Annotated in this window: 50 protein-coding genes and 3 pseudogenes; 20 read left to right on the forward strand and 33 right to left on the reverse strand. The window is 63.5% G+C overall.

Going from position 1 to position 56,698, the window contains the following annotated elements:
- The 4 genes from DH10_RS04730 to DH10_RS04745 form a co-directional block, all read left to right on the forward strand.
- Positions 1-1,060: hypothetical protein (locus DH10_RS04730; RefSeq protein ID WP_210327755.1), on the forward strand; the 1,060-nt coding region annotated here is incomplete at its 5' end.
- Positions 1,061-1,115: 55 nt separating this feature from the next.
- Complete coding sequence (locus tag DH10_RS04735; protein WP_192384310.1) at positions 1,116-1,499, forward strand: hypothetical protein; 384 nt, start codon at positions 1,116-1,118, stop codon at positions 1,497-1,499.
- A 142-nt stretch (positions 1,500-1,641) separates the two neighbouring features.
- Entirely contained in the window at positions 1,642-4,008 is a 2,367-nt protein-coding gene (locus DH10_RS04740) for a peptidase domain-containing ABC transporter (RefSeq protein WP_246811487.1), read from the forward strand.
- Positions 4,005-5,327 (forward strand): HlyD family type I secretion periplasmic adaptor subunit, encoded by a 1,323-nt coding sequence (locus tag DH10_RS04745; RefSeq protein WP_192384312.1) that lies wholly within the window; start codon positions 4,005-4,007, stop codon positions 5,325-5,327. Before DH10_RS04740 ends, DH10_RS04745 begins: the two co-directional genes overlap by 4 nt.
- Positions 5,328-5,857: 530 nt before the next feature.
- Here DH10_RS04745 and DH10_RS04750 read toward each other — a convergent pair.
- Positions 5,858-6,160: a DUF982 domain-containing protein gene (locus tag DH10_RS04750; RefSeq protein ID WP_192384314.1), complete on the reverse strand. Its 303-nt coding sequence runs from the start codon at positions 6,158-6,160 to the stop codon at positions 5,858-5,860.
- A gap of 308 nt (positions 6,161-6,468) precedes the next feature.
- On the opposite strand from DH10_RS04750, the gene DH10_RS04755 reads away from it, so the two are divergent.
- On the forward strand, positions 6,469-7,944 hold the full coding sequence (locus tag DH10_RS04755) for an NCS1 family nucleobase:cation symporter-1 (RefSeq protein WP_192384316.1): 1,476 nt from the start codon (positions 6,469-6,471) through the stop codon (positions 7,942-7,944).
- A 46-nt stretch (positions 7,945-7,990) separates the two neighbouring features.
- Here the strand turns inward: DH10_RS04755 and DH10_RS04760 are convergent, their stop codons facing one another.
- The 5 genes and pseudogenes from DH10_RS04760 to tpiA all read right to left on the reverse strand — a co-directional run bounded on the left by DH10_RS04760 (position 7,991) and on the right by tpiA (position 13,180).
- Positions 7,991-8,536: a DUF1697 domain-containing protein gene (locus tag DH10_RS04760; protein ID WP_192384318.1), complete on the reverse strand. Its 546-nt coding sequence runs from the start codon at positions 8,534-8,536 to the stop codon at positions 7,991-7,993.
- Between the two features lie 21 nt (positions 8,537-8,557).
- A pseudogene (pyrG, locus tag DH10_RS04765) lies at positions 8,558-10,191 on the reverse strand (CTP synthase).
- Between the two features lie 213 nt (positions 10,192-10,404).
- Positions 10,405-11,529 (reverse strand): L,D-transpeptidase, encoded by a 1,125-nt coding sequence (locus DH10_RS04770; protein WP_192384363.1) that lies wholly within the window; start codon positions 11,527-11,529, stop codon positions 10,405-10,407.
- A gap of 213 nt (positions 11,530-11,742) precedes the next feature.
- Positions 11,743-12,240, reverse strand: coding sequence for a preprotein translocase subunit SecG (gene secG, locus DH10_RS04775; RefSeq protein WP_192245175.1), 498 nt, complete (start codon positions 12,238-12,240; stop codon positions 11,743-11,745).
- A gap of 172 nt (positions 12,241-12,412) precedes the next feature.
- Entirely contained in the window at positions 12,413-13,180 is a 768-nt protein-coding gene (tpiA, locus tag DH10_RS04780) for a triose-phosphate isomerase (protein WP_192245176.1), read from the reverse strand.
- A 144-nt stretch (positions 13,181-13,324) separates the two neighbouring features.
- On the opposite strand from tpiA, the gene DH10_RS04785 reads away from it, so the two are divergent.
- From DH10_RS04785 to lexA, 6 genes are all read left to right on the forward strand, one after another.
- Positions 13,325-15,217, forward strand: coding sequence for a SurA N-terminal domain-containing protein (locus DH10_RS04785; RefSeq protein WP_192245177.1), 1,893 nt, complete (start codon positions 13,325-13,327; stop codon positions 15,215-15,217).
- The gene (gene trpD / locus DH10_RS04790) at positions 15,214-16,224 is read left to right on the forward strand and encodes an anthranilate phosphoribosyltransferase (protein WP_192384320.1); all 1,011 of its coding nucleotides are present in this window, start codon (positions 15,214-15,216) and stop codon (positions 16,222-16,224) included. Before DH10_RS04785 ends, trpD begins: the two co-directional genes overlap by 4 nt.
- A 4-nt stretch (positions 16,225-16,228) precedes the next feature.
- Positions 16,229-17,041 carry an indole-3-glycerol phosphate synthase TrpC gene (gene trpC, locus DH10_RS04795; RefSeq protein ID WP_192245179.1) on the forward strand — a complete coding sequence of 271 codons (813 nt, stop codon included), beginning with the start codon at positions 16,229-16,231 and terminating at the stop codon, positions 17,039-17,041.
- Positions 17,042-17,043: 2 nt separating this feature from the next.
- Positions 17,044-17,538 (forward strand): cyclic pyranopterin monophosphate synthase MoaC, encoded by a 495-nt coding sequence (moaC, locus tag DH10_RS04800; protein ID WP_192245181.1) that lies wholly within the window; start codon positions 17,044-17,046, stop codon positions 17,536-17,538.
- A 1-nt stretch (position 17,539) separates the two neighbouring features.
- The gene (locus DH10_RS04805; protein WP_192384364.1) at positions 17,540-18,745 is read left to right on the forward strand and encodes a molybdopterin molybdotransferase MoeA; all 1,206 of its coding nucleotides are present in this window, start codon (positions 17,540-17,542) and stop codon (positions 18,743-18,745) included.
- 114 nt (positions 18,746-18,859) lie between these two features.
- A complete protein-coding gene (gene lexA / locus DH10_RS04810) occupies positions 18,860-19,594 on the forward strand; it encodes a transcriptional repressor LexA (RefSeq protein ID WP_192245184.1) in 735 nt (244 codons plus the stop codon).
- Here the strand turns inward: lexA and DH10_RS04815 are convergent.
- A pseudogene (locus tag DH10_RS04815) lies at positions 19,588-22,032 on the reverse strand (ComEC/Rec2 family competence protein). The gene lexA and the pseudogene DH10_RS04815 overlap by 7 nt on opposite strands.
- Before the next feature lie 101 nt (positions 22,033-22,133).
- Between DH10_RS04815 and gltX the strand changes: the two are divergent.
- Together gltX and gltA are read left to right on the forward strand one after the other, a co-directional pair.
- Complete coding sequence (gene gltX, locus DH10_RS04820; protein WP_192245186.1) at positions 22,134-23,558, forward strand: glutamate--tRNA ligase; 1,425 nt, start codon at positions 22,134-22,136, stop codon at positions 23,556-23,558.
- 181 nt (positions 23,559-23,739) lie between these two features.
- Positions 23,740-25,068 carry a citrate synthase gene (gene gltA, locus DH10_RS04825; RefSeq protein ID WP_192384322.1) on the forward strand — a complete coding sequence of 443 codons (1,329 nt, stop codon included), beginning with the start codon at positions 23,740-23,742 and terminating at the stop codon, positions 25,066-25,068.
- A gap of 32 nt (positions 25,069-25,100) precedes the next feature.
- Here the strand turns inward: gltA and lpxB are convergent, their stop codons facing one another.
- From lpxB to DH10_RS04890, 13 genes and pseudogenes are all read right to left on the reverse strand, one after another.
- Complete coding sequence (gene lpxB / locus DH10_RS04830) at positions 25,101-26,288, reverse strand: lipid-A-disaccharide synthase (protein WP_192384324.1); 1,188 nt, start codon at positions 26,286-26,288, stop codon at positions 25,101-25,103.
- Positions 26,278-27,192: an LpxI family protein gene (locus DH10_RS04835; protein WP_192384326.1), complete on the reverse strand. Its 915-nt coding sequence runs from the start codon at positions 27,190-27,192 to the stop codon at positions 26,278-26,280. Before DH10_RS04835 ends, lpxB begins: the two co-directional genes overlap by 11 nt.
- A complete protein-coding gene (gene lpxA / locus DH10_RS04840) occupies positions 27,167-28,003 on the reverse strand; it encodes an acyl-ACP--UDP-N-acetylglucosamine O-acyltransferase (protein WP_192384328.1) in 837 nt (278 codons plus the stop codon). Before lpxA ends, DH10_RS04835 begins: the two co-directional genes overlap by 26 nt.
- Positions 28,004-28,018: 15 nt before the next feature.
- Positions 28,019-28,480 (reverse strand): 3-hydroxyacyl-ACP dehydratase FabZ, encoded by a 462-nt coding sequence (gene fabZ, locus DH10_RS04845; RefSeq protein ID WP_192245194.1) that lies wholly within the window; start codon positions 28,478-28,480, stop codon positions 28,019-28,021.
- Positions 28,473-29,528, reverse strand: coding sequence for a UDP-3-O-(3-hydroxymyristoyl)glucosamine N-acyltransferase (gene lpxD, locus DH10_RS04850; RefSeq protein ID WP_192384330.1), 1,056 nt, complete (start codon positions 29,526-29,528; stop codon positions 28,473-28,475). The genes fabZ and lpxD overlap by 8 nt, the downstream gene beginning before the upstream one ends.
- A gap of 78 nt (positions 29,529-29,606) precedes the next feature.
- Positions 29,607-31,979 (reverse strand): outer membrane protein assembly factor BamA, encoded by a 2,373-nt coding sequence (bamA, locus tag DH10_RS04855; RefSeq protein WP_192384332.1) that lies wholly within the window; start codon positions 31,977-31,979, stop codon positions 29,607-29,609.
- Positions 31,980-32,197: 218 nt separating this feature from the next.
- Positions 32,198-33,340 (reverse strand): RIP metalloprotease RseP, encoded by a 1,143-nt coding sequence (gene rseP / locus DH10_RS04860; RefSeq protein ID WP_192245201.1) that lies wholly within the window; start codon positions 33,338-33,340, stop codon positions 32,198-32,200.
- Between the two features lie 103 nt (positions 33,341-33,443).
- Positions 33,444-34,259: a phosphatidate cytidylyltransferase gene (locus DH10_RS04865; RefSeq protein WP_192245203.1), complete on the reverse strand. Its 816-nt coding sequence runs from the start codon at positions 34,257-34,259 to the stop codon at positions 33,444-33,446.
- Positions 34,260-34,270: 11 nt separating this feature from the next.
- A pseudogene (locus DH10_RS04870) lies at positions 34,271-35,002 on the reverse strand (isoprenyl transferase); the annotation flags it as partial.
- A gap of 20 nt (positions 35,003-35,022) precedes the next feature.
- Complete coding sequence (gene frr, locus DH10_RS04875; RefSeq protein ID WP_192245207.1) at positions 35,023-35,577, reverse strand: ribosome recycling factor; 555 nt, start codon at positions 35,575-35,577, stop codon at positions 35,023-35,025.
- Positions 35,578-35,667: 90 nt separating this feature from the next.
- A complete protein-coding gene (pyrH, locus tag DH10_RS04880; RefSeq protein WP_059188649.1) occupies positions 35,668-36,390 on the reverse strand; it encodes a UMP kinase in 723 nt (240 codons plus the stop codon).
- 150 nt (positions 36,391-36,540) lie between these two features.
- The gene (locus DH10_RS04885) at positions 36,541-37,650 is read right to left on the reverse strand and encodes an aldo/keto reductase (RefSeq protein WP_192245209.1); all 1,110 of its coding nucleotides are present in this window, start codon (positions 37,648-37,650) and stop codon (positions 36,541-36,543) included.
- A 29-nt stretch (positions 37,651-37,679) separates the two neighbouring features.
- Positions 37,680-38,207, reverse strand: coding sequence for a nuclear transport factor 2 family protein (locus tag DH10_RS04890; RefSeq protein WP_192245211.1), 528 nt, complete (start codon positions 38,205-38,207; stop codon positions 37,680-37,682).
- A gap of 108 nt (positions 38,208-38,315) precedes the next feature.
- Here DH10_RS04890 and DH10_RS04895 point away from each other — a divergent pair, with 108 nt between their 5' ends.
- On the forward strand, positions 38,316-39,242 hold the full coding sequence (locus DH10_RS04895) for a LysR family transcriptional regulator (RefSeq protein WP_192384335.1): 927 nt from the start codon (positions 38,316-38,318) through the stop codon (positions 39,240-39,242).
- 27 nt (positions 39,243-39,269) lie between these two features.
- On the opposite strand, the gene tsf is transcribed toward DH10_RS04895, so the two are convergent.
- From tsf to DH10_RS04925, 6 genes are all read right to left on the reverse strand, one after another.
- Positions 39,270-40,190 carry a translation elongation factor Ts gene (gene tsf / locus DH10_RS04900; RefSeq protein ID WP_192384337.1) on the reverse strand — a complete coding sequence of 307 codons (921 nt, stop codon included), beginning with the start codon at positions 40,188-40,190 and terminating at the stop codon, positions 39,270-39,272.
- A 119-nt stretch (positions 40,191-40,309) separates the two neighbouring features.
- The gene (rpsB, locus tag DH10_RS04905; RefSeq protein ID WP_192384339.1) at positions 40,310-41,089 is read right to left on the reverse strand and encodes a 30S ribosomal protein S2; all 780 of its coding nucleotides are present in this window, start codon (positions 41,087-41,089) and stop codon (positions 40,310-40,312) included.
- Positions 41,090-41,264: 175 nt separating this feature from the next.
- Positions 41,265-41,876 (reverse strand): LysE family translocator, encoded by a 612-nt coding sequence (locus DH10_RS04910; RefSeq protein WP_192384341.1) that lies wholly within the window; start codon positions 41,874-41,876, stop codon positions 41,265-41,267.
- Complete coding sequence (locus DH10_RS04915) at positions 41,873-42,151, reverse strand: DUF4031 domain-containing protein (protein WP_192384343.1); 279 nt, start codon at positions 42,149-42,151, stop codon at positions 41,873-41,875. The genes DH10_RS04910 and DH10_RS04915 overlap by 4 nt, the downstream gene beginning before the upstream one ends.
- Positions 42,152-42,208: 57 nt before the next feature.
- Positions 42,209-43,504: a hypothetical protein gene (locus DH10_RS04920; RefSeq protein ID WP_192384345.1), complete on the reverse strand. Its 1,296-nt coding sequence runs from the start codon at positions 43,502-43,504 to the stop codon at positions 42,209-42,211.
- Between the two features lie 96 nt (positions 43,505-43,600).
- The gene (locus DH10_RS04925; RefSeq protein ID WP_192384347.1) at positions 43,601-44,431 is read right to left on the reverse strand and encodes a cell envelope integrity EipB family protein; all 831 of its coding nucleotides are present in this window, start codon (positions 44,429-44,431) and stop codon (positions 43,601-43,603) included.
- A gap of 138 nt (positions 44,432-44,569) precedes the next feature.
- Between DH10_RS04925 and DH10_RS04930 the strand changes: the two genes are divergently transcribed.
- Genes DH10_RS04930 through DH10_RS04940 form a run of 3 tightly spaced genes read left to right on the forward strand, consistent with a single transcriptional unit; the run spans position 44,570 to position 47,044 of the window.
- Entirely contained in the window at positions 44,570-45,034 is a 465-nt protein-coding gene (locus tag DH10_RS04930) for a RidA family protein (protein ID WP_192384349.1), read from the forward strand.
- Positions 45,035-45,046: 12 nt separating this feature from the next.
- A complete protein-coding gene (locus DH10_RS04935; protein WP_192384351.1) occupies positions 45,047-45,775 on the forward strand; it encodes a glycerophosphodiester phosphodiesterase in 729 nt (242 codons plus the stop codon).
- A gap of 54 nt (positions 45,776-45,829) precedes the next feature.
- Positions 45,830-47,044, forward strand: a complete 1,215-nt coding sequence (locus DH10_RS04940; RefSeq protein ID WP_192384353.1) for a GNAT family N-acetyltransferase — start codon at positions 45,830-45,832, stop codon at positions 47,042-47,044.
- Positions 47,045-47,068: 24 nt separating this feature from the next.
- Here the strand turns inward: DH10_RS04940 and DH10_RS04945 are convergent, their stop codons facing one another.
- On the reverse strand, positions 47,069-47,233 hold the full coding sequence (locus DH10_RS04945; protein WP_192384355.1) for a cytochrome oxidase subunit III: 165 nt from the start codon (positions 47,231-47,233) through the stop codon (positions 47,069-47,071).
- A gap of 352 nt (positions 47,234-47,585) precedes the next feature.
- Between DH10_RS04945 and DH10_RS04950 the strand changes: the two genes are divergently transcribed.
- Positions 47,586-48,008 carry an HIT family protein gene (locus tag DH10_RS04950; protein ID WP_192245229.1) on the forward strand — a complete coding sequence of 141 codons (423 nt, stop codon included), beginning with the start codon at positions 47,586-47,588 and terminating at the stop codon, positions 48,006-48,008.
- Between the two features lie 208 nt (positions 48,009-48,216).
- A complete protein-coding gene (locus DH10_RS04955; RefSeq protein ID WP_246811488.1) occupies positions 48,217-49,311 on the forward strand; it encodes a phosphatase PAP2 family protein in 1,095 nt (364 codons plus the stop codon).
- A gap of 75 nt (positions 49,312-49,386) precedes the next feature.
- Here the strand turns inward: DH10_RS04955 and DH10_RS04960 are convergent, their stop codons facing one another.
- The 4 genes from DH10_RS04960 to DH10_RS04975 all read right to left on the reverse strand — a co-directional run bounded on the left by DH10_RS04960 (position 49,387) and on the right by DH10_RS04975 (position 53,633).
- Positions 49,387-50,061: a chloramphenicol phosphotransferase CPT family protein gene (locus DH10_RS04960; RefSeq protein WP_192384357.1), complete on the reverse strand. Its 675-nt coding sequence runs from the start codon at positions 50,059-50,061 to the stop codon at positions 49,387-49,389.
- Between the two features lie 166 nt (positions 50,062-50,227).
- On the reverse strand, positions 50,228-52,693 hold the full coding sequence (clpA, locus tag DH10_RS04965) for an ATP-dependent Clp protease ATP-binding subunit ClpA (protein ID WP_192245233.1): 2,466 nt from the start codon (positions 52,691-52,693) through the stop codon (positions 50,228-50,230).
- Between the two features lie 6 nt (positions 52,694-52,699).
- A complete protein-coding gene (gene clpS / locus DH10_RS04970) occupies positions 52,700-53,026 on the reverse strand; it encodes an ATP-dependent Clp protease adapter ClpS (protein WP_192245305.1) in 327 nt (108 codons plus the stop codon).
- A gap of 277 nt (positions 53,027-53,303) precedes the next feature.
- A complete protein-coding gene (locus DH10_RS04975; protein WP_059185707.1) occupies positions 53,304-53,633 on the reverse strand; it encodes a phasin family protein in 330 nt (109 codons plus the stop codon).
- A 287-nt stretch (positions 53,634-53,920) separates the two neighbouring features.
- Between DH10_RS04975 and DH10_RS04980 the strand changes: the two genes are divergently transcribed.
- On the forward strand, positions 53,921-55,339 hold the full coding sequence (locus DH10_RS04980) for a D-alanyl-D-alanine carboxypeptidase (RefSeq protein ID WP_192245235.1): 1,419 nt from the start codon (positions 53,921-53,923) through the stop codon (positions 55,337-55,339).
- A 41-nt stretch (positions 55,340-55,380) separates the two neighbouring features.
- On the opposite strand, the gene DH10_RS04985 is transcribed toward DH10_RS04980, so the two are convergent.
- Positions 55,381-56,079 carry a J domain-containing protein gene (locus DH10_RS04985; protein WP_192245236.1) on the reverse strand — a complete coding sequence of 233 codons (699 nt, stop codon included), beginning with the start codon at positions 56,077-56,079 and terminating at the stop codon, positions 55,381-55,383.
- 120 nt (positions 56,080-56,199) lie between these two features.
- Complete coding sequence (locus DH10_RS04990) at positions 56,200-56,637, reverse strand: DUF1489 family protein (protein WP_192245237.1); 438 nt, start codon at positions 56,635-56,637, stop codon at positions 56,200-56,202.
- Positions 56,638-56,698: the final 61 nt, after the last annotated feature.

Raw genomic sequence — 56,698 nt, forward strand, 5'->3', positions numbered from 1 at the left:
GTTCGACGATGACGGGCCGACAATCACGGTCGACGACATCTTGAACGGGACCTACGCCGCAGGCGGGAGCAGCACTTGGTCCGACGCTCCTGGCGCGGACGGGTTCAAGTCGCTGAACGTGACCTTCAACGACTACACAATCGACGCTAACTCCACTGTAACCGTCAATACCTCGCTCGGGACACTGACGACAACCAATGCGGACGGGAACTATGTCTTCAACGGGACGATCACCGACGACTTCACTAACGACGGCGTCGTCAACCCTCAGCCGGTGGCGTTCAAGCTGACGTTCGATGCGGTCGATCCGGGGTCCGGCACCTACAACATCCAGCTGACAACCCCGCCCGGGTCGATAACGACGATTTCGACCGCGAACGGAAGCCTCGGTGCGGGCGGACCGGATCCGGTGCAGACGCTGACGATCGGAAACCGGGCAATTGTGTTCTCGGCCGTCAAGGCCACTACGGCGACAGGCCCTATCGAAGCCAATCTCGACAAGACCGAAGCCCAAATTCAGACCAACCCCCTGCCGTCCTATATCGACCCGGCGGCGATGAATGTCAGCACCTCGGGCATCGGGGTGGCCAACAACAACTTCGAGGGTAACGCCCTTGGCGGCGTCGACGGCCAGACGACAAAGGGAGGTGCCTACGACGAAAGCTTCGTCGTTGACCCGACGGCTTTCCTGGTCAGCAGCATGAAGATCTTCATCGACAATTCGGTCGGCGGCTACGACCCCTCGACCGAGGGCCTCTTCTACAGGACCTACACCCGCAACCCCGACAACTCGATCACCGTGGGCGCGATTACCAAGGTGACGACTCTCACTTCAGAAGCCGGCGGGCAAGTGAGCTTCGTCATCCCCTCCATCGACCAAAAGAACGACTTGGACGCGGTCCAGCTCTTCATGGGTTCGGGCACCGTGAAGGTCCCGGTGATCGAGTTCAATATTTCCAACACGTTCAACCCGGAGCCGCTCAACATGAACTTCACGGCAACCATCGCCGATGGCGATAATGATACCAAGAGCGACCCGTTCTCGATCCAGGTCGCTTAACGCGCATGCGCAGCGGCCGGGCCGAAAGCCCGGCCGCCTTTTTTGGGGTAGGTAAATGGACGTAGTGCCCGAAACCTTTGTCGACGCGTTTGGCGAGATCTCGCTCAAGCACGGCATGATCCGCATCGAGCTGGTGTCGCTGTCGGGCTCCGAGCCGCGCGTTACGCAGCGGCTGATTACCAGCCTGCAGGCCTTCTCTCAAATGCTGCAGACGCAGAACGGCATGCGCGAACAGCTCGAGAAGGCGGGCGTGATGCGGTCGCAGGGAGCCGAGCCGGGCTCCCAGCCCACGTCTCCCCCGCCGGTCGGAGAGGAAACGGGAGAGGCTGGAGCGACGGTGGTGCGGCTGATGCCGCAGCCGGCATGGCCTGCTGCGGCAACGCCCGCGGCAACGGCGCTGCGGTTGCCGAAATCGCCAAATTTCAGCGACGAGCAATAGCCGAAATGCGTCAGTGCCTCATGCCGAACAGAGCCCCTCTCCGCTTGTCATGGCGCTGCGGAAGCGGGAGCACGCCGAGGCCCGTTAGCGTCACGGCGCCCGGCCACGCGCCGACCAGCCGGCACGCCGCGGAGCGAGAGCCATGAACGATCTCTACGGCGAACTGAATCGCTGGTTGTCCGATGCGCTCGCCACTCTCGACGCCGCCGGGCGCGGGCTGGTCGCCGAGTGGCTCCACAGGCCGAGCCCCCCGGGTCAGTTCCTGCTGTGTACGGTGTTCGTATGGCTCGTCCTGATCTGGATGACCCGAACGCGCTCCTCCACGCTCCGCGCCGTCAAGGGTGACACTGCGAGTTATCTGCGCGGCAACGTGGAAGGATCTCCGGTCGAAACAGCGCTGCAGTGCCTTGTCGCCATCGGGCGGCATTACGGCATCGATCTTTCCCCCGAGCGCATCAAGCACGACTTTGCGCTGAGGCCCGACGACGACATCACCCGGCTGCTGCCGAGGATCGCCCGCAGCAGCGGCATGCGCAGCCGCAAATTGAAGGTCGGCTGGAAGGACCTGCAACGCCTCGGCGACGCCTATCCGGTGATCGCCCGGCTGACAAACGGCAACAGCGTCGTCCTGCTCGGATTCAACGAGAATAAGGTCGGGATCCTCGACCCCCTTGCTGACCGCCTCGCGATATTGCCCCTCGACCAGGCGACGTTCTGCAGGAAGTGGACCGGCGAGCTCCTGCTGCTGCGCCGCACCTTCGCGCTGGGGGATGAGAGCCGGCCCTTCGGCTTTACCTGGTTCCTCCCGGAAGTCGTCCGCAACGGCGCGATGTTCCGGGACATCGCGGTGGCGGCGGTCGCGCTGCAGGTGCTGGCGCTTGCCCTGCCGATCTTCATCCAGATCACGGTCGACAAGGTGCTCGTGCACCAAGCCTATACGACGCTCGCTGTGCTCGCCATCGGGGTCAGCGCCGCAGTCCTGTTCGACGCGATTTTCAACTATCTGCGGCGCATCCTGCTGGTCTACGCCTCGGCGCGGATCGATGTGCGCACCTCGATCCGCACCTTCGCGCGTCTGCTGTCGTTGCCGATCGACTTCTTCGAGCGCGCCTCGGCCGGCGTCATCACCAAGCACATGCAGCAGGTCGAGAAGATCCGGGAGTTTCTGACCGGCCGCCTCTTCCTGACGTTGCTCGACGCCACCTCGCTGCTGGTCATCGTGCCGCTGCTGTTCCTCTACAGCGGCCGCCTCGCCACAATGGTGCTCGGCTTTTCCGCCCTCACCGCTTGTGTGATCGGCGGGCTGATCCCGCTCTACCGCCGCAAGTTGCGCGTCCTTTACGAGGCCGAAGGGCAGCGTCAGGCCTATCTCGTCGAGACCATCCACGGCATGGAAACGGTCAAGGGGTTGGCGACCGAGCCCTTGCGCCAGCGCGACTGGGACGCGCTCTGCGCCCAGGCCGCCGAGTCGCGGTTCGACGTCGGGCGGATTTCGACCTCGGCGCAGGCGGTGATCGGGCTTCTCGAAAAGCTGCTGACGGTTGCGGTTGTCGGCTTCGGCGCCCTGCTGGTCTTCGACAACCAGATGACGGTGGGCGCGCTGATCGCGTTCAACATGCTGTCGGGCCGGGTCACCACGCCGCTCTCACAGATCGTCGGTCTGGTGCAAGGCTACCAGGAGGCCGGGCTCTCGGTGCGAATGCTCGGCAACATCATGAACCGCAGTCCGGAGCGGCCACCGAATGTGCGCGGCCTGCGCCCGCCGATCGCGGGCACTGTCGAGTTCGAGCATGTGATCTTCCGCTACAGCGAAAGCGCTCCACCGGCCCTGAACGACGTGTCGCTGACCATCCCGGTCGGTTCGGTTTTCGGCATCGTCGGGCGGAGCGGCTCGGGCAAGTCGACATTGACGCGGCTGATGCGCGGCACGTACCCGATCCAGCACGGCTCGGTGCGGATCGACGGTCATGAAATTCGCGAGCTCGACCTCCCGCATCTGCGCAGCAACGTCGGCGTCGTGATGCAGCAGTGCTTTCTGTTCCGCGGCACCGTGCGCGAGAACATCGGGGCGACCAGGCCAGATGCGACCCTGGAGGAGATCGTCCACGCCGCGACGATGGCGGGCGCCGACGAGTTCATCAAGCTTCTGCCGCAGGGCTACGACACCTTGCTCGAGGAGGGCGGCACCAACCTGTCGGGCGGCCAGCAGCAGCGCCTGTCGATCGCTCGTGCCTTGCTGCGCCAACCGCGCATCCTCATCCTGGACGAGGCGACCTCCGCGCTTGATCCCGAGAGCGAGGCGATCGTCCAGGCAAACCTTGCCCGCATTGCCGAGGGGCGAACCGTGGTCATGGTTTCGCACCGTCTGTCCTCGCTCGTCGCAGCGGACGCCATTGTCATGCTCGATCGCGGCCGGATCGTCGATCACGGGAAGCATGGCGAACTTCTGTCCCGCTGCATGACTTACCGACAGCTATGGAACCAGCAGAACAGGCATCTTGCCCGATGAGCACGCTCCTTCCAGCGGTGAGAGACTTTCAAAGCGATGCCCGCAAGATCGACGAGCGGCGTCCGCCCTGGGTCGTGGGGGCCACGCTGTACGTACTTGTCGCGGTTATCATGGTCGCAGGCATTTGGGCGTCGGTGGCCAAGGTCGACCAGATCGTGGTCGCACGGGGCAAGCTGGTGACGACGGCCTCGATGATTGTGGTGCAGCCGCTCGAGATCTCGACCGTGCGCAGCATCGACGCCAAGGTGGGCGACATCGTGCGCAAAGGCGACGCATTGGCGACCCTCGACGCGACTTTCAGTGAAGCCGATGCCGATCAATTGCGGGGAAAGGTCGCGAGCCTCGCCGCGCAAATCGGGCGGCTCGAGTCCGAGCTCGACGACCGGCCGTACAAGCCCCAAAACCTGGATGACGAAACGCGCCTGCAGTCGACGATATGGATCCGAAGGATCGAGGAGAACAAGGCAAAGCTGGCCTCTTACGATCGGCAGATCCGTAATGTTCAAGCCCAGATGGCGACCAAGAGCGCCGATCGCGAGGCATTGGAGGTTCGCCTTGGCGTGGCAAAGGATCTCGAGACGATGCGGGACGTTCTGGTGAAGAGGGAGGTCGGCTCGAAGATCGACTATCTCTCTGCCAAAGGTCAGCGGCTGCAGGTCGAGCAGGAATTTCTGCTTGCGGGCAATAACATGGCTGAGCTCGAGGAGAATGTGGAGCGCTTGAAGGCCGAGGAAGCGGCTTACCTCGCAGAGTTCCGCCAGAAGACCGCTGAGGACCTGGTCCAAGCGCGCCGCGAACACGATGCCGCGGCCAGAGAACTCGACAAGGCGGTGCGGCGGAAGGCTGTCACGGTGCTAACCGCACCCGCCGACGCGATCGTGCTCGAAGTGGCGCAGCGCTCTGTTGGCTCGGTCTTGAAAGAAGCAGAGCCGCTCTACACCCTCGTTCCTCTGGGCTCTCCGTTAGAGGCAGAAGTGTCTGTCGAGGGGCTCGATGTCGGCCACGTCGAGCCCGGCAGTGAAGTTCGCCTGAAACTCGAGGCGTGGCCCTTCCAGAAGCACGGTACCCTGTCCGGTAAGGTTCGAACCGTCTCGGACGACACCTTCACGCCGGATCCGAAGAATGGTGGGCAGCAGCGTCCTTACTACAAGGCACGGGTGGAGTTGACCGCGACCGACCTGCGTGATGTGCCGAGCAGTTTTCGCTTGATCCCCGGCATGGCGGTATCCGCGGAGATCAAGGTGGGTAACCGCACGATCTTGTCATATTTCCTCTATCCGCTCCTGCGTGGTCTCGACGAAAGCATCCGCGAACCCTGAGTCACGAAGCTAACGCGAACCGACGTTTTCTGGAGCGAGCGGTCGCTGACAACGGTTCACAGCACACGCACTTGGCGCCTCGTTCTTGACGCTGTTGACGTCCGGCTGACAGGCCGGCGATTCAACTCGCCATTGCTGGAGCTCAGGGACGCAGAGTTCTCTTGCACGGATCTGTCCTATGAAAATGGGGCTGGCCCGAGTTCCTCTTGCTCAAACAGGGAAGGTGCTGCCCGCGGGCTGCAGCCAAGTTCCCTGGTGAATCGGTCCGTGAGATAGCGCACCTGTAACGTCAGCCCGAGCAACGATCAGTCGTCTCTGAGTCTCTGCGCCATGATCCTGACCGGCGAGCACACTTTGCTCGACTACATGCTGGCGCCGGTCGAGGCTTCGCTCACGCGTACCTTCAGGGAAAATTAGAGACGCGGCAGCGCTGACGCGCACCGCCACTCGGCGTCGGCCACTGGGGGCCGGCGCTCCATCAACTCAAGGGTCCGGCTTCCGTCAGGAGCAGCCAGAGGATCCGGGTAGCGCTACCGCCTCAAGGCGTAGACATTGTCCGTCGACGCGCCGCCCAGAGGCAGCGCCATGTCGTCGTCGAGAATCCGGGTGATGCGGGCAAAGCCGACAAAGGCTTTTCTCGCTTCCTCGGCCGACATCTTGCCCGCCATCGCAGCCGAGCAGCAATTCAAGGCACACTGGTAAACCGGTCCGCGCCGGCCGGCCGGCCATTTCCGCAGGAACACCATCGCTTCGGAGACGCTGTCGACTTCCTCCAAGGGGTATCCCTGCCCACGCGCGATCCGCACTGGGGTAAAGAAATGCAAGCGATCCATCGTTATCCTCCCGGTCGACCGCAACGCGGCCGAACCGCATTAAACGCATGTCCAGGGGTTTGGTTCCAAACGAATTTGGTTGCTGGTCGAAAAAGTCTGGAACCGGCGGCCCGCTGTGCGGACTCTGCAGCAAAAGGTCGGCCGACTCAAGCTACGATGCCGACTCGGAACCGGCGACAACGATGATTCTCATTGAATGTCTTTAAGGCGAAAGCCGGCAAATGGGTTGCTTGCCGGTTCCCCTGCGTCAGGCTTAACCTCGACGGTTAACGCGTGAGGGCGCGTTTTGCAAAAGGGGAACACTTGCAATGACCATACAAGGCGCATCGACCATACAAGGCGCATCGCCCGGCCTCTACAACGAGGATCTGGCTCCGGCAACGGTCAGGAACTGGGGACCGTTTTCGATCTTCAACGTCTGGACCTCCGACGTCCACAGCCTCTGGGGCTACTATCTCGCCGCCAGTCTGTTCCTGTTCTGCGGCGGCTTCGTCAACTTCATCATCGCCATCGGCATCGGCTCGCTGATCATCTACGCGTTGATGAACCTGGTCGGCTATGCCGGCGTGAAGACCGGCGTGCCCTACCCCGTGCTTGCGCGCGCCTCCTTCGGCATCTGGGGCGCCAACATCCCGGCGCTGGTGCGCGCCGTCGTCGCCTGCTTCTGGTACGGCGCGCAGACAGCCGCCGCATCGGGCGCGATCGTGGCGCTGCTGACCCGGCTGCAGTGGTTCGACGAGCTCAACAAGAGCTCGCATCTTCTCGGCCATTCCACCCTGGAAGTGATCTGCTTCGTCGTCATCTGGGCGCTGCAGCTTTTGATCATCCAGAAAGGCATGGAAACGGTGCGCCGCTTCCAGGATTGGGCCGGCCCCGCCGTGTGGGTGATGATGCTCATCCTGGCGATCTATCTCTGCGTCAAGTCGGGCACTTTCGCCTTCACCAGCGATATTCCGATGGACGTGCTGCTCGACAAGACCAAGGATGCCGGCGTGCCGGGTCAACCGGGATCGTGGACGGCCCTGTTCGCGGTGGCGGCGATCTGGGTGACCTATTTCTCGGCTCTCTACCTCAACTTCTGCGACTTCGCCCGCTACGCGCCGGACAATGCGGCGCTGCGCAAGGGCAACATCTGGGGCCTGCCCGTCAACCTCATCCTGTTCTCGCTGGTCGCCGGCGTCACCACGATCGCCGCCTACGACGTCTATCACGAGGTGCTGCTGCATCCCGACCAGATCTCGGCCAAGTTCGACAGCTGGTTCCTGGCGGCTCTCGCGGCGCTGACCTTCGCTGTGGCGACGCTCGGAATCAACGTCGTGGCGAACTTCGTCTCGCCGGCCTTCGACTTCTCCAACGTCTTCCCGCGCCAGATCGACTTCAAGAAGGGCGGCTATATCGCAGCGTTGATTGCACTCGTGCTGTATCCCTTCGCGCCCTGGGAAGGCAGCGCAGCCTCCTTCGTCAACATCATCGGCGCGACGATGGGGCCGATCTTCGGCGTGATGATGGTCGACTACTATCTCATCCGGAAGGGTGAGGTCGACGTCAACGCGCTCTACCTTGAGGACGGCGAGTTCCGCTACCAGGGCGGCTGGCACGTCAACGCCTTCATCGCCGCCGGCATCGGCGCGATCTTCTCCTCGATCCTGCCCAACTTCACCAACTGGCTGCCGTCCTGGTGGGGCGTCTATGGCTGGTTCTTCGGCGTAGCGATCGCGGGTGCCGTCTATTACGTGCTGCGCACCATGGCGCTGGGCGCAGGCGTCCGGACGGCAAAGGCTTGAAAATGAGGCAGTAGGCGTTAGGCAATAGGGAACGCACCCCTACTGCCTACTGCCCACTGCCTACCATCTCGGCCAGCCTGCGCACCGTATTCCAGTTGCGCGAGGTGCCTATGCCCATGCGCTTGTGACTGGCGGCTGCAAGCAGCCGCGAACTTGGCCGCTCGCGCGAAAAGACAAGCCAGATATCGCCGTCGACCGAAGCCACCTTTTCATCCTCGGCGGCATAGGAATGCAGCGCCGCAACGGCCTCGACCGGCGCCGGGCTGCGCATGACACGTACTGCCACCTGGTCGGCGGTGTCCACGGATTCGGCGGGGAACGGATTGCCGGCTGCGAGCTTCAGCCAGTCTTCGGCGCCGCGCACGACAATGTCGACATGACGGCCGAAAGTCTCTTCGAAGGCCATCTCCAGCCGTCGCTCGAGATCGGGAATTTTGACCGTCCGCGCCTCGAAGACCAGATTGCCCGTCGCCACCAGCGTGCGGACGTTCTTGAGGCCGATGCCTTCGGCCATCGCCTTGAGGTCGGCCATGACGACCCGCCGCCGCTCGCCCAGGATGATGCTGTAGAGCAGCGCGACATAGGTTTTCATGACCGGCCCAAGCCTGATCGCTCACACAAGCCGCGACTGTTCCACCGCCGCCGAAATGAAGCTTGCGAACAGCGGATGCGGCTCGAGCGGCCGGCTCTTCAGTTCCGGGGGGTACTGCACGCCGATGAACCAGGGATGGTCGGGATATTCCACCGTCTCCGGCAGCACTCCGTCCGGCGACATGCCGGCAAACACCAGCCCGCAATCCTCCAGCCGCTGCTTGTAGTGTAGTCGATATTGACCTCGTAGCGATGCCGGTGGCGCTCGGAGATCTGCGTATCGCCGTAGATCTCGGCGATCTTCGAACCCTTGGCGAGATCGGCCTGGTAGGCGCCGAGCCGCATCGTGCCGCCGAGGTCGCCGCTCGCTCTGCGCTTCTCCAGCATGTTGCCCTTCAGCCACTCGGTCATCAGGCCGACGACGGGCTCCTCGGTCGGGCCGAACTCGGTCGACGACGCATGCTCGACGCCGGCGAGCGACCGCGCCGCCTCGATGCAGGCCATCTGCATGCCGAAGCAGATGCCGAAATAAGGCACCTTGCGCTCGCGCGCGAATTTCGCGGCCAGGATCTTGCCTTCCGAACCGCGCTCGCCGAAACCGCCGGGAACGAGGATGCCGTGCACCTTTTCAAGCCAGGGTGCGGGATCTTCCTTCTCGAAGATCTCGCTCTCGATCCAGTCGAGCTTCACCTTGACGCGGTTGGCGAGGCCGCCATGCGAGAGCGCCTCGATCAACGATTTATAAGCATCCTTGAGGCCGGTGTATTTGCCCACGACGGCAATCGTCACCTCGCCTTCCGGATTGTGGATACGGCTGGAGAGCGCCTGCCAGGGCTCCATGCGCGGCTTCGGCGCCGGGTCGATGCCGAAGGCGGCGAGCACTTCCGAATCCAGCCCCTCCTTGTGGTAGGCCATCGGCACGTCATAGATGTGCGGCACGTCAAGTGCCTGGATGACGGCGCTTTCGCGCACGTTGCAGAACAGCGAGAGCTTTCGACGCTCTTCCTCGGGGATCGGCCGATCGGCGCGCACCAGAAGAATGTCGGGCGCAATGCCGATGCCGCGCAATTCCTTGACCGAATGCTGGGTCGGCTTGGTCTTCAACTCGCCGGCGGTCGGAATGTAGGGCATCAGCGTCAGATGCACATAGACGGCGTTGTTGCGCGGCAGGTCGTTGCCGAGCTGGCGAATCGCTTCCAGGAACGGCATCGCTTCGATGTCGCCGACCGTGCCGCCGATCTCGCACAGGACAAAATCGTAGTCGTCATTGCCGTCGAGGACGAAATGCTTGATCTCGTCGGTGACGTGCGGGATCACCTGCACGGTGGCGCCGAGGTAATCGCCGCGCCGCTCGCGCTCGATGATGTTCTTGTAGATGCGGCCGGTGGTGATGTTGTCCTGCTGGTTGGCCGAGCGGCCGGTGAAGCGCTCATAGTGGCCGAGATCGAGATCGGTCTCGGCCCCGTCATCGGTCACGAACACTTCGCCATGCTGGTAGGGCGACATCGTTCCGGGGTCGACATTGAGATAGGGATCGAGCTTTTTGATTCGCGCGCGATAGCCTCGCGCCTGCAGGAGAGCCCCAAGAGCTGCTGCGGCGATGCCTTTTCCGAGTGAGGAAACCACGCCGCCTGTGATGAATACATATCGCGCCATGGGAGTCATCGCTTAACGCGGCCTGATTGATTCCGCCAGAGAAAAAACCGCCGCGAAGGCTTTTTCCCAAAATGGCCTCGGTACCCGTGACGGGCATTTCACTGACGCAAGTCGCCCAAAATGCGCAGCGGTCTTGGGCGATAAGCTTCAAAACAAAGACTCAAAACAAAAGGGCCGGCGGTGCCGGCCCTTTCGGCAGTTTATCTCAACGCGTCAGATGATCACGACCTTGGTGCCGATCTTGACGCGGCTGTAGAGGTCCATGACGTGCTCGTTGATCATGCGGAAGCAGCCGTTGGAGGCGCTGGTTCCGATAGACTGCGGCGCGATCGTGCCGTGGATGCGCAGATGCGTGTCCTTCTTGCCGTCATAGAGGTAGATGGCGCGCGCGCCGAGCGGGTTCTCGCCGCCGCCGGGCATGCCGTCCTTGTATTGGCCATAGTGCTTCGGCTCGCGCTTCTGCATGTCGAGCGTCGGGATCCAGCGCGGCCATTCCTGCTTGTCGCCGACGGCCACCGTGCCCTTGAACTGCAGGCCTTCGCGGCCGACCGCGATGGCATAGCGGCGTGCAGTGGAAAACGACTCGACGAGGTAGAGGCGGCGGGCACTGGTATCGATCACAATGGTGCCCGGCTCATAGCCGGTGAACGTGACGTCCTGCGGAACGAATTCCGGCCTCACCTTGAACGGCCGCTTGGCATCCTTCTTGGCGAGCGCCGAATCGAGCGCACGGGTCTCGGGAAGATAGCTGATCGAGGACACGGACTGCCCGCCGAACAGGCCAGCGAACAGGCCGCCGCTGCTCGTCTGCCTCTGGCCAGGCTGCTCGCTGCGCAGCTCACCATTGTTGCCCGTGGCCGTGACGTTCATCGCCTCGGCCGGGATCGGTTCGTCGGCTTGGATCGGTGCGATCGGCGCCAAGGGCTCGAGCGGTGCGATGATCCGCACGGTCTTCTTCACCGGCATGGCATCGGCCACTTCCATTGATGCTGCCGACCCTTTCTTGGCAAGCCATTCCTGACGCGCCGCATCCGCCTTGGCCTTGGCCGCCTCGCGCATCGCCAGCTTGCGGGCTTCGAGCGCCTTGGCCTTGGCGGCTTCCTTGTCGGCCGCGATCTTGGCCTCGAGCTTGCTGATCTGCGCGAGGTCCTCTGAAGTCGGGTTTTTCTTCTTCTTGAGAAGCCTTAGCTGCGATGCGTCGCTCTTGGCGGCGACGGGGATGGCGTCGGTCTTTTCTACCGACGGCGAAGCGGCCAGGTTTGCCGGCGAGGCAAGGGCCGCGGAACCCATGCCGAATACGGCACAGAATCCCAAAAGGATGAAGCTGCGAAGCTGCATGGCGAAGATCCGATCGTTCAATGCTTGTTGCCCACGGCGTCGCCCGGCGTCCCCCAAGGACGCCGAAAAGTGCCGCGCGCAATCTATAGTCGATTAGCCAGCGCGCCCTCAAGCTGAGCGACGCGCTACGCTTGGTTGAATCTTCGTGATCAAGCAGCATTTGCCGCGACTGTGTTCAAAGAACAACAGATCGCGGCAGCAATGCTTGCCCGGCTACTGGTTCGGAACCTGCGGAGTGACCGGCAAGGTAACGCCGTTCGTGGCCGGCGGCGTGGTCGGATTCGCCGGCGCCGGCGTGGCGGGAGCAGTGGCCGGAGCCGTAGTGGTGCCGCCATTCGACAGCGGCGTCGTGGTCGTCGTGCCGCCTGACGGGGCCGCCGGCTGCGAGCTGCCCACCGGACCGTTCGAGCCCGGCAGTTGGTTGAGCACACCCTTGCCGGCATTGTTGGTGGTCGAGGCCGGCGTGCGATCGAGAATGTCGATCGGCTTCTCGCCGTATCGGGCGATGATGGACAGGGCGAGCGAAGTCACGAAGAACGCCGCGGCCAGGATTGCCGTTGCGCGGGTAAGCGCATTGGCGGCACCCCGCGCCGTCATGAAACCGGAACCGCCGCCGATGCCGAGACCACCGCCTTCGGAGCGCTGCAGCAGCACCACGCCGACAAGGGCGAGCACGACCATGAGGTGAACGACGATCAGTACGGTTTCCATAATTTATCCTGGCGAGGCCGTGCTCGGCCGCGCATACGACCGGTGATTTGGAGGCGGCTCCTTACAATGCTTTGACGGCATTTCCAAGCCCGTGGCCGGGAATATGGGGAGCAATCCGGCCATTGCAACGATTTGGGCCCGCGTCCCCTGCCTCTCTGGCGCGTGCTTGCGGCTAGGAGATGTTCATATAGGCTTCCGCAATGGCGAGGAAGTCGGCCGCCTTCAGGCTTGCGCCGCCGACCAGCGCGCCGTCGACATTCTCGACGCCAAGCAGTTCCACCGCATTGGACGGCTTGACCGAACCGCCATAGAGAATGCGCATCTTGGCCGCGGCATCGCCGAGCAGCGCGATGAGCTTGCCGCGGATATGCGCGTGGGCCTCGGCGACGTCGGCGGCGGTCGGCGTCAGGCCGGTGCCGATCGCCCAGACGGGCTCATAGGCGATGATGGTGTTGGCGGCGGTGGCGCTCGGAGGCACGGAACCGTTGAGCTGGCGCGACAGGACATCGAGCGTCGCGCCCGCCTCGCGTTCGGCGCGCGTCTCGCCGATGCAGATGATCGCCACCAGCCCTGCCCGCCAGGCCGCCGACGCCTTGGCGTTGACGATCGCGTCGTCGTCACCGCATTGCTCGCGGCGCTCGGAATGGCCGACGATGACGTGGCTGGCGCCGGCATCCTTCAGCATCTCGGCCGAAATCTCACCCGTATAGGCGCCGCTCTCCTTGGGATGGCAATCCTCGCCGCCGGCGCGAACCGGCGTGCGCGAAAGGATCTCGGCGGCTTGGTGAAGCAAGGTCGCGGGCACGCAGACCAATGCTTCCGTCTCCGCATCGAGCCCGCTCATGAAGCCGTTGCCGATCATCCTCAGCTCGTTGAGCGAGGCGCTGGTACCGTTCATTTTCCAGTTGCCGGCGACGAGCGGACGGATTCCAGGGGTCATGGGGTCGGTTTCTCCAGGCGACATAAGGCAGCGCCCTCACTACCAAAATCAGGCCACAAAGCAATCGACAGTGAGCCGGAAGGACGCTATTGCGCTTGTTTCAGACTCGGCGCATGCGAAAATGCGCAAAAATCGGAAGTTAGCATGCTTGGTTTATTGAGAAGCGCGGCGAGCACCTGGATCGCGAAGGCGTTGCTGTCGTTGCTGGTGGTGAGCTTTGCCGTCTGGGGTATTTCCGGGCGCCTGTCGGGAACCTTGGCCGGCCATCATTCCGTGATCACCGCCGGCGGCACAACGGTGTCGATCAATGAGTACCGCCTCGCCTACGATCGCCAGATCAATCTGTTGTCGCAGCAATACGGCCAGCGCATCACGCGGGAGCAGGCGAAGCTCCTCGGCATCGACAACCAGGTTCTGGCGCAACTCGTTTCGGGCGCCGTGCTTGACGAGCAGGCGCGCAAGCTGGGGCTTGGCCTTTCCAAGGATCGGCTGGCCGAGTTGACGCGCGAGGATCCGGCCTTCAAGGGCCCGAGCGGCCAGTTCGACCGCAGGACCTTCGAATATCTGCTTCGCCAGGTCGGCATGCGGCCCGAGGACTATCTGAAGAACCGCTCGCAGGTGGCAGTGCGCCAGCAGATCGTCGAGGCGATTTCCGACGGTCTCAAGGCGCCGCAGACCTTCCTGAAGGCTGTCGCGCTCTATCGCGGCGAGGACCGCACGATCGATTATCTCGTTTTGCCGAAGACGCTTGTGCAGCCGATCGAGGCGCCGGCTGACAGCGCGCTGAAAACCTATTTCGAAGCCAACAAGAAGAACTACGCCGCGCCGGAATACCGCAAGTTCTCCTATATCCGGCTGGAGCCGCAGGACATCATGGACCCCACGGCGGTGACCGACAGCCAAGTCGCCGACGACTACAACAAGAACAAAGCGCGATACACCACGCCTGAAATGCGCACCATCGAACAGCTGGTGTTCAAGACGCCGGATGCGGCCAAGGCGGCATATGACTCTCTGAAGACCGGCGCTACCTTCGACAAGATCGTCACCGCCGAAGGCAAGACCCAGGCCGACACGCTGCTCGGCATGCTGGCCAAGGATAAGATCGCCGACAAGGCGGTCGCCGACGCTGCCTTCTCGCTCAACGCCAACGAGGTCAGCCCCGTGGTCCAGGGCGCCTTCGGCCCGGTGCTGCTGCGCGTCACTGAGATCAAGCCGCAGGTGGTGAAGCCCCTCTCCGAAGTGTCCGACCAGATCCGCAAGGACCTGGCGCTCGGCGAGGCGAGCCGCATCCTGCTCGACGTCCACGACAGCTACGAGGACACCCGCGCCTCGGGCGCCTCGCTTGCCCAGGCGGCAGAAAAGCTGAAGCTCAAGGTCGTCACTATCGACGCCATCGACCGCACCGGCCAGCGGCCGGACGGCACGGTCGTCAACGACCTGCCGCAATCGGCGGATCTCATCAAGGCGGTCTTCGAGGCCGAGCCGAACACGGAGAATGAAGGCCTGACCACCGCCGACAACGGCTTCGTTTTCTACGAAGTCCAGTCGATCACGCCGGCGCGTGACCGCGCGCTGGACGAAGTCCGCCAGAAGGTGGCTGCCGACTGGACGGCCGCCGAGACCGACAAGCGGCTCGACGCGAAGGCTGAGGAGTTGGAAAAGCGCCTCAAGGCCGGTACGACGCTCGACGTGATCGCGGGCGAGCTGAAACTCGAGAAACAGACCAAGCGCGGCCTGAAGCGCGAAGCCGACGATGCCGATTTCGGCAAGGAAGGTGCTGCGGCCATGTTCGGCGTCGGCGAAGGCGGTACGGGTCTGATCCCCTCGCCCACGGGCGACGGCCAGATCCTGTTCAAGGTCGCCGAGGTCTTTGAACCGGCCGGCGCCGATGGCAGCTCCGTCCCGGACGATGCGCAGAAGTCCTTCAGCGCCGGCATATCCGACGATCTGCTCGACCAGTTGGTGGCGCAGCTGCAGTCGCAGTATGACGTTCGCATCGATCCGGCCGCCGTTTCCCAAGCACAGACACGATGAGCGCTCTCAAGACACACATAGCCAAGGTCGCCACCGGCACCGCGCTCTCCTTCGAGGAGGCGCGCGAGGCCTTCGACATCATCATGTCTGGCGATGCGACGCCGGGCCAGATCGGCGGTTTCTTGATGGCGTTGCGCGTGCGCGGCGAAGCCGTAAGCGAGATTTCCGGCGCCGTGGCCACCATGCGCGCCAAGATGCTGCGCGTCGAAGCTCCGCATGGCGCCATCGACATCGTCGGCACCGGCGGTGACAATTCGCACAGCGTCAACATCTCGACCGCCTCGGCCTTCGTCATCGCGGCGGCGGGCGTTCCGGTCGCCAAGCACGGCAATCGCGGCCTGTCCTCTTTGACCGGTTCCGCCGACGTGCTGACGGCAATCGGCGTCAAGATCGACATTCCGCCGGAGACGATCAGCCGCTGCATCCACGAGGCCGGCGTCGGCTTCATGTTCGCGCCGGCGCATCATCCGGCAATGAAGCATGTAGGCCCGATCCGGGGTGAACTCGGCACTCGCACGATCTTCAACCTGCTTGGTCCGCTGTCCAATCCGGCCGGCGTCAGCCGCCAGATGGTCGGCGTCTTCCTGCCGGAATGGATCACGCCGGTGGCCGAGACGCTGAAGGCGCTTGGGGCCGATCACGCCTGGGTCGTGCACGGCGACGGCTACGACGAGATCACCACCACCGGCGAGACGCAGGTGGCCGAGCTCGCCGGCGGCGAAATCCGCGGCTTCACGCTCACCCCGGAAGCGGTGGGACTGAAGCGGCACAGCAAGGAAGAGCTGCGCGGTGGCGATGCGGCCTATAATGCCACGGCATTGCGCGATATGCTGGGCGGCGATCCCGGCGCCTATCGCGACACGGTGCTGATGAATGCCGGCGCCGGGCTGGTGGTGGCCGGCAAGGCGACGACGTTTGCCGACGGTATTGAGGCCGCCGCGCAAGCCATCGACAGCGGCCGGGCGCTCGCGGTGCTCGACAAGCTCATCGAGATTTCGAACGGTTAGAACCTTGTCCGACATACTGCGCAAGATCGAAGCCTATAAGCGTGAAGAGATCGCCGCGGCGAAGCTCAGCGCGCCGCTTGCCGGTATCAAGGCCAAGGCCAAGGATACGGAGCCGCCGCGCGGCTTCCTCGCGGCGCTCGAGACCAAGCGGAAGGCTGGCGGCTTCGCGCTGATCGCCGAGATCAAGAAGGCCAGTCCCTCCAAGGGCTTGATCCGCGCCGACTTCGATCCGCCGGCGCTCGCCAGGGCATATCAGCAGGGGGGTGCTGCCTGCCTTTCGGTCCTGACCGACGCTCCGTCCTTCCAGGGCGCGCCGGGCTTTCTGACCGCGGCGCGCGCCGCCGTCGGCCTGCCCGCCCTGCGGAAGGATTTCCTCTTCGATCCATACCAGGTCTATGAAGCCAGGGCCTGGGGCGCGGACGCGATCCTCATCATCATGGCAAGCGTCGACGACGCTTTGGCCAGCGAGCTCGAAGCGACGGCCTGCGAACTCGGCATGGACGCGCTGGTCGAGGTGCATGACGAGAAGGAAACGGAGCGCGCGCTTCGCCTCTCGTCACGGCTGATCGGCATCAACAATCGCGATTTGAGGACGTTCGAGACCAGCCTCGACGTTTCCGAGCGGCTTGCCGCCATGGTGCCGGCCGACCGGCTGCTGGTCAGCGAGAGCGGCATCTTCACCCATCAGGATTGCCGCCGGCTGGAAAAGAGCAAGATCGGCACCTTCCTCGTCGGCGAGAGCCTGATGCGGCAGGCCGACGTGGCAGCCGCGACCTCGCTTCTGCTGACGGGCAAGGCGCCGGCCGAGGCCGTTTGAGGATGCCTGAGCTTACCCATCTCGGCGCCAAGGGCGAAGCCAACATGGTCGATGTCGGCGACAAGGCCGAGACGACACGCACGGCAATTGCCGAAGGTTTTGTTTCCATGCGGCCGGAAACACTGGAGATGATCCTCGCAGGCGACGCCAAGAAAGGCGACGTTCTGGGCACGGCGCGCATCGCCGGCATCATGGCGGCCAAGAAGACGCATGAGCTGATCCCGCTCTGCCATCCATTGCTTCTGACCAAGGTCGCCGTCGATATCGAGCCCGACCGCACGCTCCCCGGCCTAAGGGTGACCGCGCTTGCCCGCGTCACCGCCAAGACTGGGGTGGAGATGGAGGCGCTGACCGCGGCGTCGGTCGCCTGCCTCACCATCTACGACATGGCCAAGGCGGTGGACCGCGCCATGGTGATTTCCGGCATCAGGCTGGTCGAGAAGACCGGCGGCAAGTCGGGCGACTACAAAGCCGCCAAACATGGGGCAGGTTCTTAAGATGGCGCTGGTTCCGGTCGCCGAGGCGCTCGAGCGCCTGTTGGACGGCGCAACCGCGTTGCCTGGCGAAAGCGTTCCAATCGCCGAGGCGGCCGGTCGGGTGCTGGCCGAACCGGTGGTGGCGCTGCGCACGCAGCCACCGTTCAATGCGTCAGCGATGGACGGTTATGCCGCACGCTTTGCGGACGTGGCCTCGGCTCCGGCGCGACTCTCCGTGATCGGCATGGCGCCCGCCGGAAGCGGCTTTGCCGGCTCCGTCGGCAAGGGCGAGGCCGTGCGCATCTTCACCGGCGCGCCGCTCCCCGAAGGCGCCGACACCGTCGTCATCCAGGAGAATGTCCGCGACCTCGGCGGCGGCGGCATCGAAGTGACCGAGCCGACCGCGCAAGGACGCAATGTCCGTCGCCGTGGGCTCGACTTTGGCCAGGGCGACCTGCTGCTCGAAAAAGGTCGCCAGCTCGATCCCGCGGCGCTTTCGCTGGCGGCGTCCGCCAACCATCCAAGCCTCAATGTGGTGCGTCGGCCGCTGGTTGCCATCATCGCCACGGGCGACGAGTTGCTGCCTCCCGGCAGCGCGCTCGGCCCCGACCAGATCATCTCGTCCAATGCCTATGGCGTCACAGCCACGGCCCAGTCGGTTGGAGCGCGCGCGCTCGACCTCGGCATCGCCGCCGACCGGCAGCACGCGATCGCGGCTTTGGTCAAGAAAGCGGTCTCAGCAGGCGCCGATATCATCGTCACTCTCGGCGGCGCCTCGGTCGGCGACCACGACCTGATCCACGACGTGCTCACCGGCGAAGGCATGCAGCTCGATTTCTGGAAGATCGCCATGCGTCCCGGCAAACCGTTGATGTTTGGCCGGCTTGGTAACATCCGCTGCCTTGGCCTGCCTGGCAATCCGGTGGCGAGCCTTGTCTGCTCGCAATTGTTCCTGAAGCCGCTTCTGGCGCGGCTGGGCGGCCGCAATTACCGACAGGACATCCGCACCGCGCGGTTGGCTGCCGCGATGCACGCCAACGATCTCAGGCAGGACTATGTGCGGGCCGTCGTGCGCGAGGAGGCCGGACAGTTGGTCGCGACACCGTTTGGCATCCAGGATTCCTCGATGCTGAGAATGCTTGCCGAGGCTAATGGCCTGATCGTGCGTGAGCCCTTCGCCCCGGCGGCGGAAGCCGGCGCCGAATGCAGCGTTCTGATGTTACGCTGAACAAAACGTCAACACATTCACTAAACTTTAAACGGTTGCGGAACACAACTGGAACAGATAGTGTTTGTTCTGGGTTTGTTTTCTGATTCTGGTTTCAGAACCCATGGGGTCGCCATGCTGACGCGCAAACAACATGAACTGCTGATGTTCATCCATGAACGGCTCAAGGAAAGCGGCATTCCGCCGTCTTTCGACGAGATGAAGGAAGCGCTCGACCTTGCCTCGAAGTCCGGCATCCATCGCCTGATCACGGCGCTGGAAGAGCGCGGTTTCATTCGCCGGCTGCCGAACCGGGCGCGCGCTCTTGAAGTCCTGAGGCTGCCCGATTCGATCGCGCCCGGCCTCAATGCGGCGAAGAAATTCTCGCCGAGCGTCATCCAGGGCGGCCAAGGCAATCTCGGCCGGCAGATCAAGCCTGCGGCGCCCTCGCGCACGCCTACGCCCAGCAATGACGACGACGCCGTTTCAGCCGTGTCCATTCCGGTTATGGGCCGCATCGCAGCGGGTGTGCCGATCGATGCCATCCAGCACCAGACGCATTCGATCACGGTGCCGCCGGACATGATCGCGGGCGGCGAGCACTACGCCCTGGAGGTCAAGGGCGACTCGATGATCGAGGCGGGCATCTTCGACGGCGATACGGTGATCATCCGCAACGCCAACACGGCTAGCCCCGGCGAGATCGTGGTGGCCCTTGTCGACGACGAGGAAGCGACGCTGAAGCGCTTCCGCCGCAAGGGTGCCTCGATCGCGCTCGAGGCCGCCAACCCGGCCTATGAGACCCGCATCTTCGGTCCCGATCGCGTCAAGGTGCAGGGCAAGCTCGTCGGGCTCATCCGCCGCTACTGAGTGGCTGGCTGCGTGGTCTGTGGCTTCTCAGGCTTCTTGTAAGGCGCTAACCCTCTCGCCTCGCGCGAGTAGCGCCGCTGTTCGTGCCAGGGGCGGTACGGTTTTTCGACGGCATATTGAATAGTTGGTCGCGCCGTCGCCGATTGCGGGTCGAAGAAGACGGCTCACGCGCAAGCTGGCGCTTGGTGACGACGAGAATGCGCGGATCGCGGCAAGGATTGTAGGCCGTTGCGTCATTGATGACGATGAGGTCGGCGAAGCCGCAGGCCGGGCGAGCGCTGTTGCGATTTTCCGCCAACGCGACGATCGCGCCGGATGGGTGCCGGCCAATGCAGAGATCGCTCGTGCAGTAAAAGGGCGATCCCGGCGGCAGGTCGACGGGGTCGGCAATATCCAGCGCGCCTTTCGCAAATGTCTCCGGCGGCACGATTGTTTCGGCCTTGAGCGCGCGTTTCCAGTTCTCGGTGGTGAACTCGTTGGAGCGGGCACGGTTGACGGCGAGCTCGCCGCCGCCGATCGGCATGGCCACCAGATGCGCATCCTCCGAGATCAGCAGGTCCGGCGTGCGCACCTGCGGGATGGTCAGCAAGGCCGCGACTGCGAAAGGAATTGCGGCCAGCCTGAGCCAGGTGGTCGCCATAGTGCCGATGACGAGCGCGATCGTCGCCAACAGCACCGAGTGGATCGAGATCAGCCCCACGGCATCGACCGGCGACCATTCCGAAATGCACGCCGAGATCGCGATCATCGCCGTCAGGCCCTTGCCCATCACGTAGAGGAAAGGCCCGTCGAAGCCGAAGGGCATCATGACCGCGCTGGCGACAGCGAGGAACATCACGACCGTGACGATCGGCATGATCGCCAGATTGGCCAATAGGCTGAGTGGCGAGACGCGCTGGAAGTGCCAGATGGCAAACAGCGCCGTGGCACTTCCGGCGATGATCGACGTCAAAGCAGCGCCACCCGCTCCGGCTGCGAGCTTTCTGGACAGGAAGCCGACGAACGAGCGCTTGATCGGCGGCGCTCTCACTTTGTCGGCGCGGTAGTCGGCCCAGCCGGCGTAAGCGCCGACAAGGGCGGCCGTGGCTGCAAACGACATCTGGAAGCTCGGCCCAACCACTTCATGCGGCGACACCAGGATGACGGCAATGGCCGAGATCGCCAGGTTGCGCATCGTCAGCGCCGCGCGGTCGAACAGCACGGCGACCAGCATCACCGCCAGCATGATGAAGCTTCGCTCGGCCGGCGACCACCACGCCGGAGATGACGAGATAAGCGGCGATCGACACCAGCGCGATTGCCGCTGCGTATTTCTTCACCGGGCGCCGTGACGAAAAATCCGGAAACAGCGCGAACGCACCGCGCAGCAGAAGCATGACCGTGCCGGCGACCAGCGCCATGTGCAGGCCGGAAATCGAGATGATGTGATAGATGCCCGTCCGCCGCATCGCTTCGTTGATGTCCTCGGGAATGCCGGCGCGAACGCCGACGATCAGCGCCGCGGCGATCTCGCCTTCAGGACCGCCGACGGTGCTTCTGATATGATCGGCAATGTTTTCGCGCGCGTTCTCAATCGTCGAGGCGATGTTCGTCTCGGCGGGCGGGTCGGTTGTCGGAACGACTTTGGGATCGCCGAGGAAAAACCCGCTGCCTCCGATGCCGGAAAAATAGCTGTCGAAGGAAAAGTCATAGCTTTCGGGGCGGACCGGTCCGGTCGGCGGCAAAAGCCGTGCATAGCCCGTCACCAGCGATCCTGCCTTCATGTCGGGCGGGATCCTGCGCGCCGAAAGCCTGACGCGGTCCGGAGCGTAGCGCAGCTTCGGGTGCGCGGTCGAGACGAGGTCGATCGTCAACCTGACGCGGCCATTGGCCATCTCCTCGGCAACGACGACGCGCCCCGTCAGCCGCGTCTGGATCTCGGAACCGAGCATCGGTGTTGCGACCCGCCATGTCTCGACCTTCGCGGCGACAAAGCCCAAGGCGCAAAACAGCGCCGCCATGAAGACGAGATGCGTCTTCTACCAGGAGCGGGATACCGCTGCGCAGACAGCCATCAGCGCCACCGCCGCCAGCGGCCTGTAGAGATCCGGCTCGGCATTCAGGGAAAAATAGAGGATCACGCCGGCGGCCAGGAACACCGGCACCAGCAGGAAGCCGACGCCGCGGTCGAGTTCGGTGGCGGCCGCGACGGCGGCGCTCCGGCGAAACGCGAAAAACGAGGCGCCGCGGAACTGCCGGCGGATCCGGTCGATGGCTGCCGGCGGAGACGTCGGGCGGGCGGGGGCGCCGTCGGGCGACGGAACCTCCGCAGGCGGGTGTCGCTCGGGGAGCAAAACCGGTGCTGCTTCAGCAGGCATTGTGCCGGCAAACAGCAGGCGCTCGCTGACGCCAGCCGTCGTCCCCTCGCCCTCCTCCGCACCCCGGCCACGTCCAGCCATCGGGTCTGCCCCTTGCGCCCCAGACCTCCTATGCTACATCAACGCCGACCGCGCGAAAGTCCGCGCAATCACGCCCGCTTCAGTGCTTCCTCGAGAGTTCCATGTCCGACAAGGTCGTCACCCGCTTTGCCCCCTCGCCAACTGGCTACCTGCATATCGGCGGGGCGCGCACGGCGCTGTTCAACTGGCTTTACTCCAAGCACACCGGCGGCACGATGCTGCTGCGCATCGAGGACACCGATCGCGAACGCTCCACCGACGCTGCGACGGCTGCCATCCTGGACGGACTGACCTGGCTCGGCCTCTCATGGGACGGCGAGGCCGTGTCGCAGTTCGAGCGCGCGCCACGCCACCGCGAGGTGGCCGAGGAGCTCGTGCGCCTGGGCAAGGCTTATTACAGCTATGAGACGCCCGCCGAGTTGGAGGCGATGCGCGAGGCGGCGCGGGCCAAGGGCCTGCCGCCGCGCTACAACGGCCAGTGGCGCGACCGCGACCCGTCCGAGGCGCCCCCCGGCGTCAAGGGCGCCATCCGCATCAAGGCCCCGAAAGAGGGCGAGACGATCGTGCACGACCGCGTGCAGGGCGAGGTGCGCTTTCCGAACAAGGACCTCGACGACTTCATCATCCTGCGTTCGGACGGCAATCCGACCTACATGCACGCCGTCGTCGTCGACGATCACGACATGGGCGTCACCCACATCATCCGCGGCGACGACCACCTGACCAATGCCGCGCGCCAGACCGTGATCTACAACGCCATGGGCTGGACCGTGCCGTCGATGTCGCACATCCCGCTGATCCACGGCGCTGACGGCGCCAAGCTGTCGAAGCGCCACGGCGCGCTCGGCGTCGAAGCCTATCGCGCGATGGGCTATCTGCCGGAGGCCCTGCTCAACTATCTGGCGAGGCTCGGCTGGAGCCACGGCGACGACGAGGTGATGTCGATCAAGGACATGATCTCCTGGTTCGATATCGGCGACGTCAACAAGGGCGCCGCACGCTTCGACTTCGCCAAGCTCGAGGCGCTGAACGGCGTGCATATGCGCAAGATGGACGACAGCGCTCTCTTCGACGTCTTCGTCGCCACCCTGCCCTATCTCGAAGGCGGCCCGGCGCTCGCGGCCAAGCTCGATGACAGGCGCAAGGCACAACTGCTTGCCGCCATGCCTGGTCTCAAGGAGCGCGCGAAGACGCTGGTCGAGCTCGTGGACGGAGCCGCCTTTCTGTTCGCCGAGCGGCCGCTGCAGCTTGAGGAGAAGGCCGCCGGATTGCTCGGCATTGATGCGCGAGCCATTCTGCGCGGCGCCTATGCCGCGCTCGCCGCGATCTCCGGCGAATGGAGCGCCGCAGCCGCGGAAGCCGCAATTCGCGACTTTGCCCAGGCCGGCGGCCACAAGCTCGGCGCCGTGGCCCAACCGCTGAGAGCCGCGCTCACCGGCCGCAGCACCTCGCCCGGCGTGTTCGACGTGCTTGCCGTGCTGGGGCGCGAGGAAAGCCTGGCGCGGATTGGAGATCAAATCGATTAGGAGCGAACTGGCCCAAAAAGATTGGCATTGAAAGGTGTGTTTCGCAGTGCAACATTAGGCCCTGGCCCAATCTGGCACGCACCTCCTAAAATGCGGTGGCAAGTTCGCGCATTCCGGTGATTTCGACGTGTCGTTTGCAGGAATTGCCTTGCCGGCATGAGGAAACATAAAGGAGTTTGCAATGAGCGAAGCTGCGACAAAACTGGAATCGGGCGGCAAGGCGCGTGAGTCGACCGCAAGGCTCGAACTCGCCGGCAAGACCCACGAATTCAAGGTGCGAAGCGGCTCTACCGGGCCTGACGTCATCGATATCGGCGCGCTCTACAGCACCACCGGCGCCTTCACCTACGATCCCGGTTTCACCTCCACGGCGAGCTGCGAGTCGGCGATCACTTTCATCGACGGCGATGCCGGCATTCTCTTGCATCGCGGCTATCCGATCGACCAGCTTGCCGAGCATGGCGACTTCCTCGAGGTCTGCTACCTCCTGCTTTATGGCGAATTGCCGACCAAGGCGCAGAAGGACGACTTCGACTACCGCGTGACGCGCCACACCATGGTGCATGAACAGATGTCGCGCTTCTTCACCGGCTTCCGCCCCGACGCGCCTCCGATGGCGGTGATGTGCGGCGTGGTCGGCGCGCTGTCGGCCTTCTATCACGACTCCACCGATATCTCGGATCCGTATCAGCGCATGGTCGCCTCGATGCGGCTGATCGCCAAGATGCCGACGATCGCGGCGATGGCCTATAAATACCATATCGGCCAACCCTTTATTTACCCGAAGAACGAGCTGAACTTCGCCGCCAACTTCCTGCACATGTGCTTTGCCGTGCCGTGCGAGGAGTACAAGATCAATCCGGTGCTGGCGCGCGCCATGGAGCGCATCTTCATCCTGCACGCCGACCACGAGCAGAACGCCTCGACCTCGACGGTGCGCCTTGCCGGTTCTTCGGGCGCCAACCCGTTCGCCTGCATCGCCGCCGGCATCGCCTGCCTCTGGGGTCCGGCGCATGGCGGCGCCAACGAGGCTGCCCTCAACATGCTGGGCGAGATCGGCCATGTCGACCACATCCCCGAGTTCATTGCCCGCGCCAAGGACAAGAACGATCCGTTCCGCCTGATGGGCTTCGGCCATCGCGTCTATAAGAACTACGATCCGCGCGCCAAGATCATGCAGAAGACGGCGCATGAGGTGCTGGGCGAGCTCGGCATCAAGGACGATCCGCTGCTCGACATCGCGATGGAGCTGGAAAAGATCGCGCTCACCGACGAATATTTCATCGAGAAGAAGCTCTATCCCAACGTCGACTTCTACTCGGGCATCACGCTGAAGGCGCTGGGCTTCCCCACCACCATGTTCACCGTGCTGTTTGCGGTTGCCCGCACCGTCGGCTGGATCGCGCAGTGGAAGGAAATGATCGAAGACCCGCACCAGAAGATCGGCCGCCCGCGCCAGCTCTACACCGGCGCCACGGAACGCGACTACGTGCCGATTGCGAAGAGGTAGGAATAGGGAATGGGCAGTAGGGAATAAGATGCCTACTGCCCACTGCCTACTGCCTTCTTCATGCATCCCAACACCACCTCGGCCGCGATCTCCCCCGATGGCCTCTCCGTTGCCATGCGCCTGGCGATCTCGGCGAAACCTGCCTTCTGCCAGGCGCGCACGCCGGTATCGGCAAACAGGGCTTCCAGCTGACGCGCCAGGTTCTCCGGCCTGACATACTGATCGTAGAACTCCGGCACCAGCGCGCGATCGGCGATCAGATTGGGCAGCAGCGCCGACCACGTCGTCACCAGGTGCTGCAGCAATTGCCGCGCTATCGGGTCGAGCTTGTAGCTGGAGACCATCGGAACACCGGATAGCGCCAGCTCCAGCGAAACCGTTCCGGACGCGATCAGAGCCGCGTCGGCCTTGCCGAAAGCCTGCCATTTGCGCTCCGGGTCGGTGATGATCTCGGGCTTCTCGTCCCAACTCGCGACCGACGTTTTCACCAAGTCAGCGACATGCGGCACCGTCGGCAGCAGCAGGCGCAACCGGTGGCCGCGCTGGCGCAGGACCGACATTGCCTTGCCGAACGGCTCGATCAGCCGACGCACCTCGCCGCGGCGTGAGCCCGGCAGCACCAGCAGCGTCTTGACGCGATCCTCCGACAGGTCGCGCGGCAAGCTCTGCGCCTTGACGGCGCCGAGTACGCCAGGATCCTGCGTCAGCCGGTGGCCGACATAGGTGCCGGGTGGCCCGCCGAGCCGGGCAAGCGCCTTCACTTCGAAAGGCAGAATGCAAAGGATGTGATCGACATAGGGTTTCATTGCCGCCGCCCTGCCCGGTCGCCACGCCCAAACGCTCGGGCAGACATAGTGGACGATCGGGATAGTTGGCGCGGCGGCACGGACCTTTTTGGCAACGCGCAACGAAAAGTCAGGGCTGTCGATGGTGATCAGGCAATCCGGCCGCTCCGCCGCAATGGTGGCTGCCGTCTGGCTGATCCGGCGCATCAGCCGCGGCAGGTCGCGCAAGACGGCGCTGAAGCCCATCAGCGCGATCTCGCTGCCGTCGAAGAGCGGTGTCAGCCCCAGTTCCTGCAGATGCCGGCCGCCAATGCCGACGAGCTGGATCTTACGGCCGGTGGTCTTCTCGAGCGCGCGCACGATGTCAGCGCCGAGCAGGTCGCCGGATTCCTCGCCGGCGACGATGGCGATCCTGAGCGGCTTCTCACCGACCATCAGCCGGCTCCGTCGCGGGAAGCCCGACGATGAACAAGCCAAGCGCATTGGCTCGCGCCAATGTCGTCGGGCCTTCGAGAATGAGCGAGCGGCCGGCTTCAACGCCTATGCCGGCAAGGCCGGCGGCATGTGCCGCCTCGACCGTCTGCGGACCGATCGAGGGCAGGTCGGCGCGCAGTTCCTGACCCGGCTTGGCGCATTTGACGAGCACGCCGCGCGTCTTTCCGGCGAGCCGGCCGTGCCCGCGCAATTCGCGTGTCCTTTCGAGCAGGCCCTTGGTGCCTTCGATGCCTTCCAGCGCAATCACCCTTCCTCCGACCGCAATCGCCGCCTGGCCGATGTCCAGCGCGCCGATCGCCTTGGCCGCCGCACGGCCTGCCTCGATATCGCGCCAATCCGATTGCTTAGGTCCTGTGGCGGTGAGTGTGCCCTCGCCGGCGGTAAGCTCCGCGACGATCTCATGTGCGCCGACAACCGTGATGCCGCGCTTTTCCAGCCCGCGGGTAAGAACCTTCAAAAGTCCGTCGTCGCCGCGCGCCAGCGCAATGATCACCGAGGGAATTATCGCCAGCAGACCGGGAGTCGGGCGTATCTTGGTGAGCCGTGGCCTGCGCCTGATCTCGCCGGCCAGAACCAGGTGGCTGATGCCTTGGCGTTTCAGCAAGGGAAGCAAGGAGCCGATGTCTTCCAGCGCGAGCGTCGCCTGCTCATAGGCGGCGAAGTCCGCTTCGCGATCCACCTCGCCCTTGGCCAGGATGATGAAAGGCGGATGTCCTTGCTTGGCCAGGCCTTCCGCCACCTCGACCGGCAGGCTGCCGCCACCGGCAATGATGCCGACCCTGGAGCCCGGCGCGAGAGCAAGCCTTGCTTCGGCGGGCTCAGCCCTCGTCATCGCCGTCGTCATTGCCGCCGCCACCCTTGAGCGACGGGACGGCATAGTGCCGCTTGCCACGGCTGGTGATGAAGTCGATGATCTTCATGGCCGTTGGCGACGAGGCGAATTCGGCCTTGGCGATTTCCACGTTCTCGCCAACGGTCCGGGAGCGGTCGAAAATCGTCCTATAGGCCTTGCGCAGCAGGTAGATCTCAGAGCGCGGCAGGCCGGAGCGCTTCAAGCCGATGATGTTGAGGCCACGCAGGCTGGCGCGATTGCCGACGGCAATGGCATAGGGGATGACGTCGCCGACAAAGGCCGAGCACCCACCGAGAAAGGCGTTGTCGCCGACACGCACGAATTGATGAACGGCGCTGAGGCCGCCGATATAGACGTTGTCGCCGATCTCGCAATGCCCGCCGAGCGTTGCCCCATTGGCGAAGGTGGCGTTCTTGCCGACGACGCAATCGTGGGCGATGTGGGCATAGGCCAGGAAATTGCCGTTGTCGCCCACGGTCGTCTCACCCCGGCTGGAATCCGTGCCGAGATGCATGGTGACACCTTCGCGGATCGTGCAGTTCTCGCCGATGACCAGCGTGGTGCGGCCGCCCTTGTGCTTTGTGTTCTGCGGCGGGCCACCCAGGATCGCCATCGGATAGACCTTGGTCGCGGCGCCGATGGTGGTCGCGCCCATCACCGCGACGTGGCTGACCAACTCGACACGGTCACCGATCACCGCGTCGGCGCTGACATGGCAGAATGGCCCGATGCGGACGCCCTCGCCGATCTGGGCCCCTTCTTCGACGACCGAGGAAGGATGGATTGATGTCGCAACTTTCATGAGCATTTCGAACCGTCAGCCGGTGACCATCATAGCCGAAACTTCGGCTTCGGCGGCTTTTGCGCCATCCACTATCGCCTCGCAGGCGAATTTCAGCAGGTTGCCGCGCTTCTTGATTTTCTTGACGTGAATCCTGAGCTGATCGCCCGGAACGACCGGCTTGCGGAACTTCGCGTTGTCGATGGTCATGAAATAAACCAGCGACGGCTTTTCCGTGTTGAGGCTGCGGATGCAGATCGCGCCCGCGGTCTGCGCCATAGCCTCGATGATGAGCACGCCCGGCATCACCGGCTGCTGCGGAAAATGACCCTGGAAATGCGGCTCGTTGATGGTCACGTTCTTGATGCCGACCGCGGACTCGTCGCCGTCGATATCGACGATGCGGTCGATCAGCAGGAACGGATAGCGGTGCGGCAGGAGCTTCATGAGCCCCATTATGTCGACCGCCTCGAGTGTCGTTGCCACCATGTCAGCCATTTCCGTCGCCCTGCTTGCGCGTCCTGGCCAGCCTGCGCAGCATCGCGATCTCGCGCATGGCTTCCGCCATCGGCTGCGCCGGATAGCCTCCCCAGACCTCGCCCGCCGGCACGTTGCTCATGAATCCGCTTCTCGCAGCAAGCTTGGCTCCCGGACCAATGGTCAAATGATCGGCGAGACCGACACCGCCACCCATGGTAACGTTGTCGCCCACGACGACGGAACCGGAAATACCCGAAAGCCCGGCTATAATGCAATTGCGACCGATGCGGACATTGTGGGCGATCTGCACCAGATTGTCGATCTTGGTGCCTTGTCCGATGACGGTGTCGGACATCGCGCCGCGATCGACGGTCGAGTTGGAGCCGATCTCGACATCGTCCTGGATAATGACGCGGCCGATCTGCGGCACGCGCTCAGGGCCCTTGGCGCCGGCCACGAAGCCAAAGCCGTCCTGGCCGATCCTTGCGCCGCCATGGATGATGACGCGATTGCCGATCAGCGCATATTGGATGCTGGCGCCCGGGCCGACGTAGCCGTCGCGGCCTATCTTGCAGGAACGGCCAATGACGGCATGCGGCGCAATGACCGTGCCGGCGCCAATCGAGGCATCGGGACCGATCACGGCGCCCGCCTCCACGATAGCGCCGGTTTCGACGTGCGCGGACGGATCGATATGCGCCTGCGGCGAAATGCCGGTTTCGCCGGTCATCGGCCCTGGAGTGGCAGCTTGCGGAAAGAGCAGCCGCCCCACCATGGCGAAGGCCTGCTGCGGGCGCGGATGCACCAGCACCGCGATCCCTTGCGGGGCTCTGGTGGCGAAGTCGGCGGGACAGAGAACGGCAGCCGCCTTGAGCGCCTGCATCAAAGCGAAATTGCGCTTGCCGTCGACAAAGACAAGCGCACCATCGCCGCCCTCATTGGCGGGTGCCAGCGCTTCGATGGCGATATCGGCCTGCGAGGCATCAACGAGATTGGCGCCGGTCAGATTCGCGACCTCGCCGGCCGTATACCGGCGTGAAGGCGCGAAGAACACCGGATCGGTCATTCCACAAACATTATCCAGCTCGGTCGGATCAGTCTATTCCGGGCCATCAGGCGGCCCGGAAACATCGTAACCCGCGGATTAGAAACGGGTCGCTATGCCGAAGTTGAATTCCTGCACGTCGTCGCCCGGCTGCTTCTCGACCGGAATCGCATAATCGATGCGGATCGGCCCGAACGGCGAAGCCCACATCAGGCCGACGCCGACCGAAGCGCGCAAATGCATGTCAGCCGATCCCGGCTTGATCAGGCTTGGGTCAAGCTTGTTGCCATAGAGCGTCGCCGCGTCGGCGAACACCGCGCCACGCAGGCCGAAGCTTTCCGGAATGACCGGCAGCGGGAACTGGGCTTCCGCCGACGCATTGAAATAGGTCGTGCCGCCGAGATGGTCGCCGCTGCTGTCGCTGGCAATCGGGCCAATGCCGCCATAGGCGAAACCGCGGATCATGCGGTCGTTGCTCTGGAAGTGATCGAAGATACGCAGATCGCCATTGCCGTAGCCTGCGATATAGCCCGCGCCGCCCGACACCAGGCCGACCAGGTCGAGCTGCTCGGACAAGGTCTGGTACACGCTTGCACGGCCGGTCAACTTCACCCACTTGGCGTCACCGCCGAGACCAGCGACCTCCGTCGTGCCGGTGATATAAAGACCCTCATGCGGGTTCTTCATGTCGTCGATCGTGTTGTAGACCAGACCGAGACTGACCGAAGACTTGACCCACGGGCTTTCGGCAACGCCGTCCCGTATCGCCTGGGAAATGGTGCACTTGCTCGGATCGTAGTTCCCGCTTGCGTCCAAGCAGCCATCCGCAAGGGTATATTTCTCTTGCGAGATATTATACGCCAGCTGCGTCGAGATGCTGTCGGTGATCGGCAGACCGAAGCGGATGGTCGCGCCGGTGACGTCAGTGTCGTAGTGATTGTACTCACGGGTCGACTTATAGATATCGAAGCCCGCCGCAATGCGCCGGCCGAGGAAATACGGCTCGGTGAAGGAGATCGCGTAGTCGCGCGAGTGCTTGCCGCCGCCGGCCGACAGCTTGATGTACTGGCCGCGGCCGAGGAAGTTGCGCTCGGTGATCGAACCTTCGACGGATGGGCCCGGCGTGTCGCCACCGGTCGAATAGCCGGCGCCGACCGAGAACTCGCCGGTCGACTTCTCGACCACGTCAACGACCAGGACGACCTGGTCGGGAGCCGATCCGGGAACAGTCGAGATGTCGACTTTTTCAAAGTAATCCAGTGCTTCCAGCCGCTTCTTCGCGCGCTGGATGAGAACCTGATTGAACGCGTCGCCTTCGCTGACGTCGAATTCGCGGCGGATGACATAGTCGCGCGTGCGGTCGTTGCCGCGGATTTCGATGCGCTCGACATAGGCCTTGGTGCCCTGGTCGATGGTGTAGACGACCGAGATCGTATGATTCTCGAAATTGCGGTCGCCGCGCGGCGTCACCTGGGCAAAGGCGTAGCCCGAACCGGCGACCTTCTCGGTCAGCGCGACAATCGAATCCTCGACGTCCTTGGCGTTGTAGACATCGCCCTTGTGGGTCTCGACCACCGATTCCAGCGACTTGGAGTCGACTTCGGGAATGGTGCTCTCGACGCTGATGTCGCCGAAGGTGTAGCGCTCGCCTTCCTGCACGGTGATGGTGACCGTGTATTTGTTGGTGGTGTCGTCGAGCTCGCCGACAGCGGAAACGACCTGGAAGTCGGCATAGCCGTGATTGTAGTAGAAGCGACGCAGCAGCTCCTGGTCGGCGCGCAGCTTGTCCTCGTCATAGACGTCGTCGCGCAGCACGAACGAAAGCCAGGACGAACGTTTGGTGTTGATCACGTCCGAAAGGCGGCGGCTGGAAAACGCGCTGTTGCCAACGAAGTTGATGGCCGCGATCTGGGTACGGCCGCCTTCGTTGATGTTGAAGACCACGTTGACGCGATTGTCGCCGAGATCCATGATCTGGGTGGTCACGGCAGCGTCGTCGCGGCCGATGCGCCGATAGGCGGCCTTGACCGCCTCGACGTCGGCATCGAGCGCCTGCTGCGAGAAGGTCGCGCGCGGCTTCAGCTGGATGGCAGCCTGGAGCGCGTTGTCCTTGAGCTTCTTGTTGCCCTGGAACAGGACCTGGTTGACGACCTTGTATTCGGAAACCTTGACGACCAGGGTCGAGCCGACCTGATTGATCTGGACGTCCGAGAACAGCCCGGTGCCGAACAGCGCCTTCACGGCGCTATCGATATCGGCGCTTGAAAACGCCTTGCCGGGCTTGATCGAGATGTAGTTGCGGATGGTTTCGGCATCGACACGCTGGTTGCCGCTGACCTCTACCCTGCTGACCACCGCTGCTTCGGCTACCGATGTGGCAACGAACTGCACTGCGAGCGCGCCTGGCAAAACCAGGGCGGCGGACAAAGCCGCCGCGGACGCGGCGCTCAGAAACTTGGATGCTGCCTTCATCGGGCTTTTGTACCTTTTTCTCGTAGTCCCCACGGCGAGAAAACCGGACGTGCGGTATTTTCCCTTACCGTATTAACCGGATTTTCCCTACACGCAAGGCTCCCGGTTAATTTGTATTTACTTAACCCTGATGCGTGGCTTTCGCGTCACGCATATCCCCACGCATGGTAAACGGCGTCTCAATATGGCCGGGCCCGAAGCCAAATTTCTTCATGATTTCAGCACCCAAACAGATCATTCCAAAAAACGAAGCCCATGAATCCGAGCACCAGAAAGAGACCCGCCCGGTAGGCTATCTCCATCATCCGCTCCGACACAGGCCGCCTTATGACGGCCTCCACGCCGTAGAACAAGAGGTGGCCGCCGTCGAGAGGAGGAATCGGCAGAAGATTGAGAATCCCTATCCCGACTGACAAGAATGCAACAAGCTGCACCAGCCACTCGAAGCCGAGCTTGGCTGCCTGACCCGACATTTTTGCGATCTTGATCGGTCCGCCGAGCTGACACTTGTCCTCGCGCCCGATGACAAACCGCTTCAGGAACTGGCCGGTGCGCTCGATGACATGCCCGGTTTCCTCGAAAGCCGCCGCCAGCGCGCCCGCGGGCGTGTAGGAGACCAATCGCGGCTGCCCGAGCTCGGCGTTGTTGGCGACGCCGATGATCGCCACCTTGACCTTGTTGCCCAGCGCATCCTGCTGCTCCATCGGCTCCGGCGTCGCCGTGACGGTGATTTCGGTGCCGTCGCGCAACATGGTGAAAGTGATGGCGTCGCCGGCGCGGCCCGAGACCAGGCGCTGAACGTCGGCGAAGGTCTCCACCTTGCTGCCGTCGACTTTGACGAATCGGTCACCGGGCTGGATGCCTGCCCGCGCCGCCGGGCTGCCGGCGGTGACTTCGGCCACGGTCGGCTCCATGACCGGGCGGCCGTATAGCGAGAACAGCACCGCGAAGACGGCGATCGTCAGCAGGAAATTGAACAGCGGTCCGGCGACGACGGTCGCCGCGCGTTTCCAGATCGGCTGGGTATGGAAGGCGACCTTGCGCTCGGCCTCGGTCAGCGATTCGAGGTCTTCGGCGCTCAGCTGGCTCGATGACGCATTCATGTCGCCGACGAATTTGACGTAGCCGCCGAGCGGGATGGCGCAAAGCTTCCAGCGGGTGCCGTGGCGGTCGTTGAAACCAAAGAGTTCCGGGCCGAAGCCGATGGCAAAAGCCTTCACTCCGATGCCGCACCAGCGGCCGACAAGGTAGTGGCCCATCTCATGGACGAACACCACGACGGTAAGCACGAACAGGAACGGCACCAGGGTGCCGAGGACAAAGCCTTGCGTGCTGAAGAGCGCGTGAAGAATCTCGTTCAAGTCATGCCCTCAAATTCGCCCAGCGCGACCGTCCGCCGCGACTGTGGCATCAATCCGGGCGAATCCGTGGCACGCGTCGTTTTTCGCCCAGCGGCGACGCCATTCAGTTTGGAAACAGCCCCGTTGCCGGATGATCGGCGCCCGCCGCAATCCAACCGATGACGTACAGGGCAAAAGCCGCCGCGACAAGCCCATCGACCCTGTCCATGACACCGCCATGCCCAGGAATCAGATTGCTCGAATCCTTGCAGCCGTGCCGACGCTTGACCCAGGATTCGAAGAGGTCGCCGACCTGCGAGACGATCGAGAGCACCAGCGCCACGAGACCGAGCATGACGAGATTGTCCGCTCTGGCCGCGATTGCCAGCAGCAGTCCGGCGACAACACCGCCGACGGCGCCGCCAAGCGCGCCGCTTTGCGTCTTGCCGGGCGAGATCGACGGCGCCAGCTTCGGGCCGCCGACCGCGCGGCCGACGAAATAGGCCGCTATGTCGGTCGCCCAGACCACCGCGAACAGAAAGAGAATGGCGATCAAGCCGGCATGGTCGCTACCACGCAGCAGCGCCAGCGACAGGCTGGAGAGAGACGCATAGGCCAGGCCGGCTGCGTCCCAATGCGTCGTTCCGCGCATCTGAGCGCCGGCGACGGTGATGACGACCAGCGCCACCACAAGGATCAGAAGCCAGGCCGCCGGCACGCCGGCAATCAGGGTGCCGACAAAAGCCAGCAACAGCGCCTCCGGCAAAAAGCCCAGGCTCCCGCCGGTAGCAGGGCGCGACATGCGCGACCATTCGTAGAATATGATGGAGGCAAGGAAGCTGCAGAACAGCCGGAACGGCAGCCCCCCGAGCCAGGTGAGCGCAAGCGTGACCGCCGCCATCACGATGGCCGAGATGACGCGCTGCTGGAGATTGCTCATCGATGCCGGCGCTACAAGGCGACGTCGCGGGCGGCGAGCCCGCCGAAACGGCGCTCCCGGCCGGCAAAGTCGCGCAGGGCGTCGGCGAGATGCTCCCGGCTGAAGTCCGGCCAGTAACAGGGCAGGAAGACGAGCTCACTGTAGGCGGCCTGCCACAAGAGGAAGTTCGACAGCCTGAGCTCGCCGCTGGTGCGGACCACCAGGTCGGGATCGGGAATGCCTTCGGTGTCGAGCGAACCGGCAAAGCTCTCCATCGTGATCGCGTCGCTTGTCATCTCGCCGCGCGCCACGGCGGCGGCAAGCTTGCGCGCGGTGCGCACGATCTCGTCGCGGCCGCCATAGTTGAAGGCGATGACCAGCGTCAGCGCCTCGTTGGCCGCGGTCAGCGATTCGGCTTCCTGCAGCAGGCCCCTGATGTCCGGCTGCAGCCCTTCCCTGTCGCCAATCACCCGCACCCGCACGCCGTTCTGGTGCAGTTCGGCGAGATCGCGGCGGATGAAGAGCTTCAAGAGACCCATCAGGTCGCTGACTTCGGATTTCGGCCGCGACCAGTTTTCCGAAGAGAACGCGTAGACCGTCAGGTAGGAGATGCCGAGCTCAGGCGCGGCGCGCACCGTCTTGCGCAAGGCCTCGACGCCGGCGCGATGGCCGGCAAGCCTCGGCATGCCGCGCGCCTTGGCCCAGCGTCCATTTCCGTCCATGATGATCGCGACATGCGCGGGCGTTGCCATGGTCTCGCTTTCGAGCCGGTGAGAAACCGACCCTAAACCTGCATGATTTCAGCTTCCTTATCGGAAAGCAGGTGATCGATGGTGCTGATCATCTCGTCGGTCAGCTTCTGTACCTGGTCGGAGCGCTTGCGATGATCGTCCTCGCTGATCGTGCCGTCCTTTTCGGCCTTCTTGAGGAAATCCATGCCGTCGCGACGGACATGGCGAACCGCGACGCGGGCGTTCTCGGCATAGCCATGCGAGATCTTGACCAGTTCCTTGCGGCGCTGCTCGTTGAGCTCGGGCAAAGGAATCCTCAGATTGGTGCCGTCGACGATCGGATTGAAACCGAGATTGGCTTCGCGGATAGCCCGGTCGACGGCGCTGACCATCGACTTGTCCCAGACCGAGACCGAAATCATGCGCGGCTCCGGCACCGTGACGTTGGCCACCTGGTTGATCGGCATCGTCGTGCCATAGGCCTGCACCTGGACGGCGTCGAGCAGGTTGCTGGAGGCGCGACCGGTGCGCAGCGAAGCGAGATCGTGCTTGAAGGCCGCGACCGCCCCGTCCATGCGCCGCTTGAGATCGTCATACTCGCCACTCATGATCATCTCCTCGACCCGTTCGCCGGGTTCACTGCTTGTCTTCTAGTCTCGTCCGGAAACCGGCAATTATTTAGCCGACCCCGGCCCCGGTCAATTGTCCGCGACGATCGTGCAACGGCCGCCGCCCCTCAGAATTTCGCCGAAACCACCTTTTTCGTGGATCGAATAGACGATTATCGGAATGTTGTTTTCGCGCGCAAGTGCAATCGCGGCCGTATCCATGATCGTAAGCCCGCGTTTTATGACTTCGGCATGACTTATGCGGTCGAAGCGCACCGCGTTCGGATCCTTTTTCGGGTCGGCCGAATAGACGCCATCGACCTGCGTGCCCTTGAACAGCGCGTCGGCGCCGATCTCGGCGGCGCGCAGCGCCGCGGCCGAATCGGTGGTGAAGAACGGATTGCCGGTGCCGCCGGCGAAGATCACCACCTTGCCCTGGTTCATATAGGCGGTCGCCTGGCGCTGCGAGAAGCTTTCGCAGAGCTCCGGCATGGCGATGGCCGAAAGCACCACGGCATCGACGCCGATCTTGTTCAGCGAGGTGCGCAGCGCCAGCGAGTTGATGACGGTGGCGAGCATTCCCATGTGGTCGCCGGTGACGCGGTCGCCGCCCTTGGAGGCGACGGCCACGCCGCGGAAGATGTTGCCGCCGCCGATGACGACGCCGACTTCGATGCCGAGCGCCCGCGCTTCGGCAATGTCGGCCGCGATGCGATCGACGACCGAAACGTCGATGCCGAAATGCTGTTCTCCCATCAACGCTTCGCCCGAAGCTTTCAGCAAGACACGTCGATAGAGGGGCTTCACCGTCATCTGGTTCCTCGAAAATCTCGGCGCGGGCAAATCTGGAGGCGAAAGCTGCCCCGCTTCGCCTGGCGGCGCTGGCACGACGGTTCGACCCGATACACGAAGGGCGCGGCGATGTCACGCCGCGCCCTTGCGCAAAATCCCAGGCTTTTTCGATCAGTTGCTGCTGACGCTGACCGCCTCGCCTTCGATCAGGACCGGCAGAGAATAGCCGGACGGTTTGTCGCCGGTCGCGGCGCCGCCGGTCACCCTCCCCTGGATCTCGGGCCCGAAATAGGAATGTGGGAACGGTGCCGGCATGTTGCTCGCCGAACCGAGCCGCTTGCGGAGCTCTGGAGCAATCGAAAAATCGAGCGCCGCGAGATTGTCCTGCAATTGGGCAAGCTTCGTCGCGCCAAGGATGACTGTGGCGATGCCGGGCTGCGTCGCCGCCCAGTTGAGCGCTACCTGCGCCATGCTGCGGCCGAGTTCGGAAGCCACCTTCTCGAGCTCGGCCACGATTGCCCAGTTGCGGTCGCTGAATTTCTGGAAACCCGGATGCGTGGTGTTGCGAAAACCATCGAGCCGCCCGGCGTTCCCGGCCTGCGTCGGGCGGTATTTGCCGCTGAGCAGCCCGCTGGCCAGCGGGCTCCAGACCATGATGCCGGCGCCGTGACGTGTCGCGAAAGGCACGAATTCATGCTCGATCGTGCGCTCGGTCAGCGAATATTCGAGCTGCAGGGCCGAGATCGGCTCATAGCCGCGCAGTTCGGCGATCGCCTGTGCCCGGCCCGCATACCAGGCCGGCACGTCGGAAAGGCCGACATGGCGTATCTTGCCCGCGCGAACGAGGTCGTCTAGCGTCCGCAACACCTCCTCGGCCGGCGTCAGCCTGTCCCAGACATGCATGAGATAGAGGTCGATATAGTCGGTTCCGAGGCGCTTCAGCGAAGCGTCCACGGCGCGCATGATGTTCTTGCGGCCGTTGCCGCCGGCATTCGGATTGCCGGGATCCATGTTCATCGTGAATTTGGTGGAGATCACCGCCTTGTCGCGCAAGCCGCGCTCGGCGACGAATTCGCCGAGCCAGGTCTCGGCGGTACCGCCCGTGTAGAGATCGGCGGTGTCGAAGAAATTTCCGCCTGCCTCGACATAGGCATCGAACATGGCGCGGGCGGTTTCCCTGTCAGCGCCCCAGCCCCATTCTGTGCCGAAGGTCATGGTGCCCAGTGCCAGCCGGCTGACGCGCAGGCCGCTGTTGCCAAGCGTGTAATAGGTCATGCTCATGATGTGTTCCGATCGTGCTTGATGTCTGACTATTGGCCGGGGGTCGACTTGACCCAGGGATTGCCGCGCTCATGCGTCATGCGGAAGGTGAAGCCGTCGACCTTCCAGCCGGCGCCGGAGCGGATAAGGTGGTGCTCGTAGGTGCCCCAGACTTCCCATAGCGGGTCGCCATTTCCTTCCATCCGGTTCCAGGCATAGCCGTTGGAACGGACGGTCGCCGTATCGGCCTTTATGTCGATCTGATGGTTGGTTCGCAGATGCAGGCTGGTCTTGCTGCCCTTGAGGTTAGCCGCCCAGGTGCCGATCAGGTCGTCGGAGGCGATGGTGGCCGGCGGCTGCCCGGAAAGGCTGCTGAAATCGACCGTGACGCGATCGGCGAAGTAGCTGCGCGCAAGATTCCAGTCCTGCGCATCGACGGCGCGGTCGATGGCATCCGCGATGCGGATGACCGCGCGCTCGTCGGCAAGCGCCTGCCAGCCAGCCGGTTCGGCTCCACCGGCATCGACCGGCGCCAGCGCCAGTCCTGCCACGAAAGTCACATGTCTCAACGCATTCATGTCTCTTCTCCTCGAGCATCAGCCCGCCGCCGATGTGCTGGTGACAATATGGGCCGACGTATCGATAAGATTGCATTGTTCGCAAAGACTGTGCGATATCATTCATGAATGGACAGAGACTTGCTCACACATCTGCCTGTTGTCGTCGCCGTGGCGCGACGCGGCGGCTTCGCGCTTGCAGCGGCCGAGCTCGGCATGAGCCCGTCGGCGGTCAGCCATGCCGTGCGGCTGGTGGAGGAGCGCATCGGGCAGCCGTTGTTCGCGCGTACCACGCGCAGCGTTTCACTGACCGAAGCCGGCAAGGCATTGGTCGAGACGGCGGCCCCTGCCCTTCAGGACATAGCCGAACGGATGGACCACATCCGCGGCATCAAGGGCCGCCCCTCCGGCCTGCTCAGGATCAACGCCTCCAACATCGCGATCCCCTTGGCTGTGACGCCGGTGGTCGCGGCCATGGCTGAGCGCTATCCGGACGTGACGGTCGAGGTTTTCGCCGACCAGGCTCTGGTCGATATCGTGGGTGAAGGTTTCGATGCCGGCATCAGGCTCGGCGAGATGATCGCGCAGGACATGGTCACCGTGCGGCTCACGCCGCCCTTCAGGGCCGTGGTCGTCGCTTCGCCTGCCTATATCGGAAAGTACGGCCGCCCGCGCGACGTGGCCGACCTCGCGAAGCACAATTGCATCGGCTACCGGCTTGTCCGCTCCGGCGGGCTCTATCACTGGGATTTGAACGAGAACGGCAAGGATGTCGTGGTCGAGACCCGCGGCACGGCTGTCGTCACCGATTCGCTCGCGGCTATCGATCTCGCGCTTGCGGGCGTCGGGCTCGCCTATGTGTTCGAGCCGCTGGTGCGCGCCGATCTCGCCGCCGGGCGCCTGGTCCAGATCCTGCCGAAGACGGCGATCGAGGAGCCCGGCCTTTTCCTCTATTTCCCGCGCCGGGCGTCGATGGCGCCGAAGCTCAGAGCCTTTATCGACACCGCTCAAGAGATCGGCCGGGCATCCATGCGGACACCCGGCCGAGTTGCCTGAGCTCTGTAGCCTTACTTTTGCTTCGGGCTATTTCTTGACCGCGGCCGCGACTTCCGCCGCGAAATCGGTCGTTTCCTTCTCGATGCCTTCGCCGAGGGCGAAACGCAGGTAAGCGCTGATCTTGGTCGGAGCCCCGATCTCCTTCTCCGCGTCCTTCAGCGCCTTCTCGACGGTGATGTCGGGGTTGAGCACGAAGGCCTGCTTCAAAAGCACCACCTCTTCGTAAAACTTGCGCAGGCGGCCCTCGACCATCTTCTCGATGATCGCCTCCGGCTTGCCGGTCTGGCGCGCCTGGTCGGCGAATATCGCCTTCTCGCGCTCGACCGCGGCCGGATCGAGTTCCTCCGTGGTCAGCGCCATCGGGTTGGTGGCGGCGACATGCATGGCGACCTGACGGCCGAAGGCGTTCGCCGCGTGCTCATTGCCGGTGGTCTCGATCGCGACCAGCACGCCGAGCTTGCCGAGGCCATCGGCAACGGCATTGTGCACATAGGTCGCGACAGCGCCGTGCGGGACGGTGAGCTTGGCCGAGCGGCGGAAGCCCATATTCTCGCCGATGGTGCCGACCGCGTCCTTGATGGTTTCGGTAACCGACTTGTCGGAACCCGGATACTTGGCCGCGGCCACCGCCTCGGTCGTGCCGTAGGCGAGCGCGACCTTGGCGACGTTGGCGACGATTTCCTGGAAGGCGGCGTTGCGCGCGACGAAGTCGGTCTCGGAATTGACCTCGACGACGGCGGCTTCGCGAACGCCGGAATCGACGCCGATCAGGCCCTCCGCCGCGGTGCGGCCGGCCTTCTTGTCGGCCTTGGAGATGCCCTTCTTGCGCAGCCAGTCGACCGCCTCTTCCATGTTGCCGTTGGTTTCGTTCAACGCCGCCTTGCAGTCCATCATGCCCGCGCCGGTCAAGTCGCGGAGTTCTTTGACCTGTGCAGCCGAAATGCTCATTGTCGCCTCTTTGTTTCAAATGCGCCGACGCACCATCGAGTCCCGATGATGCGCCCGGCAAAAGCGCTTTAGCGCGCCAACTTATTGGAAAGATGAAGGCCGGAACCGGCCTTCGCTTTTCAAGCTTCCGGAGCTTCAGTGGCCGGGGCGTCGAGCGCCGGCTCGACCGGAGCCTCGGCCGACGCGCCGATATCCATGCCGAGCGCGCCCTGCTGACGGGCGATGCCGTCGATGGCAGCCTTTGCGATCAGGTCGCAGTAGAGCTGGATGGCGCGCGCCGCGTCGTCATTGCCGGGGATCGGGAAGTCGATCTTGTCCGGATCGCAGTTCGAATCGATGATGGCGACGACCGGGATGCCGAGGCGCTTGGCCTCGAGGATGGCGATCGCCTCCTTGTTGGTGTCGATGACGAACATCAGGTCCGGCGTCGAGCCCATGTCCTTGATGCCGCCCAGCGCCTTGTTGAGCTTCTCGCGCTCGCGGTCGAGGTTGAGGCGCTCCTTCTTGGTGAGGCCCTGGGCCTCGCCGGCCAGCAACTCGTCGAGCTTGCGCAGGCGCTGGATCGAGTTCGAGATCGTCTTCCAGTTGGTCAGCATGCCGCCCAGCCAACGCGAGTTGACATAGTACTGGGCCGAACGCTGCGCGGCATCGGCGACGATGTCCGAAGCCTGGCGCTTGGTGCCGACGAACAGCACGCGGCCGCCCTTGGCGACGGTGTCGGAAACCTGCTTCAAGGCCTGGTGCAGCAGCGGCACCGTCTGCGACAGGTCGATGATGTGGATGTTGTTGCGGGCGCCATAGATGTAAGGCGCCATCTTCGGGTTCCAGCGGTGGGTCTGGTGGCCGAAGTGAGCACCAGCTTCCAAAAGCTGACGCATGCTGAAATCAGGCAGAGCCATTCTTTAGTTCCTTTCCGGTTGGCCTCCACGGACACAGGCATTTCGGACCTATGTCCTGATGCCACCGGAGGTTTCAGCCGGATTTCTCCCGGGCAGACACCAAAGTCCGTGTGTGGAATGAGCGCGCATATAGAGGGGAAGTGCGACAAACGCAAGCGCTGCCGCGTCTCCCAGTTCAGCGTGCGGCGATCAGCGCACCGGTGCCGATCATAGCGCCGCCGGCGAACTTGTTCATCAGGCGCATGCGCCTCGGTGTTCTGAACCAGACCGAGGCCCGCCCGGCAAGCGACGCATAGACGCCCATTGTGGCGATATTGACGCTGATGACGATAGCGACGACGAGCAGCCCGTCGGCGAAGGTCATGGTATCGAGGTCAAGGATCAGCGGCATGATCGATGCGTGGAACAGGATTGCCTTGGGGTTGCCAAGTGCGATGGAGGCGCCGAGGAAAAACGACCGGGACAGCCTCGCCTGAGGCGCCTGCGACTCAACTGCCTGGGTAGCAGCCGACCGCCACATCCTGATACCGAGAAACACGAGATAGGCCGCACCTGCATATTTCAAGGCGAGAAACACCCATTCGAAGGTCTGTGCCAGCGCCACAAGACCGAGCAATGCCAAGATCACCAGCACGGCGTCACCGGCGGCGATGCCGACACCGGCCATGAATGCCCTGACAAAGCCGCGCGAGACACCGTTGGTGATGACGGTGAACATCGATGGGCCGGGCGTGGCGGCGGCAAGTGTGATCGCCGCGCAGTAGGCCAGAAATGCCGTAAACGTCATGGTCGTATCTTCCCATTCGGCACCCGCACGCGGCGGAAGATCGCGACGATCTCCTCGCGGCTGCATTCGATCGCGCCCAGCCGCACCGCGCGGTCGCGCTCGAAGCCGGTTATGTCATAGTGCGGCGCCGATGTCTTCGGCGGCCCCTGATAGGACGAGTGCTTGAGGCCGAGTTCTGCCGCGAAGCGATGCAATTCGTCGGTGTCGTCGGCCATCAGGTGGCACCAGCGGTGGCCGGCCCATTTCCAGATTGCCGCGTCGACATAGATCGCCATGAGGCTTGCCGCTTCCTCTTTCACGCCAATGGCCCGGCAATCAGCCGAGCCCCGGCGTCAGCGATGATAGAAGGGATTCGGATAGGAAATGAAGCCGCCGCTAGCCTCGAGCCCAGCCACGACAGCGTTGATGGCGCCCTGCATGCGCGAGCGCAGTTCGGCGAGCGCCTCGTCGACCGAACCGTCGTAGTTGTGCAATCCCAAAGGCTCGGGCACGCGAATGTGGACGCAGCGCGGTCCCGCGGGCTGCGGCACGAAGCGGTTGATCGTGTCGCGCAACGTGCCTTTGCAATAATCGTTGCGGATGCGCTTCAGATGCTCGGCGATCTCTTCTTGCGTGATCGTTTGATTGGCGAAGGCCCATGGGCCGACGCGCTGGATGCGCTGGATCGTTTCCGCCAATTTTCGCACGCGCTTCTGCTCTTCGGCGTCTGCCTTGCCCTCGCGCAGCCAGCGGCGCGAGCGCCGTAGCAGCTCGGCCAAGTCGAGGCCGGCGTCGGCAGCCGTGCCTTCGGCGAGCTGCAGGCCAAGCGTGGCCAGCACGCTTTGCTGGCGGGTGGCATAAGAAGCGCCCTCCTCCGCCGTCAGTCCGCAGGCTCGCTCGTCCCGGGTCAGCAGCGTTGAATAGATGCGATAGACGCGTTCCGGCAACGAGCCGCCTCCGGCCCCTTCGATTTTCAGGCTCTTCTCGACATAGACGCATTCCCTGGCGAGCGCCCGCTCGACATTGCCGGTGAAGGCGAGCTTCCAGACCACCGGAGCGACCCAGGCCCTGAAATCCTTGTTCGTTTCGCGACCGCGCTGCAGCGCCTCAAGCCCCATTTCCACCGCGCCGGGAAGCAGTGGCCCGACACAGCCGCCATGCCAGCCGACGCCGCCTTCCGGATGAAGCAGCACGCCATGGCCCTTGAGCGCCCAGTCGACCGAATGCGCCTTGGCGGCTTCGTTGTTGCCGGGGATCTGCGCGATCAGATTGTTGGCCAGCCAGAATTTCTGCATCAGCCGGCCGAGCCCGTTCACCACGCCATGCGTTGCCCAGGACGCGGCAAGCGGGCTGACGCGCGAGACGATCTCCTTGTCGATCATCCAGTCGGTGAAGAATTCGGGATGGTTGGGCGTGATGAATGTTGCCTGCCCCGCGCCGCAGCAGGCCTTCAGACTTTGCTCGTCGGCGGCGGGGAAATCGATGTGGCGGACATTGGCGACACCGCGCAAGCCGGCCAGCCGGTTGAACGGTAACAAGTCGCGAAAGCCCGGAACCCCACGCAGCATGACGATGCGATTGACGATCGTCATTATTTTGATCAGCGCCGGATTGGGTCGCGGCGCCACGAACACGTCGATCCTGCCCAAGCCTCTCCCCCGAAATGCCTTCAGGAAAGCTGGGACAGGATTGCGGCGCCTTCAAGTCAGGCCGCCTCGGCAGGCCGCTTCGTGGTTAACCCGCTGCTATTTCGAGGCCGGGCAAGGCTTGGTCTGATCGAACAGCGACAGGTTCACCAATTTGCCGGTCATCGAGAAGTCGCCATAGTCCATGACGAGATCGCGCGTGATGCCGTTCTCATGCAGCTTGAAGCTGATCCGGTATTCCGGCACCTCTTCGCCGCTTTTGTCGGTGTCGTCGAAATAGGCGATGTTGACCGGCCAGTATTTGTCGGTGGCGAGCTTGGCGAGCGCCGGCGCTTCCGGGTCCGACTTGTCGGCGTCGGTCTTCTTGCCGACGACGATGGTGGTCGTCATCACCTTGTTGGCATCCTCGGAGCCGTCGAACAGATTGGTCTGATAGAAGTTCTCTCCGCTCTCGGCCTTGCCGATCAGCTCGACGAGATGCTGGGTGGGGAACTGCGTGGCGGCCAGCTCGAGCGTGTTCTTCTCGGGCTTGTCGATGTCGACCTTGAGACCTTTCGGCTCCCTGGTCGCCATGCCCTTGACCTCCTTGTCCAAATTCTGGTCGACGAAGGACTTCGTCACGAAGGAGAACGTCTTGCCTTCGGCGTCCTCGAACGTCGTCGTCTGCTGGTCGGTCAGCCTGGTGTTGTCGCTGGTGACGATCTGGGTGACGAAGCGGAACTTCACCGTGTAGCCTTCGCAGGGAGAGCCGTTGAATTCATACACCATGCGCCCGGAGATGCCGGTAATGCCCGAGCGGTCGGACGCCTTATTGAGAGTAAGGTCGTAGACGGCGCGGTGCGCCTGCAGCGCGGGCACGGCAAAGGCCGGAGCCATCGGGATGGCCGCCGACAGGAGGGCGGCGGAAAGGAAAAGGCGCGTCACGCGCATGAAGTGCTCCGATCGTCGCGACCGATGGCAGGCCGCAGGGAAAGATGGTCCAGCTTAAAAAAAGTCGTGGCGGAAGCGAGGCAAAAATAGCAATTTCGGCCCGGCCAACGCGGCGCCTTCCAGCAATAGGGAAAACCAATGAGCGAAACAATCGAAAAGCGGCTAAGCGATCTCGGCGTAACCATCCCGGCCGCCGCCGCGCCCGCCGCAAATTACGTGCCCTACTGCCGGACAGGCAACACGCTCTTCACCGCCGGCCAACTGCCGCTGAAGGACGGCAAGCTGCAGGCAAGCGGATTGCTCGGCCGCGACATCGATACTGCCGCCGGCAGGGAGGGCGCGAAATTCTGCGCCATCAACGTCCTGGCGCAGGCCAAAGCAGCCCTCGGCGATCTCGAAAAAATCCGCCGGCTGGTCAAGATCACGGTCTTCGTCGCCTCGGCGCCGGACTTCGTCGAACAGCATCTGGTCGCCAACGGCGCCTCCGACTTCCTGGTCGCGGGCCTCGGCGAACGCGGCAAGCATGCCCGCTCCGCCGTCGGCACCGCCTCGCTGCCGCTCAATGCCGCGGTCGAGATCGAAGCGATCTTCGAAGTCGAGTAAGAAGAGCCTGAGATGACCGACCTTTCCTGGCTGATTGCCCGCCCGGTTGCGCATCGCGGCTTTCACGACATGAACAAGACGCGCTGGGAAAACACGCTGTCGGCCTTCGCCGCAGCCGTCGAGCGCGGCTATGCGATCGAATGCGACGTGCATATCTCCTCCGACGGCGTGCCGGTCATCATCCACGACGGCGACCTCAAGCGCCTGACCGGCGAGGACGGCTTCGTCTGGCAACGCACTGCGGCCGAACTCACGACGCTCAAGGTGGGCGGCACGAAAGACCATGTGCCGACATTGCAGGAGGCGCTCGACCTGATCGGCGGCCAGGTGCCGCTGGTGGTCGAGCTGAAAGGCGTATCGGGCCACGACGCCGGGCTGGTGGCGAGCGTAGGCAGGCTGCTCAAGCGCTACAAGGGCAAGGTGGCGATCATGTCGTTCGACCACTGGCTGATCCGCGATTTTGCAAAAGATGCGCCGGGCATTCCCGGCGGGTTGACCGCTTATGGCAAGGACAACCAGCTGATCGAGGCGCATTTCGCCATGCTGGCGCACAACCTCGCCTTCACCTCTTACGCCGCCGGCGACCTGCCGAACCCATTCGTCAGCTTCGTTCGCGAAAAGCTCGGGATGCCGGTCATCACCTGGACGGTGCACGACCAGCCGGCGGTCGATCTCACCTTCAAATATGCCGACCAGATGACCTTCGAGGGTTTTGAGCCCGATCTGGTCAAGGTCGCCTGAGGCAGTGCCTGAAACGTGACTTGTAGCTGCCCTGAGGACGCTTAAATAAGCCGCATGGATCAGGGTGACGACGACGATGGACGGACAGCGAATGCGGACTATGCGATCCGCGTCGCGGCGGGCATCGGCGCGTTCACTTGCGAGGAATGGAACGGCTTTGCGGGAACCACGCGCGGCGACAAGGAAAACAGCTACAACCCGCTCGTTTCATTCGCTTTCCTGAGCGCGCTTGAAGATTCCGGCTGTGCCGTGCGGCGCACCGGCTGGCAGGGTCATCACCTCAGGCTCGAGACGGCGCAAGGCAAGCTGCTGGGCGCCGTGCCCTGCTATCTCAAATCGCACAGCCAGGGCGAATATGTCTTCGACCATGGCTGGTCCGACGCCTTCGAGCGCGCCGGCGGGCGCTATTACCCCAAGCTGCAATGTTCGGTGCCCTTCACGCCTGTCACCGGCCCTCGCCTGCTGGTCGGCAAAGGCGAGGACGAAGGCGCGGTAAAGGCCGGCCTCGCCGCCGGCCTGAAATTGGTGACCGATAAGCTCGGCGTGTCCTCCGCGCATGTCACCTTCGCAACGGAGTCCGACACAGCAACGCTGGAAGCGGCGGGTTTCCTGCACCGGACCGACCAGCAGTTCCATTTCTTCAACGAAGGCTTTTCCAGCTATGACGACTTCCTCGCCACGCTTGCCTCGCGCAAACGCAAGGCGATGAAAAAGGAGCGCCGCGAAGCGCTGGCCGATGGCATCTCGATCGACTGGCTGACCGGTAAGGACATCACCGAGCGCGCCTGGGACGAATTCTTTGCCTTCTACATGGATACCGGCGGCAGGAAATGGGGCCGGCCCTATCTCAATCGCCAGTTCTTCTCGCTGATCGGCGAGCGCATGGCCGAGGACATTCTCCTGGTGATGGCCAAGCGCAATGGCCGCTATATCGCTGGCGCCATCAACTTCATCGGCTCCGACGCGCTCTACGGCCGCAACTGGGGCTGCGTCGAGGATCACCCCTTCCTGCATTTTGAGGTCTGCTACCACCAGGCGATCGACTTTGCGATCGAGCGCAAGCTGAAGGTGGTGGAGGCGGGCGCGCAAGGCGAGCACAAGCTGGCACGCGGCTACCAGCCGGTGACCATGCATTCGGCGCACTACATTGCCCACCCCGGCCTGCGCAACGCGGTCGCCGATTACCTTCGCCGCGAGCGGCGCGAGGTCGAGCGGATGGGCGAATATCTCGAAGAGCACACGCCGTTCCGCAAGAACCTCAACGAATAGGTCCGCGCGGCGTTACCCGAGGAATCATTGCGGCTTTCTGGCCGCAATGGGAACGAGGAACGAAAAACGCGCGACCAGGAAAAAGATGCCGCCGCCAAGCGCCAGCAGATCGCCCGCACGCCATGCGGCGGCAATGAAGAACAGCGCCGACACAATGAACAAAAGCCAACCGGCGACAATCCACTTCATGGCCTCTCCATTCTGACGTTGACGTATCAGACGACAAACATCTCCGGTTAGGCAACAGCCAGCGAGCCTCCACTCTTGCGACACAAACAACATTTACGCGGGAAGAAGTCCTAGGCTGCACGTTTACCGCGCAAACGGAATCCGCTAAGTCCCGCCAGAGAACACATCCGGCATCCATGAATGCCGGGCAATGGCTCGGTGTGGCGGGTCTTTTGATTATCCTGCCGCTGGTCGCCTGGTTCGAGCGCAGGCCGGCGACGTGGCATCTCGGCTGGCAGACCGGCCTAATCGGCTTGCCGCTCGGAAGCGGCTTCGCTACACCGGACGAGGACTGCAATCCGGAGTGCCCACCATGGCCGAAGCCTATGATCCCGGCAACATCTTTGCAAAAATCCTGCGCGGAGAGATTCCGTCGCATCGCGTCTATGAGGACGACGCGGTCGTTGCCTTCATGGATGTGATGCCGCAAGGGGTCGGCCACACGCTGGTGCTGCCGAAGGCCCCGTCGCGCAATATCCTCGACGCCGATCCGGCGACGTTCGGTCCGCTGTTTGCCGTGGTGCAGAAAGTGGCGGTGGCCGTGAAGAAGGCCTTCAACGCCGACGGCGTGACGCTCCTGCAGTTCAACGAGCCGGCCTCCGGGCAGACCGTCTACCACCTCCATGTCCACGTCATCCCGCGCTTCGAGGGCGTGCCGTTGAAGCCGCATTCCGGGCAGATGGAAAAGCCGGAGGTGCTGGCCGAGAACGCCGGCAAGATCCGCGCGGCACTGTGAAGCTCGCGGGTCCGCCTACATTGCCGATAGCCTCGGACTGACGAGCCCGATTTCGGTTTGCCGCGAGAACCTCCGCGCGATTTTCGAGTCTAGCCGGCCGCGTGCAGCGCCGGATGAGACCGTTTGCACTCGAATAGTTTGGTTAGGAAATATCGAACCATCTCGCTGTAGAACGCTGAGGCAGTGGCGAGCTTTTGGGTTTCGAACCATGGAAAATTCGGTTGCGGCGTCGACGCCCCTAGCGAGGACGGCTGTCGGACGTGCTTTTCTGATTGCCTTGGCGGACGCCTTTCGACGGCACCGGTTGCTGCACGCCATGGCCGTCGGTGCCCTGCTGCTGGCAACAGTGATCGGCATGCATACCGGAAACATGCCAGATTTCGGCGTACTGAAGGAATACATTCAGTACCTTTCCATCGCTTTCTGGATCTGCGGCTGCGTCTTTGCACTTGGGATCTTTCTCCACCTTGCGCTGGTCAAGCGGGATACCGCACCGCTCGGCACCTTCCTGAAATCGCTGGGCAGCTTTTTCGGCGACGCCGAACGCACTGCCAACAGCCTGAATGGCCTGACCGCGAGCATCGCCTTCGTATCCGCCGTCGGTGTGCTGAAGGGAGCCATCGCAATCCTTTCCCCATTTGCATGGGACAAGGCGCTGGCCCACGCCGATCGGATCCTGCATTTCGGTAGAGCACCAGACGAATGGCTATGGTTTGTCGTCCAGTCGCCATTTGCGTTGAGGATGCTCAATATCGCGTACAATTTCTGGTTCATCGTGCTCATCGCCACGGTTTTCACTGCCTGCATCACACGCAACGATACGAAGCTACGTCATCAGTTCCTGATGAGCTTCATGCTGATATGGACGCTCGGCGGCTTCTTCCTGGCGATGGGGCTGTCGTCGGCAGGGCCGTGCTTTTACGAGCGGCTGGGACTCGGCGATGACTTTCGCCCCCTCATGCAAGCACTTGCTGCCGCCGATCGCATCTATCCGATCTGGGCGCTCAGCACGCAAGACATGCTATGGAGCGGCTATACCGGAGCGACCGACGGCAGTATCGGAATATCCGCTTTCCCATCCATGCACGTGGCGATGGCGGTGCTTTTCTCTCTTTACGCAGCACGGCGCTCCCGGCTGGCCGGTATCCTGATGTGGGCATTCGCCAGTATGATAGTGGTCGGCTCGGTCGTGCTTGGCTGGCACTATGCCATCGACGGCTACGCGGGTGCGCTCTTATCGATCATGATCTGGAAGGCGTGCGGATACTTCCTGACACGCTTCGCGCCGGACGGCGTTGCTTGACTTCCGCAACCGGCAAGGCATGAAATGAAAGTTCCGTCATTTCACGCCTTGGGAGTTTTTTGATCCTCAGGCCTTTCAGCCCTTGCGCGGCAGTCGCGGCACCGGGCCGCACTGGTAGCCGTCCTTGCCCTTTGCTCGCATTTGCGCCAGCCTCCGGAAGGCCAGCGGCTCCGGTCCCGCGAGAAGCCGCTGCCGAATTGCCTCGGCGCACGCTTGCAGGCCCAGCCGCGACGTATCGACTTCCAGGTCGTAGATGCCGGGCTTGTGCATCTCTTCCTGCCACAGGCGCACGGGCCGCGGTATCGGATACTCGTCCGATCCGGTCACATATGTTCCGTCCGCCGCGCTTGCGGCGCGCCGCTGCAGGATCACTCCGATCGGACAGCGGACGCCGACGAACAGCACCGGCAGGCCGGCCAGGCGCCAGGCGCAATCGGGAAGGATGTCGAGCGGCCTCGAATGGGCATCGTGGTGGCCGACATCGGTGACGACATTCAGCCCTAGCCGGCTGTGTGCGGCGATGGAGTCATAAAGCGCGGCGTAAAGGCGCGGCACGAAGGCCTCGAGGTCGGGTCGTTCGCCGCCGGGGCGCAAACCAATGCCCGGACGCAGTCGCGGCGGTGTGACTTGCGCATAGACGTCGACGCCGAGATTGATCCACACGCCGTCGAACGTCTCTTGAACCGCAGCGGCAATGCTCGACTTTCCGGAGCGCGGCGCGCCGTTCAGAATGATGATTTGCCCATGCATCACGTGGGTTCCTCCAACGAAGAAAAGCCCCGTTGCCGGGGCTTTTCTTGACTTCAATGCATGTCGCCCAAAAGGGCGCAGCGGATTTGGGAGAACGACATGCATCAAAACGAACACATGAAGCGCGTCGCCTGAATCCGTTTCAGCGCGACGCGTTTCAGGCCGATCAGCCCTTGCGGGGCAGTTGCGGCACCAGGCTGCGCTTGCCGCCGTCCTTGCCCTTCGGCTCCGGCTTCTGGGCCACCGCCTTCTTGGCGGCGGGCTTCTTCGCCGTTGCCTTCCTCGGCTTCGGCGCGTCCTCCGGCTCTTCCTTCTTCGGCTTCACCGGGGCTTCGTCGGCGAGCGATTCGAGCTTCAGGCCGGTCTCGCCGGTCTCCTTCTTCTCGACGGTGACACGCACCGTGCCGCCCTTCTTCAGCTTGCCGAACAGCACCTCGTCCGCCAGCGGCTTCTTGATGTGCTCTTGGATGACACGACCGAGCGGACGCGCGCCCATGCGCTCGTCATAGCCCTTGTCGGCCAGCCAGGCGATCGCGTCCGGCGACAGGTCGAAGGTGACGCCCCGCTCGGAGAGCTGAGCTTCGAGCTGCATGACGAACTTCTGCACCACCTGGTGGATCACCGGCACCGGCAGCGAGCCGAACGGGATGATCGCATCTAGGCGGTTGCGGAACTCCGGCGTGAACAGCCGGTTGATCGCCTCGATGTCGTCGCCCTCGCGCTTGGTCGAGCCGAAGCCGATCGCCGCGCGCTGAGCGTCCGACGCGCCCGCATTGGTCGTCATGATCAGAATGACGTTGCGGAAGTCGATCTGCTTGCCGTTGTGGTCGGTCAGCTTGCCGTGGTCCATCACCTGCAACAGGATGTTGAACAGGTCCGGATGCGCCTTCTCCACCTCGTCGAGCAGCAGCACGCAATGCGGATGCTGGTCGACGCCGTCGGTAAGCAAGCCACCCTGGTCGAAGCCGACATAGCCGGGAGGCGCGCCGATCAGCCGCGAGACGGTGTGGCGTTCCATGTATTCCGACATGTCGAAGCGGATGAGCTCGACACCGAGCGAGGCCGCGAGTTGCTTGGCCACTTCCGTCTTGCCGACGCCGGTCGGCCCTGAGAACAGGTAGGAACCGATCGGCTTCTCCGGCTCACGCAGGCCGGCGCGCGCCAGCTTGATTGCCGACGTCAGCGCGGTGATCGCGGTATCCTGACCGTAGACGACGCGCTTCAGCTCGATATCGAGACCCTGCAGCACCTTCTCGTCGTCGGCCGAAACCGTCTTCGGCGGGATGCGCGCCATGGTGGCGATCGTCGCCTCGATTTCCTTGATGCCGATCGTCTTCTTGCGCTTGGCCTCCGGCACCAGCATCTGCGAGGCGCCGGTCTCGTCGATCACGTCGATCGCCTTGTCCGGCAGCTTGCGGTCGTTGATGTAGCGGGCCGAAAGCTCGACCGAGGCCTTGATCGCCTCGCTCGTGTAGCGGACCTTGTGGAACTCCTCGAAATAGGGCTTCAGGCCCTTCATGATCTCGATGGCGTCCTCGATGGTCGGCTCGTTGACGTCGATCTTCTGGAAGCGCCGCACCAGCGCGCGGTCCTTCTCGAAGAACTGGCGAAACTCCTTGTAGGTAGTCGAGCCGATGCAGCGGATCGCGCCTGACGAGAGCGCCGGCTTCAAGAGGTTCGACGCATCCATGGCGCCGCCGGACGTGGCTCCCGCCCCGATCACGGTGTGGATCTCGTCGATGAACAGCACCGCGCCGGGATAGTCCTCGAGTTCCTTGACGACCTGCTTCAGCCGCTCCTCGAAGTCGCCGCGATAGCGGGTGCCGGCCAAGAGCGTGCCCATGTCGAGCGCGAAGATGGTGGCGTCCTGCAGCACCTCGGGCACGTCGCCTTCGACGATGCGCTTGGCCAGGCCCTCGGCGATCGCCGTCTTGCCGACGCCGGGGTCGCCGACATAGAGCGGGTTGTTCTTGGAGCGGCGGCACAGCACCTGGATGGTGCGGTTGATCTCGCTCTCGCGGCCGATCAGCGGATCAATCTTGCCGGCCTTGGCCTTGTTGTTGAGGTTGATGCAGTAGGCCGTCAGCGCGTCCTGCGGCTTCTTCTTGCCGCCGTCCTCCTGCGGCTCGGCGCCGTTCTGGCCGCCCTGCTCGTCCTCGGCGCCGCGCGGCGTGCGCGACTCCGAAGCGCCGGGGCGCTTGGCGATGCCGTGCGAGATGTAGTTGACCGCATCGTAGCGGGTCATCTGCTGTTCCTGCAGGAAATAGGCGGCGTGGCTCTCGCGCTCGGCAAAGATTGCGACGAGCACATTGGCGCCGGACACTTCCTCGCGGCCGGACGACTGCACATGGATGACGGCGCGCTGGATGACGCGCTGGAACCCGGCGGTCGGCTTGGAATCCTCGTCGTAACCGGTGACGAGGTTGTCGAGCTCGGTGTCGATATAGGTGAGAACGGTGTGCTTGAGCTCGTCGAGATCGACGTTGCAGGCGCGCATCACGGCGGCCGCCTCGGTGTCGTCGATGAGCGCGAGCAGCAGGTGTTCGAGCGTCGCATATTCATGATGCCGCTCGTTGGCGAATGTCAGCGCCTGATGTAGCGCCTTTTCCAGGCCTTGGGAGAAAGCCGGCATGTTACCTCACTTCTTCTCCATCACGCATTGCAGCGGATGCTGATTCTGTCGGGCGAAATCCATGACCTGAGACACTTTGGTCTCGGCCACCTCGAATGTGTAGACCCCGCACTCGCCCACTCCATGATTATGAACATGCAGCATGATGCGTGTGGCGGCCTCGCGGTCCTTCTGGAAAAAACGCTCCAGGACGTGGACCACGAACTCCATGGGAGTGTAGTCGTCGTTGAGAATGAGGACCCTGTAGAGGCTGGGCTTCTTGGTCTTGGTTTTGGTGCGCGTGATGACCGCCGTGCCGCGGCCGGGATCGTTTCGGTCGTCGTCACTTTGCATTCGCACCACGCCTGCCGTGGCAGTCAAACCGATCGTCACGTAGTCCTGCCTTTTCGAATCCTCATGCGAGTTCAACATGTAGGTCTTCGATGGCCGATTTTAAGCCCTTCTGTTTAGCTGACAATATGGCTAGGTGGGCAAACTTCAGCGAATTTCTCAATCGTGAATGCGGCAAGGGCGCGGGCGCTGCGATCGCGCATGAAAAAACCCGGCCGCGTTTCCGCGACCGGGTCCTTCCTGCAGGCACGCAGGCCGTGTCAGATGGGATCGGACGAAATTACTTCGCCTTGGCGACGACCGATTCGAACGGCTTGTAGGCTTCCTTGGCGAGCTCGGCATAGAGATTGCCGATCTTGCTGGCCTCCGCCACGAAGCTCTCGTAGCTCTGCTTGGCGTAGTCGGTCTGGATCTCGATGGCCTTCTCGATCGACTTGGCCGAGAACAGCTTCTCGACGGCAGCGCTGCCGGCCTCGAAGCTCTTCTTGGTATATTCGCCGGCTTCGGTGGCGATCGCCTGCGCGCCCTTGGTGAGCGAGGCGAAGCTCTTCAGCCCGGTGTCGGCAAATTCCTTGCCGTATTTCGTGAAGTCCTCATAGGTCTGGGTCATTTCATTCTTCCCTTGGTTGAAACGCCCATTAGCCCCGGGCGCCCTTGTGCAATGCACCTCAATATATTGTGCATTGCACAAAAGTCAAGAATCCCTAGGGCCGCAAGGGAGCTGGGCAGCAGCAACGGCTAAAATTCGAATAAACAGAGGCTCAAATCGCCAGAAATTGGTGAACGCGGCAGTTACCATAAACGGATTGGTAACGCTGACCGCGATAGCTTGGCCGGAAGCGAGGCAGGCACTCCCTCTGCCGCCTCCGGGGCAACGAAAATTCAGGGTAAGTAGCGGTGCGTCAGGCGTTGTCGGGCTTCGTCTCCAAATCTTCATTTTCCTTCAAGGCGATCATGGTCGCCGCGCTCGCGGTGACGATTGTCGCCGCCGATGTCGCATCGGCTCTTGCCGCCAAGTCAGCGGCCATTGTCGTCGATGCCAAGACCGGCAAGGTGCTCTATTCGGCCGACGCCAACGGCCGGCGCTATCCGGCCTCGCTTACCAAGATGATGACGCTCTACCTCACCTTCGAGGCGCTGGCGAAGGGCAGAATCAGCAAGAACACGCCAGTGCCGTATTCGGCGCATGCGGCGTCCGAGCCGCCGACCAAGCTCGGTGTGCGCGCCGGCGGCTCGGTGCCGGTCGAGACCGCGATCCTGTCGATGGTGACGAAGTCGGCGAACGACTCGGCGACCGCGCTGGGCGAGATGTTGGGCGGCAGCGAAGACAATTTTGCCCGTATGATGACGGCCAAGGCCCGCCAGCTCGGCATGAACGGCACCGTCTTCCGCAACGCCAATGGCCTGCCCGATCCTGGCCAATTCACGACGGCGCACGACATGGCCATGCTGGGCATCGCGCTCCGCGAGCACTTCCCGCAATATTACGGCTATTTCTCGCAGCGCTCGTTCCTATACGGCCGCCAGCGCATCAACGGTCACAACCGCCTGCTCGGCCGCATCAAGGGCGTCGACGGGATCAAGACCGGCTACACGCGCGCTTCCGGCTACAACCTGGTTTCCTCCGTCGCCGATGGTGATCGCCGCCTCGTTGCCGTGGTGATGGGCGGTACTTCCGGCCGCAGCCGCGACAACCAGATGGCCACCCTGATCAACACCTACCTGCCGCGCGCCTCGACCCGCGGCGGCGGCGATCTGATCGCCAAGGCGGGCGGCGACAATCCGATCAAGGCTTTGGCAAAGGTCTTCCTGCCGAAGCACGACGCGCCGACTCCGGATGAAAAGCCGGCCGTCGACGACACCGAAGTCGCGTCAGCTGATGACAGCGTTCCGGTGGCCGACGAGACCAAGCCGGTCATCCAGGTCAGGAAGGTGAAGACGGTGGCCGTGGCCGCCATGGCTCCCGCACCCGCGACACAGGAAACAGCTTCGCAAACTGTTGCCGCATACGCCGAGCCGGCGCCGGCGGCCCCGCCGGCCGTCGATCCGGTCAAGACGTCGTCGCTGCCGTCGGGATGGGTGGTGCAGGTTGCGTCCTCGCCGACGCAATCCGGTGCCCAGGCCCTTCTCGACAAGACGAGCAAGCAGGCGCCGAAGGTGTTGGCGGATGCGTCGGGCTTCACGGTCGCGTTCGACAAGGACGGCGTCACCTACTACCGTGCCCGCTTCGGCGGCTTTGGCTCCAAGGACGCAGCCTGGAAGGCCTGCGATGCCCTGAAGCGAAAGAAAATCTCGTGCTACGCCGTCCAGCAATAGGCGGCCTTTGAAACTCCGGGAAAGTTCCGCGTCGAAGGAGACTAGTCGTGATTGGAGAGCAAGACGTCCTTGGCTTCATTGATCCGCGCCGCCAGGACAGACGTGCCGCCGACATCGGCATTCAGGCGCTGCATCAGGCGGCGGTGCGCCTTGCGGATATCCGCCGCGGCAGCCCCCGCTTCAAGACCAAGGATCTTGTAGGCCTCCTCCTTAGTCATGGCGCCCGCACCTGGCGCAACACCCAGCCCTTCGCCACTGTCCGGCTGCGCGTCCTTGCGCCAGACGGGAAAACGGCCGTCAAGATACGTCTCTAGCAGCTGGCGGCTCTCCGGGTCCGGCCGCAGCTCGACGTGGAGTTGCTGCAGGTCCGCGAGCCCCATGGCGCCCAGCATTTTACCCTCATAGTGGCCAGCGAGAACAAGGCCCTCGAGCTTGCCGCTGTCGTGGTCGAGGTCCATTTCGAGAGCCGCGGTGCGCACGGTCGAGCGTTTGGCCGCGACAGCCTTCGCCGGCGGCCGTCTCGCCCGCATCCAGGCATACCAGCCTGCCGCCGCAATCATCAGCAGGCCGCCAATACTGCTGCGGCCGACCACGAGCATCGTCGCGCCGAACAGGCCCAGCAGCGCGGGCCCAAGCGTTCTAAGATTGTCCGCCATCCTGGTGGCGTCGGCGCGTACAAAGACTGTCGCGACGCCGAAAAGCACCAGAAGCAAGGCCGCCAATGCGATGATCACGCCCATCGGTTTGCATCATCCAGATGATTGCGCCTGCAAATCAGGATGGGGTGTGGGTCGAATGCTTGCAAGTCCCACATCGGACGAGCCGAAGGGCCAGCAACCGGAAGATGAGGCCGTGCGGCCTTACAGCAGGCCGAGTTCGGCAAGCTCCATGCGCAGTTTCGGCGGCATCTCGGCCAATGCGGCCCTGCCGTTGCCGAGATCGGCGGGGGCGTCGGACGGCTTGAGATAACGCCAGCCCTGGAAGGCACGGCGCGGCTGCCAGTCGGTGCGCACCACTTCGGGATCGAGCACCAGATGGCAGCGGCCGATGCCTTCGCCGTCGACGAAGGGCCGGATCTGGGTGATGAGTTGCCGGCACTGCACGTTGCCCTTGATCACCCAGTAGAGCGAGCCGCCGTCGGTGATCTCGTCGCCGCGCGTCGGCACCATACGCGTGGTGTGCCAGTGCTCGGCCGGGTCGCCGGCGCGGCGCCGCTCGTCGAGCCGGAAGGCAATCCACTCTTCCAGATCCTCGACGCTGTCGCAGCCGACGCAGAGCTTGATGAGATTGAGAGACATGACCGCAATCTAGCGACTGCCCCCAAGGCGTTCAACGCCGGGCGACGTTATACACAGGCCG

Source organism: Mesorhizobium silamurunense, from assembly GCF_014843825.1.
Classification (GTDB): Bacteria; Pseudomonadota; Alphaproteobacteria; order Rhizobiales; family Rhizobiaceae; genus Mesorhizobium; species Mesorhizobium silamurunense.

Bases quoted from the DNA above. Each gene is read 5' to 3' on its own strand.
- clpA (WP_192245233.1), bottom strand. From the start codon at position 52,693: ATGCCGGCTTTCTCCCAAGGCCTGGAAAAGGCGCTACATCAGGCGCTG.
- DH10_RS04940 (WP_192384353.1), top strand. From the start codon at position 45,830: ATGGATCAGGGTGACGACGACGATGGACGGACAGCGAATGCGGACTAT.
- DH10_RS04805 (WP_192384364.1), top strand. From the start codon at position 17,540: ATGGCGCTGGTTCCGGTCGCCGAGGCGCTCGAGCGCCTGTTGGACGGC.
- DH10_RS04740 (WP_246811487.1), top strand. From the start codon at position 1,642: ATGAACGATCTCTACGGCGAACTGAATCGCTGGTTGTCCGATGCGCTC.
- DH10_RS04915 (WP_192384343.1), bottom strand. From the start codon at position 42,151: ATGGCGATCTATGTCGACGCGGCAATCTGGAAATGGGCCGGCCACCGC.
- DH10_RS04735 (WP_192384310.1), top strand. From the start codon at position 1,116: ATGGACGTAGTGCCCGAAACCTTTGTCGACGCGTTTGGCGAGATCTCG.
- DH10_RS04925 (WP_192384347.1), bottom strand. From the start codon at position 44,431: ATGCGCGTGACGCGCCTTTTCCTTTCCGCCGCCCTCCTGTCGGCGGCC.
- DH10_RS04930 (WP_192384349.1), top strand. From the start codon at position 44,570: ATGAGCGAAACAATCGAAAAGCGGCTAAGCGATCTCGGCGTAACCATC.
- tsf (WP_192384337.1), bottom strand. From the start codon at position 40,190: ATGAGCATTTCGGCTGCACAGGTCAAAGAACTCCGCGACTTGACCGGC.
- DH10_RS04985 (WP_192245236.1), bottom strand. From the start codon at position 56,079: ATGGGCGTGATCATCGCATTGGCGGCCTTGCTTCTGGTGCTTTTCGGC.
- moaC (WP_192245181.1), top strand. From the start codon at position 17,044: ATGCCTGAGCTTACCCATCTCGGCGCCAAGGGCGAAGCCAACATGGTC.
- DH10_RS04885 (WP_192245209.1), bottom strand. From the start codon at position 37,650: ATGAGCATGACCTATTACACGCTTGGCAACAGCGGCCTGCGCGTCAGC.
- DH10_RS04910 (WP_192384341.1), bottom strand. From the start codon at position 41,876: ATGACGTTTACGGCATTTCTGGCCTACTGCGCGGCGATCACACTTGCC.
- pyrH (WP_059188649.1), bottom strand. From the start codon at position 36,390: ATGACGGTGAAGCCCCTCTATCGACGTGTCTTGCTGAAAGCTTCGGGC.
- DH10_RS04935 (WP_192384351.1), top strand. From the start codon at position 45,047: ATGACCGACCTTTCCTGGCTGATTGCCCGCCCGGTTGCGCATCGCGGC.
- fabZ (WP_192245194.1), bottom strand. From the start codon at position 28,480: ATGGCTGACATGGTGGCAACGACACTCGAGGCGGTCGACATAATGGGG.
- clpS (WP_192245305.1), bottom strand. From the start codon at position 53,026: ATGCAAAGTGACGACGACCGAAACGATCCCGGCCGCGGCACGGCGGTC.
- DH10_RS04975 (WP_059185707.1), bottom strand. From the start codon at position 53,633: ATGACCCAGACCTATGAGGACTTCACGAAATACGGCAAGGAATTTGCC.
- DH10_RS04895 (WP_192384335.1), top strand. From the start codon at position 38,316: ATGGACAGAGACTTGCTCACACATCTGCCTGTTGTCGTCGCCGTGGCG.
- lpxB (WP_192384324.1), bottom strand. From the start codon at position 26,288: ATGGTCGGTGAGAAGCCGCTCAGGATCGCCATCGTCGCCGGCGAGGAA.
- DH10_RS04835 (WP_192384326.1), bottom strand. From the start codon at position 27,192: ATGACGACGGCGATGACGAGGGCTGAGCCCGCCGAAGCAAGGCTTGCT.
- DH10_RS04950 (WP_192245229.1), top strand. From the start codon at position 47,586: ATGGCCGAAGCCTATGATCCCGGCAACATCTTTGCAAAAATCCTGCGC.
- DH10_RS04945 (WP_192384355.1), bottom strand. From the start codon at position 47,233: ATGAAGTGGATTGTCGCCGGTTGGCTTTTGTTCATTGTGTCGGCGCTG.
- rpsB (WP_192384339.1), bottom strand. From the start codon at position 41,089: ATGGCTCTGCCTGATTTCAGCATGCGTCAGCTTTTGGAAGCTGGTGCT.
- bamA (WP_192384332.1), bottom strand. From the start codon at position 31,979: ATGAAGGCAGCATCCAAGTTTCTGAGCGCCGCGTCCGCGGCGGCTTTG.
- lpxD (WP_192384330.1), bottom strand. From the start codon at position 29,528: ATGACCGATCCGGTGTTCTTCGCGCCTTCACGCCGGTATACGGCCGGC.
- lpxA (WP_192384328.1), bottom strand. From the start codon at position 28,003: ATGAAAGTTGCGACATCAATCCATCCTTCCTCGGTCGTCGAAGAAGGG.
- DH10_RS04785 (WP_192245177.1), top strand. From the start codon at position 13,325: ATGCTTGGTTTATTGAGAAGCGCGGCGAGCACCTGGATCGCGAAGGCG.
- lexA (WP_192245184.1), top strand. From the start codon at position 18,860: ATGCTGACGCGCAAACAACATGAACTGCTGATGTTCATCCATGAACGG.
- DH10_RS04990 (WP_192245237.1), bottom strand. From the start codon at position 56,637: ATGTCTCTCAATCTCATCAAGCTCTGCGTCGGCTGCGACAGCGTCGAG.
- DH10_RS04865 (WP_192245203.1), bottom strand. From the start codon at position 34,259: ATGAGCAATCTCCAGCAGCGCGTCATCTCGGCCATCGTGATGGCGGCG.
- gltX (WP_192245186.1), top strand. From the start codon at position 22,134: ATGTCCGACAAGGTCGTCACCCGCTTTGCCCCCTCGCCAACTGGCTAC.
- DH10_RS04770 (WP_192384363.1), bottom strand. From the start codon at position 11,529: ATGCAGCTTCGCAGCTTCATCCTTTTGGGATTCTGTGCCGTATTCGGC.
- DH10_RS04955 (WP_246811488.1), top strand. From the start codon at position 48,217: ATGGAAAATTCGGTTGCGGCGTCGACGCCCCTAGCGAGGACGGCTGTC.
- DH10_RS04755 (WP_192384316.1), top strand. From the start codon at position 6,469: ATGACCATACAAGGCGCATCGACCATACAAGGCGCATCGCCCGGCCTC.
- frr (WP_192245207.1), bottom strand. From the start codon at position 35,577: ATGAGTGGCGAGTATGACGATCTCAAGCGGCGCATGGACGGGGCGGTC.
- DH10_RS04890 (WP_192245211.1), bottom strand. From the start codon at position 38,207: ATGAATGCGTTGAGACATGTGACTTTCGTGGCAGGACTGGCGCTGGCG.
- DH10_RS04760 (WP_192384318.1), bottom strand. From the start codon at position 8,536: ATGAAAACCTATGTCGCGCTGCTCTACAGCATCATCCTGGGCGAGCGG.
- DH10_RS04750 (WP_192384314.1), bottom strand. From the start codon at position 6,160: ATGGATCGCTTGCATTTCTTTACCCCAGTGCGGATCGCGCGTGGGCAG.
- DH10_RS04745 (WP_192384312.1), top strand. From the start codon at position 4,005: ATGAGCACGCTCCTTCCAGCGGTGAGAGACTTTCAAAGCGATGCCCGC.
- trpD (WP_192384320.1), top strand. From the start codon at position 15,214: ATGAGCGCTCTCAAGACACACATAGCCAAGGTCGCCACCGGCACCGCG.
- DH10_RS04960 (WP_192384357.1), bottom strand. From the start codon at position 50,061: ATGCATGGGCAAATCATCATTCTGAACGGCGCGCCGCGCTCCGGAAAG.
- secG (WP_192245175.1), bottom strand. From the start codon at position 12,240: ATGGAAACCGTACTGATCGTCGTTCACCTCATGGTCGTGCTCGCCCTT.
- gltA (WP_192384322.1), top strand. From the start codon at position 23,740: ATGAGCGAAGCTGCGACAAAACTGGAATCGGGCGGCAAGGCGCGTGAG.
- tpiA (WP_192245176.1), bottom strand. From the start codon at position 13,180: ATGACCCCTGGAATCCGTCCGCTCGTCGCCGGCAACTGGAAAATGAAC.